We start from the raw sequence: 57,671 nt of genomic DNA on the forward strand, positions 1-57,671 counted from the left end.
TCGCCTGCGGGCCGATCTCGAAGGCGACGCCGTAGTTGGCCAGGGTGAAGCCGTGGGTCAGGTCGTCGACGTCGTCGATGTTGGTGATGACGATCGTGACCTCGTCGCCCTGCTTGACCGTGAACTTCTCCAGGCTAAAGTTCGGCGCGACGGAGTGCATGTAGACCCGGACCTTGTCCTCCGCCTTGCGCACCACGTCAGCGGCGTCCTCCAGCTCGATGCCGTCCTCCTGGGCCCAGTTGCGCGCCTCCTCCCACATCGGGTCGTTGCGCTCCCAGACCGGCAGGGGATTGACGACATCGGCACGCACGATAATGCAGTCGTGCGGCTCGGCGAAGGTCGGCCCGTCGTGGACCACCTTCATCTCGTCGCCCGAGATGTCGATCAGCTGCTCGTTCTCGGGCTTCAACGGACCGACGTTGAGGAAGCGGTCCTTGGAGAACTTGTTCAGCGACACCAGCCACTTGCCGTCGGACTCCTTGGTCTCGCCCATGGAGCTGTGGTTGTGGCCGGGCTGGTACTGGACGTCGACCTTCTGGAGGATCGGGTCGACCGATTCGCCGTTGAAGGCCTGAATCGCCTTCTCCATGCTCCACTTGGCCACCTGGCTGTCCAGAAACAGGGTGGTGTAGCAGTTGCCCTTGTCGTCGAAGGCGGTGTGCAGCGGGCCGAGGCCTAGTTCCGGCTCGGCGACGATGCAGCCGCGCGGCTCGATCTTGTCGTCGAAGACATCGGGCAGCTTGGTCACGTCGATGACCGAGACCGTCGGCGAGAGCTTGCCGTTGATCACGACGTGCCGGCCGTCCGGGGCGGTGTTGCAGCCGTGCGGGCTGTTGGAGATCGGGATGTAGCGGGTGAAGGCCGAGCCCTTGCGGCCGTCGAGGACCGGCACGCCACTGATCTCCTCGGCCTCGCCATTGGCGACCGCGGCCTCGATGCGCTTGATGTCGAAGACCACCGCCCAGTCCTGCTCGTTGGCGGTCATCTCGGCCAGGGTGACGCCTTCCTCGCTGTTGTAGCAGGTCGAGAAGGCATAGAGGCCCTGGTAGTCGGCGTCGCAGTTGTCGAGGTTGCCGTCGACGATGACCTGCCAGGCGACCTCCATGCTGTCGCCGTCGAGCGCGGTGAAGACCGAGGCGTACTTCTCCGGGTCGTCGAGGATCTGCCCGTCGTTGGGAATCGGGATCCGATGCTCGCCGTTCGCGAAGATGTAGCCCGTGCGCGGGAACTTCTGCGGCCGCATGCCGTGGATGTCGGCGGCGTTGGGGATCTCGACGATCTTGTCGCACTTCATCACGTCGCAACGGATCCGGGCGACCCGGGTGTTGGCCTTGTCGTTGATGAAGAGATAGCGCCCGTCGTAGGTCCCGTCGGTGAAGGACATGTGCGGATGGTGGGCGTCGCCGTTGTGCCAGACCCCGCCGTGCGCGGCCAGGTATTCCCTGGTCTCGGGCAGCAGACCCTCGGTCAGGACCTTCAGGCTCTCGTTGGTCTGGCCCCAGCCTGTTGCCGAGCAGCGGTTGAAGACCGGGATCCGCATCAGCTCGCGCATCGAGGGGATCCCCAGGATGCGCACCTCGCCGGTCTGGCCGCTGCTCCAGAAGCCGTAGTACTCGTCCAGGTCGCCGGGTCCGACATGGGCCTCGGCCGCCTTCGCGGCTTTGGGCGCAAAGGCGCCGCCGCCCACGAGACCGCCGACACCGGCCGCCGCCGCCGCACCGCCCAGGCCGGCGAGGGTGGCGGCCTTCGCGGTTCCGCCGAGCAGGCCCCGTCGTGAGACCCCTTGCGCTTCCTTTTTCTGCTCCGTCATCTCTCTGCTCCTCTTCTTCGGCTTCCGCCGCTCAGATGGTTTCGGTCGTTCAACCCGGCATGAAGTCCGCCAGGGTCTTCGACGCTTCGGCCGCCACGGGCTTTGGCGTCGACAGGCTCTTCGAGGCCAAGGCCTCGCGGCGCTCGCGCTTGAGCCGCCGCTGGATCATCACCGGACAACGCTGGTCGTCCTGGTAGAGGGTCTGGCAGTGCAGGCAGTAGAGGCATTCGTTGGGATTGATCTGTCCCTCCGGGTGGATCGCCTGCACCATGCAGTCGTTGGCGCAACGCTGGCAGGGCGCGCCGCACTCGCGGTAGCGCTTCAGCCACTCGAACATCCGGATCCGGCCCGGGATGGCGAGGGCCGCGCCCAGCGGGCAAAGGTAGCGGCAGTAGAAACGCTCGATGAAAAGGCCGACGACCAGCAGGGCGACGGCGAAAAGGACGTAGGGCCAGCCGCGCTGGAACTTGAGCACGATCGCGGTCTTGAAGGGCTCGACCTCGGCCAGTTGCTCGGCCCAGGCCAGGGAGTGGAAGGAGACCCCGAAGAGCGCCAGGAAGATCATGTACTTGAGCGGCCAGAGGCGCTCGTGCAGCCACCACGGCACGCTGACCTGCGGAATCCGGACCAGCTTGGCGGCACGGTTCAGCAGTTCCTGCAAGGCGCCGAAAGGGCAGAACCAGCCGCAGAAGGGACCGCGCCCCCAGAACAGCAGCCCCATCGCAACCGCGCACCAGAGGATGAAGATCAGGGGCTCCATCAGGAAATAGTCCCAGCTGAAGTCCGTAATCAGCGCGTTGGAGAAGGTCATGACGTTGACGACGGAAAGCTGGGCGTTGGCGTAGAAGCCGAGACCGAAGAGCGTGAACACCAGGGTTCCGATCCGCAGGCCTTCGGTGAGCCGCGGCCGTCTCGCCACCCAGTTCTGCCAGAAGAACAGGACGGTCACGGCCGTCAACGCGACCGTCAGCACGACGATCTCGACGATCTTCTGGCGCCAGAGCCGCTGCCAGAGGGGACCCCCGGCCAGCCCCGGCGTCGCGGCTTCAGGCCCCTCTTCCGAAGTCTCCGCCGCGCCGGCGGGCTCCGCCTTGAAATACTTGTCGGGCGGGGTGTAGCTGAGGTCGAAGGTCAGGAAGGCCTTCTTCGTCGGTCCCGTGGCGCGCTGCACCAGAAGCTCGAGCCGCCAGGGCGCGGCCGGGTCGAAATTCATGTCCGCCGGAATCCGGAAGAGGTCGACCTCCTTGAGCTTCGGCGCGCCGGCCGCGGCGACTCTGCGCAGCCGCTTGTGCGTGCGGTCGCGGAAGCGGATCGAGCGGTCGCCCTGAATCACCTGGAAGCGGTCGAAGATCCCGCCGCGCACGTAGCCGGAGCCCTTGAAGGAATAGAGCCCCTGGGCGGCCAGCAGAATCGCCTGCTCGCCCGGCTTCAGGCGTTTCTGAAGGTTGGCGTACTCGGCCGCGCCGAGCAGGCTGCGGCCGATGCTCGGGATCGAGACCAGGGCGGCGAAGAGCTCGATGTAGGTCGCCTCGGGCCGGCCGTCTTCCGGGCGCTGCGCGGCCGCCAGGTCGCCCGACTGCTCGAAGGCCTGGTTGACGTCGCCGACCGTGAGCAGCAGGCGCCGCACGGAACCGTCGCCGGTCAGGCCGGTCCAGTCCTCGGCCCCGGTCACGCTCTCGTCGATGACCCGGCGCGGTCCCTCTGCGGTTTCGGCCAGCGGCTTCAAGCCACCCAAGCCATGGCGGCGCGACACCTTGATCGCGGCACGCAGGATGCTGTCGTCGATCACCATCACGGTGACGGTGGCGCCGCTCACGATATCGACCCGGTGATCGGAGGCCCCACGGACGAATGCGCCGACATCGAGGCCGACATAGCCCTCGATCACCGCCGTGATCTTCCGCTCCGGAATGCCGATCAGGACGATCGGCTCGCTGTGCTCGACCAGCCGCGCCGCGCGGATCACGCCTTTTTGGTCGAGTGCCACCGCGACGTGGATCGGCTTGCCGGAGTAGCCGACCGCACCCACGAAATCCGAATTGAGAAACACATAGCCGAGGAGTTCGTCGCCCTTGTAGGCACGCAGGACCGGCGGAGTCTCTTCAGAGGGCTCGAAGCGATCCGCCGTGGGCAGGAGCGCCTTCAGGTCGGGTTGCTTGACCAGACGGCCGAGGTTTTCGGCCGCGAGCGCGCCAGGCGACAGGCAGAGCTGGACGACGAGCAACAGAACCAGCAGGCCCCAAAGGCAGGCAAACTGCGCCGGCGCTCTCCGGCTCTCGCGGTCCAGGTCTCCAGATTGCCGCTCGTCGCGCACCACCGTGCCCGTTCACTTGCTTGCCACATGAGGTCATCATCGGTGGCGTAAGGTCGCTCACGCGGCACCTGCCTGCCTTGACCAAGATCAATTTTGGCGGTCCCGGCGACGTGGTACGAAGACTGCCACTCTGGAAGAGGGGCGATCCTCCGTGCGCGGTCGTGGCGAAAGGTTTCTGGCCGAGCTGCCCGAGCCCCGCACGGCCGGGGAGGTGGCTGCGCTCGCCCGCGCCCTGGAGCGCGAGGCCGCACGGCGCTACCTGGCCTTCGCCGAAGACGCCCGCGGAATCGCCTCGCCCGAAGTCCCTTCCCTGCTCGGCCGGATTGCCGAGGACCATGCCGAAAGGGCCGGCCGGCTCAGCGGCGAGGAAACCGCTGCCGTGCGGTTACCCGAGGATTCCTGGCCGCAGCTCTTTGCAGAGGAGGAAACGGCCGTTTGCAATCGAGCGGGCCTGACACCTTACAAGGTGCTCGCCTTTGCCGTGGCCCTCGCCCAACGCTGCTTCGCGCTCTACAGCTACCTGGCGGCGGCGGCGCAAGATCCGGCCGCGCGCGCCGCTGCCGAGAGGCGTGCGGAGGAGGAGCTCCTGCGGGCCGCCGGTCTGCGCAGGGAACGCCGGCGTGCCTACCGGGTCGAGCGCCGAAGCCCGGCGGCCGAGCCCTATCCTCCGCCGGCTCTGGTCGAAACCCTGGCCGACCTGATCGCGGCGGCGCTGGTCGTCGAGGAAGCGCTCGCCCGTCACCTGGCCGAAGCGATGAAGGCGGACCCCCTCTTGTCTGCCAGTCTCGAGGCGACGCGACGGCAGGTCGAAACGCTGCAACGCGCGCGCGGCGGGGCCGGCGAGCCCGGCGGGGCACTGGCCGAGGCGCTGGCACGCCTCGCACAAGCCGGTCAGAAAGGCGACACCCCGGCCAAGGACAGAGCCGGCCTGCGACGCCACTTGCTCGCGGCGTGCGAAAGCGCCTTCACATTCTACGACGCCGTGGCCAGCGCCGCCGCCTCCGAGGCGGTTCTGCTGAAAGCCCAAGAGCTCTCGCAGGCCGCGCTCGAGCGCGTGAAGCGGCTGGCTACGGCCTAGAGCGAATTTTGTTGCCGGGGTCAGGCCGCGCCGGGGATCGGGAGGTAGCAGTTGCGGGCCAGGGTGCGAAGCAGGACGCCGTAGCCGAGGCCAACCAGCGCCATGACGCCCAGGGCCGGCAGGAAGCCGACCGAGGCCGAGGTCAGGCCGACCAGGCCGCCGGCGATCAGGGAGATCACAAGGGAGACCGGCAGGAAGACGTAGGTGCCGGGCAGGGCCTCGCCCTCGAAGGGCAGGGCACGCATGGAGTCGTCGACCGCCTGGTCGAAGTCCTTGCCGGAGAAGGCCTGGAACATGGCCTCGGCGAGGCCGTTCCAGACGTGGGTCGAGGCCGCGGCGTACCAGCTCGACATCCCGACGGCGAGGCAGAGCGGCAGCATCACCAGGCCGACGAGCTGCGCGAAGGCCGAGCCGGGAGCCAGGATCTTGGCCAGGACCACGCCCACGCCCATGCCGCCGAGCAGCAGGATTCCCAGAAGCAGCCAGAGCCCGACCGGCCCCAGTCTGCTGCCCTTGTTGTGCGGCATGAGTGCGCTCCCCCGCGTCCCTCGAAAACCAGGGGAGGATTAGGGCACCGAATCTGCAAATATATCGCTAATGGCCCAAGGCGGCGGCCCGGCTCGATCGCCGGGGCCCGAGCGCAGGGCAAGCTGAGCGCACGTCCCGACCGGATGCCTTTGCGTCTGGCTAGCGCACTTCCCGATCAGACGCGTTCGCGTCTGGCCGGGAGTAGTGCGCCAATACCTTGAAGTTCGGGCATTACATCCGACCAGATGGATCGCAGAGCGATTCCATCTGATCGGATAATGCCCTAGGTGTAGTGCGCTAACACTTTGAGATCAGGGCGTTGCACCAAGGAGCCTTGATACTGACCCATTTAATGGCGCGCGAAGCAATTCCGTCTGATCGGATACAACGCCCTAGAAGTAGGCCTGGCCGTCCTCGCGCGAGAAGGTGTGCCAGCGGCGGGTATCGAAGGTCAGGAAGCAGCGCTCGCCGATGGCCCCCTGGAAGTCCGGGGTGGTCTTGACCTGGACCCGGGTGTCGCCGAGCTCGACCTCGACCAGCATGTCGCTGCCCAGGAGCTCGGTCACGAAGATGCTGGCCTCGACGGCGCCCTCGGCCGCCGGGTTCATGGAGATTCCGACATCGTCCGGGCGGATTCCCATCCGCAGACCGGCGGAGTCCGCTGCGCCGCCCAGAAGGCGCCCCTGCTCGGCGGTGAGCGGCAGCGCGAAGCCGTTGTGGCGCAGCGCCAAGCGGTCGGCGGAACGCTCCAGCACGCAGTCCAGGAAGTTCATCGGCGGCTCGCCGACGAAGCTGGCGACCCATTCGTTGATCGGATGGTTGTAGATCTCCGAAGGCGTGCCGAGCTGCTGCAAGACGCCTTCGTGCATGACCGCGATGCGGTCGCCCATTGAGAGGGCTTCCAGCTGGTCGTGGGTGACGTAGATCGTCGTGGTGCCCAGGCTGCGCTGCATGTGCTTCAGCTCGCCGCGCATGTGGGCGCGCAGCTTGGCATCCAGATGGGCGATGGGCTCGTCGAAGAGGAAGAGCGCCGGCTCGCGGACGATGGCCCGGCCGATCGCGACCCGCTGCTTCTGCCCGCCGCTGAGCTGGGCCGGCTTGCGGTCCAGCAGGTGGTCGATCTCCAGCATGGCGGCGGCGCGGGTCACCTTGTCCTTGGTGGTTGTCGCGTCGACCCGGCGCAGGCGCAGCGGGTTGGCGATGTTGTCGAAGACGGTCTTGTGGGGGTAGAGCGCGTAGTTCTCGAAGACCATCGCGATGTCGCGGTCCTTGGGCGCCAGCTCGTTGACCCGCTGTTCGCCGAAGCGGATCTCGCCCGCGGTGATGTGCTCCAGGCCCGCCAGCATGCGCAGGGTAGAGGACTTGCCGCAGCCCGAGGGGCCGAGGACGCAAAGAAACTCGTTGTCCGGGCACTCCAGGCTCAGGTCGCGCACGGCGACGGTCCTGCCGTAGTACTTCCAGACGTTGCTGATGCTTACCGATGCCAAGGTTTCTCGTCCTCCCTCTTGCCGCCGGCTACTCCCGGACCGCGCCCATGGTCAGACCGGTCACCAGGTAGCGGCGGATCAGCAGGCCCAGGAACATCATCGGCAGGGTGGTCACCACCCCGGCCGCCATGATGCTGCCCCACTGGATGTTCTGCGGCTGCACCAGCTCGCGGGTCGCCACCGGCAGGGTCTTGGCGCCGCCGCTGCCGATGATCGAGGCGAAGAGGAAGTCGTTCCAGGCGAAGAGCACGCAGAGCACGACGAAAGCCCCGATGCCGGGCGCGACCAGCGGCAGGATCTCGCGAAAGGCCTGCAAACGGTTGCAGCCGTCGCAGAGCGCCGCCTCCTCGATGGCGTAGGGCACGTTGTCGAAGAAGCCCTTCAGAATCCAGATTGCGAAGGGCAGGTTGAAGGTCGTATAGGCCAGGATCAGGCCGGGCAGGGTGCCGACCAGGTCGACCGTCCGGAAGATCGCGTAGAGCGGCACCATCACGGCCACCACCGGCGCCATGCGGGTCGAGATGATCCAGAAGAAGAAGTCCTTCTTCCCCTTGAACTCGATCCTGGAAAGGCTGTAGGCGCACATCGAGCCGAAGACCACCGAGACCACGGCGGACCCCAGCGAGGCCACTAGGCTGTGTACCAGGTAGGTGCCGAAGTTCAGCTGCACGAAGAGGTTCAGGTAGTGCTTGAGGGTCGGCTCGAAGTCGAAGAACAGGGCGAGGCCCGACCAGTCCCCCGGCGGTGGAACCTGGAAGGCGGCCAGCAGGTCCTTGAAGGAGGACACGAACATCACGATCAGCGGCAGCACGGTCCAGACCAGGTAGGCCACGAGAAAGGCCACCGAGAGCAAGTGCAGCAGGCGCTTGGCCGGCGTGTGGTACTGGACGACGTCGCGTGAAGCCATGGCCCGCCCCTCAGCCTCCTTCACTCTTCCTGTCGGCCAGCTTCTGCGAAGGGTCCTGGAAGACCTTCACCAGGATTAGGCCGAGGAGGATGGTGACGACCAGCAGGGTGAAGGCGATGGCGGCGCCGCGGCCCAGCTTGAAGAACTGGAAGGAGACGTCGAAGAGGTAGGTCGGCAGGATCTTGGTCGCATTGGCTGGCCCGCCGCCGGTCAAGACGAGGACAGCATCGATGAAGCGGAAGTTGTCCATGAAGCGCAGCAGGATCGCGATCAGCAGGAAGGGATAGAGGTTGGGCAGCGTGATCGAGATGAAGTTGCGCAGCGCCCCGGCGCCGTCGACCATGTTGGCCTCCAGCTGGTCCTGGGGCACGCGTTTCAAGCCGGCCAGGGTGATCAGGGTGATCAGCGGCGTCCACTGCCAGACGTCGACCACCACGATGCCGATCATCGCGGTGTCCGGACTACCCAGGATCGAAGTCTCGCCCAGCAGGCCGACCGATTGGAAGAGCCAGTGGTACCAGCCGAAGGTGCCGTTGTAGAGGTAGTACCAGACCAGCCCGGCGATCACCGGCGCCATCATCATCGGCATCAGGAAGATCGTGACCAGGACCTTCTCGTAGCGCGCGTTGTTGAGGAGCACCGCCAACAGGACCCCGAGGCCGACCTCGAGCGCCAGGCACATGAAGCTGTACTTGGCCAGCAGGACCCAGCCCATCAGGTACTTCGAATCCCGGGTCAGGCGGATGTAGTTCTTGAAGTCGTTCCAGCGGTCGGCCTCGGCCCCCAGGCCGACCTTGTGCAGGCTCATGTAGATCAGCCAAAGAAAGGGATAGATCGTGATGCAGGCGAGGATCACGACCGCCGGGGCCATGAGATAGAAGTAGTAGCGCCGCGAGGGCGGCGGGTTGAGGGCCGGCGGATCGTAGTCGACCCGCCGCACCTGGAAGCTTTCCCCCTGGATGACCGCCGTCCCCGTGGCGGCCGCTGTATCCGGCCCTGGCATCGCCCTCCCCCAAGCTCGCAGCTCCTGCGCGCGGCTCCGGCCGCAACGCGACGGCCCGGGACCGAGGCCCCGGGCCCTTCTCCTCAGATGTCGTGAAGGTCGTCGAGCTGCTGCTTGATGGCCTCGCAGGCCTCCTTCGCGCCGGTTTGGCCGGAAACGCAGCGCTGGGTCTCGGTCGCGATGATGTTGTGGTACTCGTTGGCCTCCGGGATCTTGGGACCCAGCACGAAGTGCGGATCCTTGATCCCGTAATCGTAGACCGCATCGAAGGTCAGCGCGTTGGGCATGGCCGTCGGCCGCTGGCGGGCCTTCGCCACCTCGGGGATCTCCATCACCGACTTGCGGGTCGGCGTCCCGCCGACGCCCTTCAAGACCTCGAACTGGGTGTTCTTCGAGGTCGCCCAGATCGCGAAGATGTAGGCGGCCCGCTGCAAATCCTCGGAAGCGTTGCCATTGATGCCGATGCCGCCGATGCCGCAGTTGCAGCCGTTGACCGCTTGGCCGTCGCCGGCGATCCACTCCGGCTCGCCGGCCGGGCAGGGTCCATAGGCCGTCTTGCCGCCCGCCGCGACCGACGTCGAATCGTCCTCGACCGAGGCCGCGAACTCGTGGTACTGCACCTGCATCGCGATCTGCCCGGCCTGGTAGACGGTGTTCAGTTCCAGGGTGCCGTTGGCGAGGTTGTCCGGATGGCAGACCTCGGCCTGCTCGCGGAACTTCTCCATGACCAGGATCGATTGCTGGTCGCCCCAATTGGCCGGTCCCGGCTCCTTGCTGCCCAGCTTGTCGTCGACCTCGAAGTCGATCCAGCGGCCGTGCGAGAACAGCATGCGCTGAATGTCGAGTTGGGTCGTCCAGGCGAAGGAGCCGTGGTGCTGGGCATAGCCGTAGGGGACGTCCGCCCCGCCGTCGCGCAGCTTCTTGAAGAACTCCGCGAAGTCGCGGACGTTCTTCCAGGTGGTGCCGCTGGTGAACTCCAGCCGGTAGCCGTAGTCCGCCTCAAAGTCCTTGCTGTGCTTCTCGTAGAGGTCCTGCCGGTAGAAGGTGCAGGCCACCGCGCAGTCATAGGGAAAGGCGACCAGGCGGTCGCGCGTGTAGTAGACGCCGCAGGCGTCGCGGTAGTTCTCGAACCAGACGTCCTCGCCGTAGCCCTCCGGATCCTGCGGCAGGGTCTCGTCGCCCAGCATCGGGGTCAGGTCGGCGTAGAAGTCGGCAAAGGGCGAGCCGATCGGCTTGTCCTGCACGTAGTTCAGGTGGAAATCGGCCTGGCCGCCGCGCAGGTCGATGCCGACTTTCTGCTGCACCACCGGCAGGTCGTCGGTCAGGATCTCGACCTCGATCCCGGTCAGGTTGACGAACTCCTCTAGATTGTCGCGGATGGCGAAGGAGGGCGGCGTGTTCTCGGACATGAAGACCAGCTTGGAGCCCGCGTACTGCTTCCACTTGGCGTCGTCGGAGGACGCCGCGTAGACCGGCGTCCGCGAGATCACCGAGTTGAGGCCGACGGCGATGGAGCCGGCGCCGAGCGCCGTCGCCACCCCCCCACCGAGCTCGAGAAACTTCCGCCGGCTGACTCGCTTGTAGATCGCGTTCCTGGGCACAAAAAACATGGACGAATTCCTCCCCGTTTGTGGTCCTCCGGAGGGCTGAGATCCGTCCGGTAGGACGCAAGCTTCCGACGCCGCCGTTTTCGGCGGTCGTTTTGTCCGTTGTTTGCTCTTGTTCCCCTAAGCCGACAGAAACTCCCCGATCAGGCGGTTGACCTCGCCGGCCGCCTCCATCTGGGGCATGTGGCCGACCCCCTCGAGCAGGTGCACCCGGACCTTGTCCGGCAGGTCGGCGGCGTGGGAGGCCGGGACGATCCGGTCCTCGGCCCCCCAAATCACCTGCAGAGGCACCGCGAGCTCGGCCAGCCGCGGGCTGAGCACGCCGGCCTGACGGCCCTCCGGAAAGACCGCATCGGCGATCGCCCGCAGGGCCGTGGTGACGCCGTCCAGGCGCTTGTACTTCAAGAGGTCGTTGACCATGTCGCGGCTGACCAGCTCCGGATCGGCGAAGAGCATCCCCAGCAGGCTCTTCATCTCCTTGCGCCGCTCGGCCGCGATGAAGCCCTCGACGTAGTCGGCGTTGACTTCCGGGCCGAAGCCGGCCGGCGCGATCAGGGTCAGGCTGGCGACCAGGGCCGGACGGGCCAGCGCGAGCTGCAGGGCGATGGCCCCGCCCAGGGAATGGCCGACCAGGTGGGCGTCCTCGATCCCGGCGGCGGCCATGAAGCCGGCCAGCGTCTCGGCTAGAGCCTCCAGGCTGGCCTTGTCGGCATCCTTGCCCGACTTGCCGTGGCCGGGCAGGTCGAGGGCGTAGACGCCGTGGCTCTCGGCCAGGCTCGGCATGTTGAAGAGCCAGTTGTTGATGTCGCCGCCGAAGCCGTGGACCAGGACCAGGGGTGTGCCCTCGGCCTCGCCCAGCCGCAGGTAGGCCAGCGGTTGGCCGGCGACCTCGATCACCTGGGTCTCCGGCGCCGCCGCCGCGGCCTCCTTGGCCTGGACCTCGAAGCTCTCCTCGAAGCGGGCGACGAAGGCGTCGATCGCGCCGTCCTCGACCGCGGAATCGGCGACCACGCCCAGGAGGGCGCCGACCGGCACGGTCTCGCCCGCGGCGACGATCTGCCGCCGCAGGAGCCCGCCCACCGGCGCCTCGAAGACGTTGGTGATCTTGGTCGTCTCGATGTCGAGCAGGTCGTCGCCCGCGGCGACCTCGCTGCCCGGCTCGACATGCCAGGCGACCACCATGCCCTCCTCCATCGCGAGGCCCCACTTGGGCATGGTGATGGCCTGGATGTCCCCGCTCATGCCTGATGGCCCGCGACGTCGCGCACCGCCGCTTCGATCTTTTCCGGCGTCGGGATGTAGAGGTCCTCGAGCTCAGGCGCGAAGGGCACCGGGGTGTGCGGCGGCGTGACCTTGCGGATCGGCGCCTTGAGGGCGTCGAAGACGTTCTCCGCCGCGAGCGCGGCGATGTCGGTCGCCAGGTTGCAGCGCGGGTTGGACTCGTCGACCACCACCAGGCGGCCGGTCTCCTCGACGCTCTCGAGGATCGAGTCCTCGTCCAGCGGCGAGGTGGTCCGCGGATCGATCACCGTGCAGCCGATGCCCTCGCCCTCGAGCTTGTCGGCGACACCATTGGCGAAGCCGACCATGCGGCCAATCGCCACGATGGTGACGTCGTCGCCCTCGCGGGTGATGTTGGCCTCGCCGAAGGGGATGGTGTAGGGCTCGTCCGGCACCTCCTCCTCGTCGTCGTACATGACCTTGTGCTCGAAGAAGACCACCGGGTCGTCGTCGCGGATCGACTGGATCATCAGGCCCTTGGCCTCGTAGGGCGACGACGGGATCACCACCTTGAGGCCCGGTGTGTGGGTGAAGATCGGATAGAGGCACTGGCTGTGCTGGCTGGCCGCGCGGAAGCCGGCGCCGAACATGGTGCGCACCACCATCGGGGTCACCGCCTTGCCGCCGAACATGTAGCGGAACTTGCCGGCCTGGTTGAAGATCTGGTCGAAGCAGACCCCCATGAAGTCCACGAACATCAGCTCCGCGACCGGCCGCAGGCCGGTGGCCGCCGCGCCGGCGGCGGCGCCGATGAAGGCGCTCTCGCTGATCGGCGTGTCGAGCACGCGCTCGCGCCCGAACTCGGGCATCAGGCCCTTGGTCACGCCGAGCACGCCGCCCCAGGCGTCGTCCTCGCCCGGCGCGCCCATGCCGCCGGCGTTGTCCTCGCCCATCACCACCACGGTGGGATCGCGGCGCATCTCCTGTGCCAGGGCCTCGTTGATCGCCTGACGGAATGATTTCTTGGCCATCTCGTTTCCCTCCCGCGCTCAGTATTTCACGTAGACGTCGGTCAGCAGGTCGGCTTCGGTCGGTGCCGGGGCCGCCACGGAGTCCGCGACCGCCTTGTCGATCAGCGCCTTGGCCTCGGCCTCGATCTCGTCGAGCTGGGCCGGCTCCAGGAGGCCGGTCTCGGTCACCCGCTGCCGGAAGGCCTTGAGGCAGTCGATGCTGTCGCGCAGCTTCTCGACCTCGCCCTCGCCGCGGTAGGTCTGGGCGTCGCCTTCGAAGTGGCCGTAGTAGCGGTTCAGCTCCACGTGGATCAGGCTCGGCCCGCCGCCGTCGCGCGCCCGCGAGATCGCCTCGCCCGCCGCCTCGTAGACCGCGAAAAAGTCGTGGCCGTCGACCTGGACCCCCGGCATGCCGAAGGCCTCGGCGCGCTGCACCTGGCTGCCGCCGACCGACCAGACCGCGGCGGTGGATTCGGCATAGCCGTTGTCCTCGACCACGAAGACCGCCGGCAGGTTCCAGACCTTCGCCAGGTTGTAGGACTCCAGGGTGGTGCCCTGGTTGGAGCCGCCGTCGCCGACGAAGCAGACCGCGACGCCGCCGGTCTTGAGCGTCTTGGCGGTCAGCGCAGCGCCGCAGATCAGGGGCGGGCCGCCGCCGACGATGCCGTTGGCGCCCATCATGCCCTTGGAGAGGTCGGCGATGTGCATGGAGCCGCCCTTGCCGCCGCAGAGGCCGTCCTTGCGCCCGTAGATCTCCTTCATCATCGCGATGGGGTCGCAGCCCTTGGCGATGCAGTGGCCGTGGCCGCGGTGGGTGGATCCGATGCAGTCCTTGTCGTCCAGGTGCATGCAGACCCCGACGCCGGAGGCCTCTTCCCCGGCATAGAGGTGAACGAACCCGGGAATGCCGCCGCCGGCAAACTCGGTGTGCACGCGTTCCTCGAACTCCCGGATCGTGCACATCTGGGTATAGGCTTTGACGAGGTCGTCCCTGCTTATCTGCAGCATGGTGTGATTGCCTCCCTTCGGCTCTGTATCGGCCCTGCCTGGGCACCCCTAGTCTCGCCGGCAGCCGCGCCTGCGCAGAGGCTGCCGCACTTCGCCGCCGCCGCGAGATGCGGCCAGCGGCGAGATCCGCACCTTCGAAACGGGCGCGGTGTCGACTTTTCCCGAGCCTTCGGGCCGATCCGGCCGGCACCAGCCGGTCCGTCGTCACCCTGTTAGGAGGCGATCATTCTGCGACTCGTCGCTGCAAACCGCAAGGGAACCGAGGTGAGTATTCCGTGACCCCGCAGCGGCCGGCCGCGCCGGCCCTGCGCCCCGGCAGCCGCGCCATCCCTGCGGGGCCGGCAAGGGGCTTTTCAACGGCGCGGAGGTTGCTTATATAGCCCCGCGCAGCGGCTTCCCCGCGAAGCCGGGAGCTCGAATCCTCGCAACCAGGCAACGCCGTCACGATCGTTTTTCAGAGAACGCTTGAGACAGCGACGCGATGAACAAAGACCAGCTGCTCGAACTCCGGAACCTGACCAAGCGCTTCGGCCGCCTGACCGCGGTCGACGACATGACCTTTGCCGTCACGCGCGGCGAGGTGCTCGGCTTCCTCGGGCCGAACGGCTCCGGCAAGACCACGACCATGCGGATGGTCACCGGCTTCCTGCCGCCGACCTCGGGCAGCGCCGTGGTCTGCGGTCACGAGGTGACCCGCGAAGCGATCGAGGTGAAGCGCCGGGTCGGCTACCTGCCCGAGGGCGCGCCGCTCTACGGCGACATGACCCCGATGGAACTGCTCGACTTCGTGGCCCGGATCCGCGGCTTCGCCGGTCCGGAGAAGGCCCGACGGATCGACAAGGCGGTCGCCAGCCTGATGCTGGAAGAGGTCGCGCACCGGCCGATCGACACCCTGTCCAAGGGCTTCAAGCGTCGGGTCGGCATCGCCCAGGCGATCCTCCACGACCCGGAGGTCCTGATCCTCGACGAGCCGACCGACGGCCTGGACCCGAACCAGAAGCACGAGGTGCGCAGCCTGCTGAATGAGCTGGCCGGCGACAAGGCGATCGTGATCTCGACCCACATCCTGGAGGAGATCGAGGCGCTCTGCACACGGGCCATCGTCATCGCCCGGGGCCGCCTGGTCGCCGACGAGACGCCGGAGGCCCTGCTCGCCCGCTCGGCCTACAACGGCGCGGTGCGGGTCCGGATCGGCGCCGAGCAGATGGCCGACACCGTCTCGGTGCTGAGCAGCGCAAAGCTGCGCTTCATCGACAGGAGCGCGCTCAACGGCCGGGCCAACCTGGTGGTTCAGTTCGAGGACGTCGACGCGCGCGACCTGGAGGCGGTGGTGACCAACGCCCTGGCCGACGGCAACATCGGCGCCGCCGAGATCCAGCGCGAGCGCGGCCGGCTCGACGACGTCTTCCGCAGCCTGACCGCGGAGCGCTGAGCCATGGCCGGCACACTGGCGATCCTGAGGCGCGAGCTGGCCGGCTACTTCACCAGCCCGCTGGCCTATGTCTTCATCACCATCTTCCTGATGCTGTCCGGCGCGCTGACCTTCTACCTCGGCGGCTTCTTTCAGCGCGGCCAGGCCGACCTCCAGGCCTTCTTCCTGTTCCACCCCTGGCTTTACCTCTTCCTGATCCCGGCGGTGGCGATGCGGCTCTGGGCCGAGGAGCGCAAGACCGGGACCATCGAGTTCCTGATGACCCTGCCGGTCTCCACCGCCCAGGCCGTGGCCGGCAAGTTCCTCGCCGCCTGGGCCTTCGCCGGCATCGCCCTCTCGCTGACCTTCCCGATCTGGATCACGGTCAACGTCCTGGGCAGCCCGGACAACGGGGTGATCCTGGCGACCTACCTGGGCAGCTGGCTGATGGCCGGGTCTTACCTGGCGATCGGCGCCTGCCTCTCGGCGGTGACCCGCAACCAGGTCATCGCCTTCGTGCTCGCCGCCGCGGTCTGCTTCGTCTTCAACCTGGCCGGGATCGAGCTGGTGCAGAACTTCCTGCGCGCCTGGACCCCCGGCTTCTTCGCCGACGCCGTCGGGTCCTTCTCCTTCCTGTCGAACTACCAGGCGATCTCACAGGGCGTGATCGACCTGCGCCACCTGCTGTTCTTCGGCTCGCTGATCGGCATCGCGCTGCTGATCAACGCCCTGGTGGTCGACCTGCGCAAGGGGGTCTGAGGCGACCATGAGCAAAGGCCTGACCTCGGCGACCCGTAACCGCCTGGCCCTCGCCGCCATCCTGCTGGCGATGGTGCTCTTCGTCGCCTTCAACATCCTGACCAAGACGACCCTGACCCAGACCCGGCTCGACCTGACCGAGCAGCGCCTCTTCACCCTGTCGGAGGGCACCCGCAAGGTCCTGGCCGAGATCGACGAGCCCCTGACCCTGCGCTTCTACCTCTCCAAGGCGCTGGTCGAGACCAACCCCTACTACGGCAACCACGCCCGTCGGGTCGAGGAGCTGCTGCGCGAGTACGAGCGCCTGGCCGGCGGCGGCATCCGCCTGCAGGTCTTCGACCCGGAGCCCTTTTCGCCCGAGGAGGACCAGGCGGTCGCCGAGGGCCTGCAGGGCGCCGCCCTGGCCGCAGGGGGCAGCGTCGTCTACTTCGGCCTGACCGGCTTCAACGCGACCGACGACAGCGACGCGATCCCCTTCTTCCAGCCGGAGCGCGCCGCCTTTCTGGAGTACGACCTGACCCGCCTGGTCCACAACCTGGCCAATCCGGACAAGCCCAGGGTCGCCGTGCTCGGCGCCCTGCCGCTGCGCGGCAACCCCCTGACCGGCTTCCGGCCCTGGCTGGCGACCTCCTCCCTGGAGCAGTTCTTCGAGCTCTCCTTCCTCGAGGCGTCGGGCGAGGCCCTGGAGATCGACGACGAGGTCGAGGTCCTGCTCCTCGCCCAGCCCGAGGGGCTGCCGCAGGGCGCGCTCTACGCCATCGACCAGTTCGTCCTCAGGGGCGGCCGGGTCCTGGCGCTGATCGACCCCTGGTCCGAGGCCCTGGCGGAGATCAACCAGCGCAGCGGCGGCTACGTCAGCACCGGCGCGGCCGAGATGGCGCCCCTGCTGGCCGCCTGGGGCCTGGAGATCGATCCCGAGACCATCGTCGGCGACCGGCTCTCGGCCCGTAAGGTGGCGGCGCGGGTGCGCGGCCGCCAGGTGGTGACCGAGTACGTGCCTTGGCTGTCGCTCGGCGCCGAGCGCCTGGCGGGCGCGGACACGGTCACCGCCGAGCTCCAGGTGGTCAACCTCAACGCCGCCGGCGCGATCGCCGCCCGCGAGGGCGCCACCACGACCCTGGAGCCGCTGATCACCTCGAGCGAGCAGAGCCTGCCGATCGAGGTCTCCGAGATTCAGGTCGCCCCCGATCCGGTCGCCCTGCTGGCCAAGTTCCTGGGCCCGGGCGAGCCCAAGGTGCTGGCGGCCCGGGTCACCGGCGCGGTCGAGACCGCCTTCCCCGACGGCCCGCCCGAGGCCCTGCTGGAGACGGCCGAGGACGCCGAGGCGCTCAAGCAGGCGCACCTTTCCGAGTCCGAGGGCGCGGCGAACCTCATCGTGATCGCCGATTCCGACCTGCTGGTCGACAGCGTCTGGTCGCGGGCCGACAACCTCTTCGGCCAGCAGCTGGCCCTGCCGATCGCCAACAACGTCGACCTGGTGGTCAACGCGCTCGACAACCTCAGCGGCAGCGAAGGGCTGATCAGCCTGCGCGGCCGGGCCCTGGTCGACCGGCCGCTGACCCTGATCCAGGACATCCAGCGCGACGCCGAGCTGGAGTACCGCCAGCAGGAGCAGGCCATCGTCGAACGCATCGAGAAGGCCGAGGAGGAGATCGCCCGCCTGCAGCAGGAAGAGCAGGCGACCGGGATCCTGCAGAGCGCCGAGGCCGACCAGGCCCTGGCCAAGCTGCGCAGCGACCTGATCCAGGCCCGGCGCGAGCTGCGCGACGTCCAGCGCGCCCTGCGCCGGGACATCGGCGAGGTCGAGGCCTGGGTCAAGGGCGTCAACATCTGGGGCATGCCGCTGGTGACCGTGGTCATCGCCGCCGGCGTGCTCTGGCTGCGCCGCCGCCGGGCGGCGCGCTCGGCCCGGAGCGGCGCAGCACGAGCGGAGGCGACCGCATGAGCCCGCGGAACTTCGTCATCCTGGCGGTCGTCACCCTGGCCACCGTGGCTGGCGCGGTCTACGCCCTGCGTGAGCAGCCGGTCACGCGCCAGGCCCTGCAGCCGGAGGAGCCGGTTTTCCCGCTGCTGCAGGAGCGGCTCAACGACGCCGCCAAGCTTGAGGTGATCACGGCCGAGGGCCCGGTGGTCCTGGCCCGCGAGGGCGAGGGACCCTGGACCCTGCCGAGCAAGCAGGGCTATCCGGCGCGCGAGGAGGGCGTGCGCGAGGTCATCCTGGCCCTGCGGGCGCTGAAGGTCGCCGAGCCCAAGACCCGCAAGCCCGAGGGTTTCGTTCGGCTCCAGGTCGAGGACGTCGAGGGCGAGGGCGCCAAGTCGCGCCTAGTCCGGGTCAGCGCCGCCGACGGCGCGGTCCTGGCCGAGGCCCTGCTCGGCAAGCAGCGCCCGGGCGCCCTGGGCGACGCCAGCGGCGGCATCTACTACCGCACGCCCGGTGGCGCGCAGGCCTGGCTGGCCGCCGGGACGATCGAGCTGCCCGAGGGCGAGCGCGCCTGGCTGCAGACCGACGTGGTCCACATCGCCGCCAACACGGTCGCCGGCATCGAGGTGGCGCACGCCGACGGTAGCGTCTTCACCGCGACCCGTGCCGCCGAGGACAAGGACTTCGAGCTCGCCGACCTGCCGGAAGGCCGCAAATCGGCGGCCAGCAAGACCGCGCAGCTCGGTGCCGCCCTGGCCTTCGTCAGCTTCGACGAGGTCGCGCCGGCCGCGGAGATCGACTTCGTCGCCGCGCCCAACCGCAGCACGGTGACCACCTTCGACGGCGTGACGGTCACGGTCGAGCTGGGCGAGGCCGAGGGCGAGCTCTGGGCCAAGCTCACCGCCGCCCTGGCCGAGGACGCTCCGGCGGAGGAGGAGGCCCGCGCCGCCGCCGAGGAACGGGTGTCCGAGATCACCGCCCGGACCGAGGGCTGGGCCTACCGCCTGGCCGACCGCGTCGTGAAACGCCTCCTACCCAAGGTCGAGGAGTACCTCGAGGCCGAGCCCGAGCCCGCGTCCTAAGGGAAGACCCCTCACCCTCCCAGCGCTTTGCGCCGGGCCTCTCCCTCTCCCCCGGGGAGAGGGTTGTGGAGGCTTGGCGAAGCCGCAAGCCGAGCCTTAGCCGGAGCTGGGTGAGGGGAAACGGACCCTCAAACGATCTCCGCCGCCGTCACCGTGACCACGCCCGCCTCAGCCATCTTGGCGCGGGCGGCCGCCAGCGAGCCTTCCAAGTCGATGGCCCGGCAGGCGTCCTCGATCAGCACTGTCTCGAAGCCGAGGCGCCGGGCGTCCAGGGCCGAGAACTGGACGCAGAAGTCGGTCGCCAGGCCGCAGAGGAAGACCCGGCCCAGCCCGCGCTCCCGCAGGTAGCCGCCCAGCCCGGTCGGCGTGGTCTGGTCGTTCTCGAAGAAGGCGGAGTAGGAATCGATGGCGGGCCGGAAGCCCTTGCGCAGGACCAGTTCCGCCTGGGGCAGGGCCAGTTCGGCGTGGAAGGCAGCGCCCGGCGTGCCCTGGACGCAGTGGTCGGGCCAGAGCACCTGGGAGCCGTAATCCAGCTCCGTCGTCTCGAAGGGCTGGCGGCCGGGGTGGCTGGAGGCAAAGGAGCGGTGCCCGGCCGGGTGCCAGTCCTGGGTCAGGACCACGTGGCCGAAGCGCCCGGCCAGGCCGTTGATCACCGGCACCACGGCCTCGCCCTCCGGCACCGCCAGGGCGCCGCCGCTACAGAAGTCGTTCTGCACGTCGATCACCAGCAGCAGGTCGTCGTTCTCGGGGCTGATGCGCTCGGTCATTGTCGGGGTCCTTCTCCCTGCTGCCTCGACCGGGGCCACGAGAGCCGTCCGGCCCCGACAGGCTGCCACAGCCGGCCGCGCGATGCAGCCCTCGCGCTTCGGATCCCCGAGAAGCGGTTCCTCGCCGGCCTCGGTACGGACGGCCCTCTGAATCTGTTGCATAAATGCCACCCGCCTCGACCTCGGAGGGGGCGATGGGATGGAACTCCATCCATCCGGTGTTCGTCGGTCAAGGGTGGTCGAACTCGGGCTGAAGCAAGCCGACCGGACGCACAGATTTAACATTTGTGATCCTTTTGGCATCCGGGCAGGCTTGGGGAATGGACGATTTGGCAACGATGATCGCAGCCGAGATCCCGGCCCTCCGGCGTTACGCACGCGCCCTGCTGCGCGATGCCGAACGGGCCGACGATCTGGTTCAGGACTGCCTGCTGCGCGCCTGGTCGCGGCGCCACCTCTGGCGCCAGCCGGGCAACCTCAGGGCCTGGCTCTTCACCATCCTGCACAACCTCTACGCCAACCAGATGCGCAGCCTGTCGCGCCAGCCGCGCTTCGCGCCCTCGGAGGCGGCCGAGCACCTCGGACAGAACGCCCGCCAGGGCGACCAGCTGGAGACCTCCGAGGTCCTGGACGCGATGGACAACCTCAACGACGACCAGCGCGAGGCGATCCTGCTGGTCGGGGTCGAGGGCCTGCGCTACGAGGAGGCCGCCGCCGTCCTGGGCGTGCCGGTCGGGACCGTGATGTCGCGCCTGTCCCGCGGGAGGGAACGCCTGCGCGAGCTGACCGACCGGGGCAACGTGCCGCCGATCCGGAGGGTCAAATGAGCACCGACCCGAAGCTGGTGACCCTGGACGACCTGCAGGCCTACGTCGACGAGGAGCTGACGCCGGAGCGCCGGGCCGAGGTCGAGACCCATCTGGCCCAGAGCCCCGACGACGCCGAGCGGGTCAGCGCCTATCGCCGGCAGAACCGGGCCCTGCGCGCGGCCCTGGCCGGGATCGGCAACGAGGCGGTGCCGGCCGCCATGCTCGCGGTCCTGCAGGATCGCCCACCGGCGCGCGAGATCACCTGGCTGCCGCGGGTCGCTGCGGCCGTCCTCTTCCTGGCGATCGGCGGCGCGATCGGCGGTGCCCTGGGCTGGGGCTACGACAAGCTGCCCTTCCTCGCCGTCGAGGAGAAGCGCTTCCTGCGCGAGGCCGTGGCCGCGCACCGGGTCTACGCGGTCGACCGGCGCCACGCCGTCGAGGTCGCGGCGATCGAGCGGGACTACCTTCAGAAATGGCTGACCCAGCGCCTGGGCGTGCCGATCATGGCCCCGGACCTCAGCGATGCCGGGCTGAACCTGCTGGGCGGACGCCTGATCTCGACCGTCAACGGCCCGGCGGCCCTGCTGGTCTACGAGACCGCCGAGGGCGAGCGGGTGACCTGCTACATCACCGCCGAGGCCAAGCGCCTGGCGCCCGGCAAGGTCTTCCTGGAGGACGAGGCCACGGTCTCCCTGGCCTGGCCGACCCGCAGCCTGGCCTACGCGGTCAGCGGCGCCGCCAGCCGCGAGCGCCTGGCCGAGATCGCCGGTGTCGTCAATCGCGAGCTCAAGCAGCTGGAAGACAGCTGACCCCTCACCCGCTCGCTACGCTCGCCGCCCTCTCCCAGCGGGAGAGGGCTGTGGAGGCTTGGTGAGGCTTCCAGCCGAGCCTTAGCCGGAGCTGGGTGAGGGGCTGACCCGGCCGCCCGCCGCTCAATCCTGCGCCAGCAGCTGGATCAGGCTGGAGGTGTCCCAGCGCCGGCCGCCGCGGGCCTGGACCTGGGCGTAGAACTGGTCGACCAGGGCGGTGACCGGCAGGCGGGCGCCGTTGCCCTTGGCCTCGGCCAGGGCGATGCCGAGGTCCTTGCGCATCCAGTCGACCGCGAAGCCGAAGTCGAACTTGCCGGCGCACATGGTCGCGGCGCGGTTGTCCATCTGCCAGGACTGGGCCGCGCCTTGGGAGATCACCTCGATGACCTTGTCCATGTCGAGCCCGGCCTTCCGGCCGAAGTTCATGCCCTCCGACAGGCCCTGCAGCAGGCCGGCGATGCAGACCTGGTTGACCATTTTGGTCAGCTGGCCGGCGCCGGCCGGGCCCATCAGGATGCAGGCCCGGGCAAAGCACTCGATCACCGGCGCGGCCTTGTCGAAGACCGCGGCCTCGCCGCCGCACATCACGGTCAGCGCGCCGTTCTCGGCCCCGGCCTGGCCGCCGGAGACCGGCGCGTCGATCACCCCGATCCCGCGCTCGGCGCCGAGCGCGCCCAGCTCCCGCGCGACCTCGGCCGAGGCCGTCGTGTGGTCGACGAAGACCGCGCCCCTCTCCATGCCGGCGAAGGCGCCGTCCTCGCCCAGGACCACGGCCCGCAGGTCGTCGTCGTTGCCGACGCAGGTGAAGACGACCTCGGCGCCCTCGGCGGCCTCGCGCGGCGTCGGTGCGAAGCTGCCGCCGTGGTCGACCGCCCAACGCTCGGCCTTGGCGGCGGTCCGGTTGTAGACCGTGACCTCGTGCCCGCCCGCCTTCAGGTGCCCGGCCATGGGATAGCCCATGACCCCAAGGCCGATAAACGCCGTCTTCGCCATGCCGTCTCTCCCGCGCTGCCCTAAGATGGTCCCGTTTCGGAGCGGCGCGATCCTAGCCGAGCACCCCCAGGGTCTCAACGGTGGCACCTCCCGATGCATCTCGACCGCTGCCGCATTCCGGTTCAAACTACTCGCAGACGAGCCCAGAGGGCCCAGAAATGGAGCGTCGTCTCGCCGCTATTCTCGCCGCCGACATCGCCAGCTACAGCCTGCTGGTCGGTCGAGACGAGGAGGGCACGTTCCGCGCCTACAAGGGTCACCTCAGCGCCCTGGAGCCGATCATCGGCTTCAACAGTGGGCGCCTCGTCAAGTCGACAGGCGATGGCTTCCTCGTGGAGTTCGCATCGGTCGTCGACGCAGTGGCCTGCGCCGCAGCCATGCAGCGCTGCATGGCAGAGCGTAACCAAGAACAGCCGAACGACCGACAACTGCAGTTTCGGATTGGCGTGCACACTGGTGACGTCATCGTCGACGGCGACGATATTCACGGCGACGATGTGAACATTGCCGTCCGGCTGGAGAGTATCGCGGAGCCCGGCGGCGTCGCTGTGTCAGAGCGAGTTTACGATGACGTCTTCAACAAGCTCGACCTCGAGTTCGAGAGCCTCGGTCCGCGTGAGCTGAAGAACATCGCCTGGCCGGTGCGAGTTTACGCCCTCGCCATCGAAACACCGAGGGACACGCGCCCCGCCCTCGCCCTCCCGGACAAGCCGTCGGTTGCCGTACTGCCCTTCGAGAATTTTTCAAGCGATGCCGAGCAGGAGTACTTCGCCGACGGCATCACCGAAGACATCATCATGGCGCTCTCCCACATCCCGTGGATCTTCGTGATCGCCCGCAACTCTTCGTTCTCTTACAAGGGCCTCGCAGCGGATGTGCGCAAGATCGGGCGCGAACTCGGTGTGCGCTACGTACTTGAAGGCAGTGTCCGGCGGGCGGGCGACCGCTTGCGGGTGACGGGACAGCTCATCGATGCCGGGACCGGTGTGCATATCTGGGCAGAGCGCTACGAAGGCCGCTTCGCCGACGTCTTCGATCTGCAGGATCGGGTCACGGAAGCTGTGGTCGGTGCGATCGCGCCGGAGATCCGTGCGGCGGAGATTGCCAGGGTTGCACGCAAACCCACTCGAAGGCTCGATGCCTACGATCACTATCTGAGAGCGCTGTCGGCGCTCAACCGCTCGCAGGTCGAGGAGGCACGACGTAGCCTCGACGCCGCCCTGGAGCATCAGCGCGATTACGCGAAAGCCAAGGCCTTGAGCGCTTGGTGTCTGACCACTGCCCCGCACCGTTCTGCGGACTTCGATCCGAAGGAGATCGCAGCGGCATTGCGATTGGCTCGCGAGGCCATCGAAATGGCCGATGAGGAACCTGAGGCTTGTGCCTACGCGGGCTATACCTTGGCGTTCTTTCGCGCCGACGTATCCGGTGGGCTTGCCATGGTCGAGCGAGCCCTTGATCGCTGCCCCAGCTTTGCCTGGGCCTGGGTCGCGAGCGCCATTCTGCACCTCTGTCAAGGGCGCTTCGAGACGGCGATCGAGCGCTGCGAGCGCGCTCTGCGCTTGAGCCCGCGAGACCCCATGGCATTTCGAGCGCAAATCTCACGCGCGTTCGCCAACCTTGAGTTGGGAAACTTCGGAGCGGCGCTCGATGCGGCGCGCCGAGTCTACGACCTGAACCAGAAGGCAACTGCGTCCTTGCGGTATCAGGCGGCCTCGCTGGCACATCTGGGCCGCCAGGAAGACGCTGAGCGCGTTGCGCGCCGACTGCTTGAGCTTTCTCCGGATCTCAGGCTTTCAAAAGTCATTGCAATGTATCGAGTCTACATCGAAGACCCTGAGCAGACGATCAAGAACCAGATCGAGGGACTGAGGATGGCCGGTCTGCCGGATTGATCGGCAGCTCCTGAGCACTTGTAGGCCAACAGACCCAATCCAAGCCGATGAATGCCGTCTTCGCCATGCCGCCTTTTTCCCGCGCGTGCGCGGACTTCCCGGATTCGTCGTGGCGCGATCCTCGCCGAGCACCCGGTCGGGCTCGACCGCGTACGCCGGGTCTCAATGGGAAGCGCAGCGCTGCTTCCGTCATCGCGTTGCGTCACCGGCTGCAGGCTTCAAGCCGCCAGCGAAGACGCATAGGATTGTGGATTGAAAGCGACGTCATGGCAGCGACCGGGCAACGCGCCTACGTGACCGTGTTCGGCGGCTCGGGTTTCCTCGGGCGCGAGATCGTCGCGCGGCTCCAGGCCGAGGGGATCACGGTTCGCGTTGCGGTCCGGCGTCCCGACCGTGTCGTGGTCGACCGGCAGGGGGATCGCGGCGGCGGCCTGCGGCAGGTCTACGCCGACCTGCGCGACGAGACCTCCGTGGCCCAGGCCGTCGAGGGATCCCAGGCGGTCGTCAACGCCGTCGGCCTCTACGTCGAGAAGGGCGCCGAGACCTTCGAGGCGGTCCACGAGCGCGGCGCGCTCACCGTAGCGCATCAGGCCGCAAACCTGGGCATCGAGCGCTTGATCCACGTCTCCGGCATCGGCGCGGACCTGGAGTCCGAATCGCGCTACGTCCGGGCGCGGGCCAGAGGCGAGCTGCTGGTCACGGAGGCCTTCGCGCGTGCCACGATTCTGCGCCCCAGCGTCCTCTTCGGGCCGGAGGACGGCTTCGTGAACGCCCTGGCAGGAATCGCCGCCCGCGCGCCGGTCTTGCCGCTCTTCGGGCGCGGCGATACCCGGCTGCAGCCGGTCTACGTCGGCGACGTCGCCGAGGCCGCGCGCCGCGCCCTGACTCATCCCGAAGCGCTGGGAAAGACCTACGAGCTCGGCGGCCCCGAGGTCTACAGCTACCGCGCACTCATCGAGCTCGTCCTGCGGCACACGGGGCGGCGGCGGCTTCTGCTGCCCCTTCCATTTCCGCTCTGGCAGGCCCTGGCGGGCCTGGCATCGCTGCTCCCCGCCCCGCCACTGACGCGCGCGCAGGTCGTCCTGATGAAACACGACAACGTGGTGGCCAAGGACGCCCTGGCGCTCGGAGACCTCGACGTCGAGGCCACCGCCCTCGAAAACGTCCTGCCGGACTATGCGTTTTGAGACCGGCCCGAAGCCAGGAGGCCTAGCGGCCCGCCGCCCGAAGCGGCATGCAACCGAAGGTCTTCAATCCCACCATGCGTAGATGACCTGCATCCCCTTCGGCACCGGGACGCTCTCGGCCGGTCCGAAGGAGGCGCCGCTCTCGATCTCGTCGGGTGCGTACTCATCGCCAATCCAGGACAAGACCTCGGCTTCGCTGCAGGAGGTGATGAAGTAGACGGTGTCGGAGAAGGGCCAGTCTTCTTCTCCGCCGTCGAATTGCGTGACGAGGATGCGCACATCGGCGACATCTTGCCGATCTCTGATCCCTTTCAGAATGCCGTAGACCTTGTCGGGCGTCGGGCCGTTGAGGAAATTGCACCAAATCGATGCGCCGTCATCGTTGCCCACGAAGAACTCCTCCAAGGTCACCAGAGGCAGGTTCTCGGTCTTTTCGTTCACATCACCGATGCGCGCCAGCAGCGCGTCTCGCCGGACTAAATCCATAGGTTGGTCTCCTCAGGCTCGGCTCGGCGAGCGGGAGCTTTCCCGGGCGGCTGCCGAAGCTTCAGCTCTGCCACCTGACCTGGAACTCCAGCTCCTCGGCGCCGTCTTCGCGCTCGTGCTCGATGTTGAAGACGGCGCGGTCGGGGACGTAGATCCGCTCCCCGGCGACCTGGATCTCGAAGTTCTCCGCGGACTCCAGGCAGTCGGCAGGGCGGCGCAGCTTGGCGACGAAGTCGTCGGTCGGATAGCCCTTCTCGATGTCGCGGTCGGGCTTGGCGCTCATGGCAGAGTCTCCTCTTCCTGCATGGGGACCGACGGGCCGGCCCGGTCGCGCGGACGTTAGCCCGGGAACTTTATGAATTCGTGACCAGAGGGACCGCGCCGGGAAGCACCGTGTTTCGGCCGCGGAAACTCGCTAGGCTAGGCGTTCCTTGGCTCACACCGCCGGAACGGGGAGAGACGTCATGGCGGAACGTTACGACGCGATCATCGTCGGCACCGGCCAGGCCGGACCTTCGCTCGCCGCGCGCATGACCCGGGAGGGCATGAAAACGGCGATCATCGAGCGCAAGCTCTTCGGCGGTACCTGCGTCAACGTCGGCTGCATCCCGACCAAGACCCTGGTCGCGAGCGCCCGGGCCGCCCAGGTGGCGCGGCGCGGCGCCGACTACGGCGTCACCGTCGGGGGGCCGGTCGCCGTCGACATGAAGCGGGTCAAGGCGCGCAAGGACGCGGTCGTGCGGCAATCCAACGAGGGCGTGACCAAGTGGCTCAAGACCATGGAGAACCTGACCGTCTACGAGGGCCACGGCCGCCTGGAGAGTGCCACCTCGGTCCGGGTCAAGGGGGATCTGCTCGAGGCCGACAGGATCGTCCTCAACGTCGGCGGCCGCGCCCGCGTCCCGGACCTGCCGGGCCTGGACGAGATCGACTATCTGACCAATTCCTCCATGATGGAGGTGGACTTCCTGCCCGAGCACCTGATCGTCATCGGCGGCAGCTACATCGGCCTGGAGTTCGCCCAGATGTACCGGCGCTTCGGCAGCCGGGTCACGGTCGTGGAGATGGGCGAGCGGCTGATCGCCCGCGACGACGAGGACGTCTCCGCCGAGGTCAAGGCGATCCTGGAGGCCGAGGGTGTCGAGGTGCGCCTAAAGGCCGAGTGCGTGGGCTTCGCCCGGCGCGGCGACCGGGTCGCGGTCACCGCCAGCTGTGAGCCCGGACCCGAAGAGATCCTCGGCAGCCACGTGCTCCTGGCGGTGGGCCGCGTGCCCAACACGGACGACCTGGGCCTGGAGGCGGCCGGCGTCGAGACCGACCCGCGCGGCTTAATCGTCGTCGACGACGAGTTGCGGACCAACGTGCCGGGCATCTGGGCGATCGGCGACGTCAACGGCCGCGGCGCCTTCACCCACACATCCTACAACGATTACGAGATCCTCGCGGCCAACCTCTTCGACGACGACCCGCGCCGGGTCACCGACCGCATCCTGACCTACGGGCTCTTCATCGATCCGCCCCTGGGCCGGGTCGGCCTGACCGAGCGGGAGGTCCGGGACTCGGGCCGCAAGGCCCTGGTCGGCAAGATGGCAATGAGCCGCGTCGGCCGCGCGCGCGAGCGCGGCGAGACCCAGGGCTTCATGAAGGTCCTGGTCGACGCCGAGACCGAGCGGATCCTCGGCGCGGCCATCCTCGGGATCGGCGGCGACGAGGTGATCCACTCGCTGCTCGACGTGATGTACGCCGACGCGCCCTACAGCGTGATCCGCCGCGCCGTGCATATCCACCCGACCGTCACCGAGCTGATCCCGACCCTGCTGGGCGACCTGAAACCGCTGGACTAAAGGACGAGGATCGCTCCGGGTCCCTCGCCGGCAGTCAGACCTCGATAACGAGGTTGGACTTGGGCTTCGAACAGCAGATCAGGACGCTGCCGGGCGGCAGCTCGTCCAGGGGCTCTTCGAGGTACTCGACCTCGCCTTCGACCAGGGTGCAGATGCAGGTCTGGCAGATGCCCGAGCGGCAGCTGAAATCGGGGCTGAGGCCCTGCCGTTCGGCCAGGTCCAGGATGCTCTCGCAGGCCGAGTCCCAGTCGGCGGTCACGCCCGAGCGGGCGAAGGTCACCTGCAGGCCGCCGGCGAGCTCGGTCTCGGCGCTCGGTGCCTTGTCCGGGCCGAGCGGCCTGGCCTCTTCCTGCAGCGGCGAAGCCGGGCCGAAGAACTCGTAGTTTAGGCGGCTCTCCGAGACGTCGAGGGCCCGCAGGCCGCAGTAGAGCGAGCGCATGAAGGGCGTCGGCCCGCAGATGTAGAAGTCGTAGTCGCCGAAGGGCAGCAGCGTCTTCAGCAGGGCGACGTCGACCCGTCCCCGGCTGTCGTAGTCGCGGCCCTCGACATCCTGCTCCGTCGGCTGGCTGTAGCGGATGTGGGCCCGCACGTTGGCGTTCTCCGCGGCCAGCCGCCGGACCTGCGCGCCCATGGCATGCTCCCGGCCGTTGCGGGCGCCGTGGATGAACCAGACCGGGCGCGGGTTGCCGCTGTCGACGATGCTGTTCAGCATGCTCACCATCGGGGTCAGTCCGACCCCGCCGCTCAGCAGCACGACCGGCCGCGCGCCCTCCGGATCGAGGTGGAACTTGCCGCGCGGCGCGCCGATGCGAAGCTTGCTGCCGACCTCGACCCGGTCGTGAAAGAAATTGGACGACAGACCGGGCGGCGAATCGGGTCGACCCTCGGGGGCCGGCTCCCGCTTGATGCTGACGCGGTAGCGGTCCGGATTGGGACTGTCGGAGAGCGAATAGGTGCGAATCACCGGCTTGTCCTGCCCCGGGATCGTCAGCTCGAAGGTCAGGAACTGGCCCGGCAGGAAAGGCGGCAGGGGCGCCCCGTCTTCCGGCACGAGGTGGAAGGAGGTGATGGTCTCGCTCTCCTGGGCCTTGCGCTCGACCACGAAGCTCCGGTAGCCCTCGCGGGCCGCGGGGCAGTCCTCGGCCTTGGCCAGGCGCTCCTCGAAGGAACCCTTCCAGCCGTGCGACAGTGCCGGCATGGCCAAGGCCTTGCCGGTCGCCTCCAGGTTCTCCTTGTCGAAGTAGAGGAGCTCGTTGACCGCGCGCACGCTCAGGGATTCCGGGTCCCGCCGGACCAGAACCAGACGGTCGCCGGCGCCGACCTCGCCCTCCTCGAGGACGCGGAAATAGAACCCGATCCGGCCGCTCGCCAGGAACTGGTTCTGGAAGCCGTCGATGCCCATCTTGATGGCCAGCTTGTAGCAGGGCACGCGCGGCTGGCTGACCTCGACCAGGGCGCCGCCGACCCGGAAGACGTCGCCGACGTGGATGTCGTCTTCCAGCAGGCCTTCGACGGTGAAGTTCTCGCCGAACTGGCCGAGCTCGAGATCGTCCCGGCCCAGCTCCCGGGCCCAGTAGGCGTAGTTCTCGAAGGGATAGGCGTAGACCGCCCGAAAGGTCCCGCCGTGGCCCCAGAGATCCGCCTGTCCGTCGCCGTCCAGATTCAGGCGCCGCAGCATCACCCGCCCCTCGACCGGTTCCTTGAAGATCCCGGTCGTGATGGCCTTGCCGTCGTGCAGGATCTCCTTGGGCAGGGAGACGTTGACCGACTTCAAGGTCACGGTCGGTTGGTCCGCGACCACATCCTCTCCGCTGTCGGAGAACTCTGGCCCGTCCAAGACGGGGGAGTAGTCCTGGAACGTCCAGGTGAAGGGTACGGCCCCTTCGATCCGCAGCGATTCCCGGACGGTGAAGGCCAGCACCCGCTTGGCGCCCGGGAAGCGCCGGATGTGCGCCGGGTCCCAGAGGATCTCGGCCTCGCCGGTCAGCTGAAGCGTGTCGCCGCTCTCGAAGTCGATGAACAGCAGGCCGCACTTCGGATCGACCGCGATGTTGCCGAGGGTGTTGAACATGCAGTTGCCGGAATAGTCCGGCAGCAACAGCAGGGTCTCGTGGGCGACCAGCGCGAAGCCCGGCTTGCCGCCGCGGTGCGACACGTCGACGCCTTGGCGCCAATCCGCGGCGTCCTCCGAGAAATGGCTGGCGATGAACAGGGTGTCGGCGCGCGCGACGAGGGCGGCCTGGTCCTTGGTCAGGGCCTCTCCGCGCTGCACCGGCCGATTTTCGCCGATCCGCGAGATCTCACCGGCCAGAGCGGGCCGGCGGGCCTGGATGTACTTCGGGCAGTTGCCGAAGCTCTGCAGGACCTCGATCTCGAAGTCCTTCCGGCTTTTCCGGGCCACTCTGCCGTTGAGGCGATTGCGCCGGCGGGTCGGGAACTCGAGCCCCAAGGCGCCGATGTCCGCCCCCTCAACGAGCGCTTCGCCCAGAGGATCGCCATAGATCGGCCGCGCCGTCACCTGCAGCCTGTGCGCATCGATGGGTCGAAGAAAACCGGCCTCGCCCGCCAAGACCGAGGCCCAGGGCCGGCCGGCCACATCCCGCGTGCCGACGATCAGGAGGGACAGCTGGGCAAAGAACGCCTGATGCTCGGCCGGCATCTTACGGCGAATCATCCGCCGGCCGAGGTCCTCCATCTTGTCCGCCATGCCGATGCGAGCCTGGATTTCCTTCTCGCCCCGGTGAAAGGGTGACTGGTCTGCCGGCAAGTCCTACCTCCCCGCGCTTTGGCGTCCTTTATGCGCCCAAGGGTGGAAACCAGATCATACGCCACTCGACGGGAATCGGCTGACCCGAGATATATTAGACAATTGCAAATGGTTAGCGCATGCCGTCTGCGTTCACCGGCGCGGGCGAAGAACCTTGCAAGACCCCATGAGCTAGGGCGCGCTCTGTGGTCCTCCTTGACTTTCAAGCACGGCCGGCGCTACACAGTTGGCCCCCGGCGATAGGCGCCGGGGGCGAGCGGAAGCGCTGATATGACCTTAAGATCGTCATCTCATGCGAGGTATCGCAGCCGGGCCGACGCCGCGCCTTGGCTGCGGCCTTGCCGTGTCCTGCCGGAAGGGAGCTTTCCGCCGCGTCCGTGACGACCCGACATCGTTGGCGACGCCTTCGAAAACCCCTCCCGGGCCGCGGCCAAGGAGGGGTTAAGTTTTTCCGGCCTTAATTTTTTCGGGGCAAGGTCAGGCCCCGCCAAGCAGGAGCGAAGACCATGAGCGGCTTCGAGTTCATCGAGACCCGCGGCAAGCCGATCAAGGCCTGGATCAAGGGCGTCCCGGTCGAGGAGGCCGCGCGCAAGCAGTTAGAGAACATCGCCGCGCTGCCCTTCATCCACAAGCACGTGGCGGCCATGCCCGACGTGCACCTGGGCCGTGGCGCCACCGTCGGCTCGGTCATCGCGACCAAGGGCGCGATCATCCCGGCCGCGGTCGGGGTCGACATCGGCTGCGGCATGATGGCGGTGCAGACCGACCTGACCGCCGAGCGCCTGCCGGACTCGCTCGCCAAGCTCCGCGCCGAGATCGAGCGCGCGGTGCCGGTCGGCAACGGCAAGGGCGGCGACTGGAAGGACGGCCAAGTCCCGGCCCGAGCCGAGACCGCCTTCGGCCGCTCCGACCTGGCCGCGCGCCTGCAGGCCGTGGTCGCCAGGCACCCGAAGATCTTCACCCACAAGGCCCTGGCCCAGCTCGGCACCCTGGGCGGCGGCAACCACTTCGTCGAGGTCTGCCTGGACGAGGCGGGGCTGGTCTGGGTGATGCTGCACTCGGGCTCGCGCGGCACCGGCAACAAGGTCGGGACCTACTTTATCGAGCAGGCCCGCCGCGGCATCGAGAAGCGCTTCATCTCGGGCACCCTGCCGGACAAGGACCTGGCCTTCTTCATCGAAGGCGAGGACGCGCTCTTCGACGACTACACCGAGGCGGTCGGCTGGGCCCAGGACTACGCCCGCGCCAACCGCGAGGTGATGATGGCGCGCACCTTGGAGGCCCTGCGCAAGACCCTGCCGAAGCTCAAGACCGCCAAGGTCGCGGTCAACTGCCATCACAACTACGTGGAGCGGGAGAGCCACTTCGGCGCGGAGGTCTGGGTGACCCGCAAGGGCGCGGTGCGGGCCCGCGAAGGCGACCTGGGCATCATCCCGGGCTCGATGGGCGCGCGCTCCTTCATCGTGCGCGGCAAGGGCAACGCCGAGGCCTTCCACTCCTGCTCCCACGGGGCCGGCCGCGTCATGTCGCGCAGCGAGGCCAAGCGGCGCTTCACCCTGAAGGACCACCGCGCCGCGACCGAGGGCGTCGAGTGCCGCAAGGACGAGGGCGTGATCGACGAGACCCCGGCGGCCTACAAGGACATCGACGCGGTCATGGCCGCTCAGTCCGACCTGGTCGAGGTCCTCCACACCCTCAAGCAGGTCGTGTGCGTTAAGGGCTGAGCGTGGAGAAGAGTGCCGGTGGCACTCTTCTCCACGCTCAGGAGAAAAAGGCGGAACAGCGCCGGTGGCACTGTTCACGGGCTCAGAAATCGTGGGGGCACAGTGCCGGTGGCCCTCTCGCCCGCGCTCAGGGATGACGACATGAGTAAGCGCGACGCCGCGATCATCCTCGGTCTGTCCGTGGTCTCCTGGTTTTTCGTCTCCGGGTTCTTCGTGGCACTCGGCGCCCTGGCGACGCCGGGGACGGGCAGCCTGAGCGAAGGAACGGCGCGGTTCATGATGGTCTTCATGTCGCTGCCCCTGACGGCGGGCGCATCCGTTCTTGCCGGCTGGATCGCCTTCTTCCTCGGCAGGCACAGGCTGGCTGTCGGTCTCGTGTGTCTGCCTCTGCTGCACGTGGTCTTCATCATCGCCTTCGTCGTCGCGACCTTCACGATCTGCGACATGGAGTTCTGCCTGTAGCCGGTTCCGGCTGCAGGCTCCCCGATGGGGCGCCGGCTCGTCACCCATCGGTCCTTGGCGCGCGCAGGCCGCTGGCGGAGAACGAAGCGGACTTTACCCTTCTTCAAGAAGTCCCGGCGACCTTCGGGGCCAGCGACTTCCCCGGAGGCTCCATGCCCGCCCTGCCTGCGCGGCCAGACACCGCACCCCTGCCGCCCTGGCTCGGCCTCCTGCTCGCGCTGGCCAGTGCCTTGCTGCTGCGGGCCTCTCTCGGTTACCGGCCCTTTCCTTCGATCGACGACTACATCTATATCCCGCTCGCCTGGGCCAGCGCCGATCCCGGGCTCTATGGCAGCGATCTCTTGCTGCAGGGCCAGCGGCTACACTCGCCGGTCTGGCCCTTCCTGGTCTCCGGCCTGGAGGCGAGCCTGGGTCTGGCCACCGGGCTCTGGCTGCTGACTCTTCTGCTGTCGCTGGCCACCTTCGGCGCCCTCTGGCAGCTCTGCAGGCGCTTGGGGGGCAGCGGAGTCTTCCTTCCGCTGACCTGTGTGATCGCGCTGGGCGCCCAGGTGCAGGGCCTGGGCCGTGGCCAGTACGATGGCCTCTTCGGCAACGCCTTCCACATGCAGTGGCTGGCGCTGGTCCTGGTGCTCTGGGCCTATGAGGCCTGGCTGCGGCCCCGCAGCCTCTTGGCCGGCACGCTGCTCGGCCTCGCCTGCATCGCCCATCCGGTGGTCGCCCTGCACGGCGGGGCCGTGGTCGCCGCCTCCGCCCTGGCTCTGGGCCGTGCCGGCTTCCGGCCGTTGGCGCTCACCGGCCTTGCGACCGCCTTGGTCTCGGCGCCGGTGTCGCTGCCCTTGGCGTGGGACTTCCTGCTGTCACCGCGCGGAGACCTGCCGTCGGCCCTGCTCGTCGAGCAGGGTTACCTGTTCCGCACGCCGCAGGAATTCATCCTGATCGGCGGTGCCGTGGCCATCGTGGTCACGATCGCCGCCCTGGGCCTCGCAGCGACGGCGGCGTTGCTGGAGCGTCAACCGGGTCCGCAGCCCCGCGCCTTTCTCGGCCTGCTGCTGGGCCAGGCCGCGATCGCAGCGCTGGCCATTGCCTTCCACCTCGGGGAAGAGGGCCAGCCGCAGAAGCTCTGGCCCTATCTGCTGCATCTCACCCGCACCACCCCGTTGCTGCTCGGCCTCTCGGCCGTCGCCCTGGCAGCCGCGCTGGAGCAGGAGTTCCTGGGGACGCGGCAGGAACAGGAGCGCAGCCTGCGGCTCGGCTGGATCGTCTTTTGGGTGCTGCTGCTCTCCGGCTTCCTCACGCTGCTGCTGAGCCAGCCCGACGGGCGGCCGGGGCACTTCCTGCTGATGTTGCTCGGCCTCATCACCGTCCTCGCCGCACGCCGTCTCTGGCTGCGGCCCGTGCTGGCGGCACTTTGGGGCTTGGCCGGCCTGGGTGCCCTCGGCTTCTTTGTCTGGCAGAGCGAGCTGACGTCCAAGCCCGGCGCGGGCGAGGCCGCGCTCTTCGCCTGGGCGCAGGCGGAGACCGAGGCCGAGGCCCTTTTCATCCTTCCGCCCGGTTTCGAGAAGTTTCGCTTTCATGCCCGGCGCAGCGGGTTCGTCGATTTCAAAGGCTTTCCCGCCTCCGAGCCGGCGCTGATCCCAGAGTGGCGCCGGCGCCTGGAGCTGGTCGCCCGCCCCGACGGCCGCGCGCGCCAGGCCAAGGGCTGGAAAGGCATAGCAGAATGGGACCGCAGCTATGCCAACTTCAACACCCCGGCGCGGATTGCCGAGCTGCTGCAGGAGACCCGGGCCGACTACTTCGTCTGGGACGCCGAAGGGCTTCTGATCCCTCCCTTCCTGCCGCACACGGATTCGGGGGACCCGCGGCTTGAGACCGCCTTCCGGAACGGCCGATTCCTCGTCTACCGTCTCAAGGGGGCGCCCCTTGGCGGCTAAAGTCTCGCTCGGCATCGGCCCTTGGCAGCTCGGCGCCGGCCTGCTGCTCGCGCTCGCGCTGATCTGGCTCTGGTACAGCCTGTCGGTCGAGGCCCGACGGCCGGCCTCGACCGACATCGTCCTAGTCGAGGAAGCGGCCCCGCCCGCCGCCGGCCCGGCGGCCCTGCCCGCCGTCGACGACGCCGGCCCCCGGCTGCGCCTGGGCTTCGCCGGCGACATCATGCAACACCGGGCCCAGGCCGACGACGATTTCGCTGCCTCTTACGCCGGGATCGCGCCGATCCTCCGGGGCTTCGACCTCGCCTTGGGCAACCTCGAGTTTCCGGTCCACCCGGGGCGTCCCCTCGGGCCACCACCGAACTCCGTCCAGTTCAATGGGTCGCCGGCGCATCTCGACGCCCTGGCCGGCGCCGGCTTCGACCTGCTCAGCCAGGCCAACAACCATGTCTTCGACCAGGGCCTCGAAGGCGCCCTCCGGACGAGGGCCGAACTGGAAGCGCGCGGCTTGATCGGGCTCGGCGTCGGGGCCTCGCCAGCCGAGATCGGCCCTCGAGTCGTCGAGGTGAAGGGCGTCCGCCTGGCCTTTGTCGCCTATACCTTCCCGCCCAACTACTACGAGGACAAAACCGGGAAGCCGAGCTATTGGGCGCGGGACTGGCCGATCCATGCCCTCAACTTCGAGGACTGGACCGGTCCCTATCGGGCCCAGGGCCAAAGCCTCTTTGCGGAGCACGTCGCGGCGGCGCAGGCCCAGGGTGCCGAGATGCTGATCGCCCTGGTGCACTGGGGGCGGGAATGGCACTACCAGCCCAGCGCCGACCAGCGCCGCGCCGCGCATGACATGATCGAGGCCGGCATCGGCCTCGTCGTCGGCAGCCAATCCCACGTCCTCGGGCCACCGGAGGTCTACCGCGACGGCCTCATCGCCTACAGCCTTGGCAACCTCAACTCCGACTTCGTGCCGGCCGAGGTGCGCCTGGGCGCTCTGCTGGAAGTGACCCTCACCAGGCGGCGAGACCGCCTCGCGCTCACCGGCTTCCGCTACCTGCCCGTGGTCTCCGAACGCGAGGGCCACCGCGTGACGTTGCTGGAGGACGCGGCGGCGCCGGAAGCGGGCGAGCTGCGGCGCCTGGCCGCAAGGATCCTGGGGCCGGCGGCCGGGGTCGGCGGCGAGCAGACCGCCGCCGCGCCCGGAGCACGATGACATAAGGTCGAATCGGCCTCACGTCCGAATCGTGCTCCTAAATGTTGAAGTGGGGCGGGATCTTGAAAGAGTCCCGTGCCCTTGCCTTGAGGTCATCCTTCGACAGGGGGTGCTGCCCGGCGCTACGCGCCCCGTCGAAGGGCGAGGGTGGCCGTTCGCAGTTCTTCAACAACCTGCTAGAAGATTGACTGGCCGCCGTTGCCCTGTTGGTAGTCGACGTCGAGCAACGCCACCCGCCCTACCCCGACGGCCGGCACAGCGGGAAGACTGCCGGCCGTAAAGGACATCGAACGATCGCGTTTTAGCTCGAACCGGAGCCCCAGATGCCCACCCTCGACCACCTGATCCCCTTCCTCCTCGCCACCCTGGTCTTCGCGGTCATGCCGGGGCCCGCGGTCCTCTACACCGCAGCCCAGACCCTGGCGCGCGGGCGGCGGGGCGGCTTCCTGGCGGCGCTGGGCATCCACCTCGGCGGCTTCGCCCATGTGATCGCCGCCGCGGCCGGGCTCTCGGCGGTCTTCAAGCTGGTGCCGGAGGCCTATGCCGCGGTGAAGCTCGCCGGCGCGCTCTACCTGGTCTGGCTCGGCATCGGGATCATCCGGGGCGGGCGGGACCGGAGCGATCTGCCACAGGTCCGCGACAAGCGGGCGCGGCGGGCCTTCCTGGAGAGCGTCGTCGTGGAGGTCTTGAACCCCAAGGCCGCGATCTTCTACATCGCCTTCCTGCCGCAGTTCGTCGACCCGGCCGCGGCGGCGCCGGTCTGGCTGCAGTTCCTGGTCCTAGGCGTGATCGTCAACCTGGCCTTCAGTGCCATGGATGTGGTCACGGTCCTCTTGACCTCGACCATGCTGCGCCGCGTCCGCGACAGCGGCCTGGGCGAAAAGATCCTCCGCTGGCTCGGCGGCTCGATCCTGATCGGCCTCGGCGCAAGACTGGCGGTCTCGGAGCGGTGAGCGACCCAACCGACCCTCCCACATGTCATTGCCGGGGCGCGTACGCGCGGCGCTTCGCGCGACCCGGCAATCCATGGTGCCGCTGCTCGATGAATGCCCGGATCAAGTCCGGGCATGACAGCGAGAGAGTTACATCGGCAGCCGACCCTCTACGCTTCCTCGAAGCCCTGCAGCACGCCCACCGCGTTGAGGCCGATCTCCTCCACGGCGTAGCCGCCTTCCATGACGAAGAGGGTGGGCAGGCCGAGGGCGGCGACGCGGGCGCCGATCGCGGGGTAGTCGGAGCTCTCCAGCTTGAACCGGGAGATCGGGTCCTTCTCGAAGGTGTCGACGCCGAGGGAGACGACCAGGGCCTCGGCGCCGTAGGCGGCGATCTTCCGGCAGGCGTCCTCCAGGGCCTCGGACCAGAGGTCCATGCCGCTGCCCCAGGCCAGCGGGTAGTTGGCGGTGCAGCCCTCGCCGGCGCCTTCGCCGGTCTCGTCGGCGTAGCCGAGGAAGTAGGGGAACTCCTGGCGCGGGTCGCCGTGGATCGAGGCGAAGAAGACGTCGCCGCGGTCGTAGAAGATCGACTGCGTCCCGTTGCCGTGGTGGTAGTCGACGTCGAGCAGCGCGACCCGCTCCGCCCCGCCGTCGCGGAAGGCCTGGGCGGCGATGGCGGCGTTGTTGAGGAAGCAGTAGCCGCCGTAATAGTCCCGCGCGGCGTGGTGCCCCGGCGGCCGGCAGAGCGCGAAGGCCGCGCGCGCGCCGCCGGCGACCAGGGCCTGGCCGGTGAGCGCCACGTTGGCCGAAGCGGTGATCGCCCGCCAGGTGCCGGCGGTGATCGGCGTGCCGGCGTCGAAGGAGAAGTAGCTGAGCTTGCCGTCGATGGCCTCGGGCTCGCGGTCGCTGCGCAGGCCGCGGATCGGCCAGACCAGCGGCAGGGCGTCGTAGTCGCCGTGGACGGCGACCCAGGCCTCCCAGGCGGTCTCCAGGAAGGTCAGGAAGTTCTCGGCATGGATCCGCGCCAGGGCTTCGCGCCCGAAGTCGTCCGGCGGCCGGACCTCGCCCAGCCCGACCTCGCGGACCCGCGCAAGGACGATCTCGGCCCGCTCCGGCTTCTCGAAGGCCGGCAGCAGCTTGCCGTCGATCAGCTCGGCCTTGCCGTGGTGCAGGCGATGGTCTTGGCTGTAGACGGTCAGCATGCGGCCTTGTCTCCGCCCTTGGCCCTCGGTTCAGTGCTCATCCTTCGTCGGTGTCGCTTCAAGACGGCCCCACCCCCGCTTTCACCCTCGGGCTTGACCCGAGGGTCCATGGAAGCGGCGGTCCGGGTCCATCATGGATTGCCGGGTCAAGCCCGGCAATGACAGCGAGAGGCGGAGACGTCCGAGCGAATCCCCCACGACGTCCCGACTCGTGCTTGCAAGCGGGCCGTTGCTTTGATGACAGGGGCGGCCCGCCTGCCGCCCCCCGCGCCGTCACTGCTTCAGCTTGGTCCAGACCCGGTCCTGGAGCTGCAGGGCCTTCTTGGAGCAGGTCTGGCTGAACATGGCCTTGATGTCGGCCGGCGGGTTGACCTCGGGCGCGGCCTTGAGCTCCTCGGTCATATACTTGCTGCTGCCGGCGATGCCGTTGGAATAGCCGGCGAAGTTCGACTGGATGGCGGCGTTCTGCGGCTCCAGCATGAAGGCGACGAACTTCAGCGCGTTGTCCCGGTTCTTGGCGCCGACCGGCACCGCGACGCTGTCGAACCAGGTGACCACGCCCTCCTTGGGATAGGCGTAGCGCAGCGAGGCCTTCTCCTTGCGCGCCCGCTGGGAATAGCCGTTCCAGTTGGTGTGGATCGCCGTGTCGCCGGAGACCAGGCGCTCGAGGATGCCGTCGGAGTTGTAGACCTTGACGTGGGGCTTCTGCGCCTGCAGCAGGGCCAAGACCTTCTGCATGTCCTCGGCGCTCTCACTACAAAACGGGACTCCCAGATAGATCTGCGCCATGGGGAAGAGATCATCCGGGGCATTGAACATGCCGATCCTGCCCTGCAGCTCGGCCGGCGGCTCGAAGAGCACCTTGTAGCTGTCGACCTCGCCGGTGTAGGCGCTGGTGTCGACGGTAAAGGAGGTCGTGCCCCACTGCCAGGGGATGGTGTAGGCGCCCTCTGGGTCCCATTCCGGCTTCTGCCAGCGCGCCTCGATGTTGGCGTAGCCGGGCAGCGCCGCGGCGTCGATCTTCTCCAGCAGGCCTTCCGTGACGAGGATCTGCACGAAGTTGTGAGTCGGCACGACGATGTCGTAGCCGGTCGCGCCCGACTTCAGCTTGGCCAGCAGGGTCTCGTTGGAATCGTAGGTGTCGAGGGTGACCTTGACCCCGGTCTCCGTCTCGAACCTCTCGATCAGCTCCGGCGCGGTGTAGTCGGTCCAGTTGTAGATGAAGAGCTCGCCCTCGGCCTTGGCCGCCGGCGCGGCACCCAAAGCCGCCGCCAGGGTGAGGCCGGCGAGCAGCGCCAATGTCCTGTTCATGCCCGTATCCTCCCTGTTTTCTTGTCGTTGCTCAGCGCCGCCGCCCGACCAGGTAGGACAGCGAAACGAAAAGCACGGAGACCAGCAGCAGCACCGTCGAGACGGCGTTGACCTCCGGCGTGATCCCCATGCGCACCATACCGTAGATGTAGAGCGGCAGGGTCGTCGAGCCCGCCTCGGCGACCATCAGGGTGATGATGAAGTCGTCGATCGAGATGATGAAGGCCAGCATCGCCCCCGAGAGCACGCCGGGCATCAAGAGCGGCAGGGTGACGTGGCGGAAGGTCTGCCATTCGCTCGCGTAGAGGTCCTGGGCGGCCTGCTCCAGGGTCGTGTCCATGCCCTGCAGCCGGGCGCGGATCGGCAGGAAGGCGAAGGGGATGCAGAACACGCTGTGGGCGATGATGACGTTGCCCAGCCCCAGCGAAAGGCCGATGGCGGCGAAGAAGGACAGGGTCGCGACCGCGGTCACGATCTCCGGCACCACCAGCGGCAGGGTCAGCACGGCGTAGGCCGCCGTTCGGCCGCGGAAGCGCCCGCCGCGGGCCAAGGCCAGGGCGGCGCAGGTCGCCAGCACCGTCGCGATGGCGGTCGCCACGGTGGCGACGGTCAGGCTGTTGAGGGCGGCGCGCTGGATATCGTCGTTGGCGAAGGCGCGCAGGTACCACTCCAGGCTGAAGCCGGCCCAGATCGTCGCCGAACGCCCGGCGTTGAAGGAGAAGACCACCAGGATCGCGATCGGCGCGTAGAGGTAGAGGAAGAAGACCAGGGTCGTCGCGCCGAAGCCGGGAAAGCGCCCGACCGCGAAGCCGCGGCGGGAAGGCGTGACCGGCGCCGCGGCGGTCTCCCGCGCGCCTTCGGCCAGCGCCGTCACTGTCCCGGCTCCGTCGCCGCGCGCCGCGCCGGCCCCAGCGCGTAGTAGGTCATGGCGGCGAGCACGGCGGCCATGAGGAAGAGCGCCGCCGCCGATCCGAAGGGCCAGTTGCGCGAGGAGGAGAACTGCATCTGGATCAGGCTGCCGATCATCAGCTTCTTGCCGCCGCCCAGCAGGTCGGGGGCGATGAAGGCGCCGACGCTGGGGATGAAGACCAGGATCGATCCGGCGACGATTCCCGGCAGGGCCAGGGGCAGGATGACCCGGCGCAGGACCTGGCGGCGGTTGGCGTAGAGGTCGTGGGCCGCCTCGACCAGGCGCAGGTCCAGCTTCTCGATGCTGGCGTAGATCGGCAGGATCATGAAGGGGATGTAGGTGTAGACCAGCCCGAGCAGGATTGCCCCGTTCGTGTAGAGCAGGGTCATCGGCCGGTCGATGATCCCGGCCGCCAGCAGCAGGTTGTTGACCAAGCCGTGGTCGCGGAGGATCAGGATCCAGCAGAAGGTCCGGATCAGCAGATTGGTCCAGAAGGGAATCGTGACCAAGAAGACCAGCAGGTTGCGCCGGGCCTCGGGCTGGGTCGCCATGTAGTAGGCGACCGGGAAGCCGATCAGGAGGCTCAGCAGCATCGCCGCCGCCGCCAGCAGGATCGAGCGGCCGAAGATCACCAGGTAGGCGGGATTGAAGACCAGGCTGTCGTCGAGGTCGCGCTCGAAGAAGAACTGGACGTAGGCCTCGGCCGAGACGCGCGGCTCGACCCCGCCGTAGGGATCGGCCTCGAGGACGGAATAGACCGCGATGATGCCGATCGGCAGCAGCATGAAGACGCCGATCATGGCCAGCGCCGGCCCCAGGCCGAGCACCCGCCGCAGCCCTGATCGGGCCCGTGCCATCAGTCGCGCAGGATCCTGAGCGCGGCGACCGGCAGGGCGACCGCGACCATGTCGCCGCGGGCGAAGGCCGCCGTGCCGTTCTCGCGGTTGCCGCCGCGCGCGACCAGGCGGCCGCCGCCGGCCAGGGCGATGTGATAGGAGGTCGTGGTGCCCTGGTAGATCTGCTCGCTGATCGTGCCGACAAAGGCGCCGTTGTCGCGGCCGTCGCGCGCCGCCGGAGTCAGGCCGATCTTCTCCGGCCGCAGGGCCAGGGTCACCTTCTCGCCCCGGGCGCCTTCGCCCGGGACCCGGAGCTGCTGCCCGCCCTCCAGCGCGCAGAGCAGGCTGCCCGCAGCGGCCTCGACGACCCGTGCCTCGAGGAAGTTGGACTCGCCGATGAAGTCGGCGACGAAGCGGTTGACCGGCGCCTCGTAGATCTCGTGGGGCGCGCCGACCTGCTGGACCCGGCCCGCCGACATCACGGCCAGGCGGTCCGACATGGTGATCGCCTCCTCCTGGTCGTGGGTCACGAAGACGAAGGTGATGCCGGTCTCGCGCTGCAGGCGCTTCAGCTCCAGCTGCATCTCCTTGCGCAGCTTGAAGTCCAGGGCCGAGAGCGGCTCGTCCAGCAGCAGCACCTTGGGATGGTTGGCCAGGGCCCGGGCCAGGGCGACCCTCTGCTGCTGGCCGCCGGAGAGCTGCGCCGTGCGCCGCCCGGCCAGGCCCTCGAGCTTGACCAGGGCCAGCATCTCGGCCACCGCCGCCTCGATCTCCGCCTTGGGCCGCTTGCGCATCGCCAGGCCGAAGCCGATGTTCTCGGCGACGCTGAGGTGCGGGAAGAGGGCGTAGTTCTGGAACACCGTGTTGACCGGCCGCTTGAAGGGCGGCAGCCCGCCGATCGCCTGGCCCTCCAGCAGGATCTCGCCGCGGTCCGGCTGCTCGAAACCGGCGATCAGGCGCAGCAGGGTGGTCTTGCCGCAGCCCGACGGCCCCAGAAGGGTGAAAAACTCGTTCTGCCGAATTCCGGCCGAGACCTCTTCGAGCGCAACCACCCGCTCGCCGCCGCTTCCGAAGACCTTGGTCGCGGCCCGCACCTCTACGGCGATTCCCTGCGCCACGCCTGCGACCCTCCCGCTCGCCCGCCCTGGCGCCTTGCCGGGTCGGGGCGACCTCGCCCGCCGAAGGTTATAGTCTCTTTGCGTCTTGCTCCGCACCGGCGGAGATCGGCATAGTGCCCCGCCCCAAGGTGGGCTGCAAGGAATGGCGAGCGCCGGGACCAGGGAGAGGGATGACCGAGTTCAAGCTGCTGGATGACGACGAACCGCGACCGGTCACCGTCGAGCGGGAGGGCGGTGCCTCGCCCTTCGTGATCGCCGTCGACCACGCGAGCAACCGGATCCCGCGCCGCCTGGGAGACCTCGGGCTGTCGGAGGCCGAGCGCCGACGGCACATCGCCTGGGACATCGGTGCCGCCGAGGTCGCGCGCGGCCTCGCCGAGACGCTGGATGCGGCCTGCGTGCTGCAGAACTACTCGCGGCTGGTGGTCGACTGCAACCGCTCGCCCAACGTGACCGCCTCGGTGCCGGTGCTCAGCGAGGCGACGCCGATCCCCGGCAACCGGGACCTGACCTCGGCGGAGCTCCTCGCCCGGATCCGCGAGATCCTCGACCCCTACCAGGACCGCATCGCCGACCTGCTGGACGCTCGCGATCTCACCAAGCGGCCCAGCGTGCTGGTCGCCCTGCACAGCTTCACGCCCAGCTTTCTGGGCGAGCCCCGGCCCTGGCACATCGGCATCTTGTACAACCGCGACGCCCGCCTGGCCCACGGCCTGATGGCCCTCCTGGCCGAACAGGGCGACCTTGTGGTCGGCGACAACCAGCCCTACGCGGTCTCGGACGAGACCGACTACACCATCCCGGTGCATGGCGAGCAGCGCGGCCTGATCCACGTTGAGATCGAGATCCGCCAGGATCTGGTCGCGGACCCCGCGGGCCAGGCGGCCTGGGTCGAGCGCCTGGCCGACCTGCTGCCGCGGGCGCTGGACCGGGTGGTCGCGGACTACCGCAGCCCGGACAGAGCCTCGTGAGAGTCGGGATACGGCCGAAGCGCGGCCAGGGTCACACTTTGCTGGAGATCACCGAGCCAGCTCCAGATCGAGACGCATGCCCATCATGTCGAGCTCCAACTGGCCGATCAGCCAGGATTGCCGATAATCGCGATCGCGCATCTGATCGCTTTTCACCCGCTTCACCCGCTCTTCCGCAACCCTGATGTTCAATTCGTGCAGCGCCCGCATTTCCTTGTTCATTTCGAGATCGAGCTCCAGCCTTGCCACCTCCAGGCGTCCCTCGGCCTTCTCGACCAGCACGGCCTGAATATCCGGCTCTGCCTTGCTTTGCTCGGCCAAGAACGTACGCAACACGTTTCTCTTGTTCTCCAGCAGCTTGATCAGGATCGGCGAATAGACCCCGCCGCCGAAGGTCTTGTTGGCTTTATTGGCAAAGGCGAGCTGGGCCTCCAGCAGGTTCAGCTCGGCTTCCTCATAGCTCGTGTCTCGAAGCGTTTGCTCTTCCGGAGACTGATTTTGCGCCAAGGCCCCATGCTGGCTCCAAAGAAGAGCCGAGTTGCCGCAAATCAGCCCAAGGACGAAGACGAGGATATAGGCGACGTGTTTGGCTCTCATGGATCGACTCCCTTGCTCTGACGGGTCATGTTTTTGCGTTCCAAAAGGGGCTCTGCGCGGGCGGCGGCCGGCATCCACCGGTCCTGCAGGCTTCCGGTCGCGGGCGTGCTTCGCAGTCCGTCGCCCGATGCCCGGGCCGCGGCACCGGGCAGCCATCTATAAAAGAGCCTTGCGCAAGTGAGCCAGCACACCGCTTCCATCGCGGCGACAGGTTTTCGTGCGTGATCCATGCCGTGCACCCCCCGCCCTGTTTACGCCGATCCCACTCTAGCGCAGCCATGGCAGGGACGCTTCTAGGTTTGCGCGGAAACTCTCCGTCGTGCCGATCACCGGCTGTCAGCCGACCTGAAGGGCAGTCTGTCCACAACAACCGCGAGACCGAGCGGCCTAGAACCGGCCCCGACAGGGAGGGCGAAGGCCCGGCTTGGCCCATCCGCGGCGTTCAGAGCTACAGCGACCAGGCCCGCCGAGGCCTCGGATACCGACCGCGCAGGGCCCCGCTGGCGATCAAGCACGCCCGGCGAAAGAAGGGCACCTTCGAGGTCGCCCCAATGGTCGGTGGAGCCGGCCTGGGCTTTCCAATGCCGAGGGTTGCCGCGTGCGTGCCGAAGGGGCGGCCGGTGGAGCCACCTCCCTTGTTACTGCATGCACTTGCCGAACTGGGACTTCCTCTGCTGGCCGGCGTAGAAGTCGGAGACACCGTATTCGAAGACGTCCATGTCGTCCGTGTCGCTGCCGAAGCCGCCATCCCATATGCCGGCCCTGTAGGCGGACTCGGCGGCGAGATAGCAGGATTCGATACGGGCCTGACGCTCCACCGAAAAACCCTCCGCATCGGAATGCCAGGCATCGGTCTCCCGGCTGAGGAAGGAACTGTCCAGATTCAAGACCTGACCCGTCTCGACCGCCGGCTCGGTCTGCAGCGCCGCTTGCTGAGGCGACTGATCTTCGGCCCTGACCGGAGAGGTCGAGGCGATCGCCGCCACGCCCAGAAGTACCAGGGACAGCCTGGTGATCGCTTGCATCTTGCCGGAAAAATCGAATTGGCTCATCGCTGCCCCCCAGGTTCCGCGGCGCTCGTGATCTCTGGCTTTCCACGGGCCGCCCGCACTTTGCTTGCACGATATGAATGTGGCTGAAGGCAGGGGCGGCTTGTAGTTTCTAACCGTGAGAAACGTTGCTAATCTGCGTTAGGAACCGTGCCCGACAGGAAACACCACGACGACGCACAGGTGATCTGACCCAAGCCATGCGGTCGTAACGATTGCAGGCAGGGATTTGCAGGGCCGACAGCGCCCTGGCGAACGGGGCGACGATGATCGAAGAACCGGGGGGCATCGCCCAAACAGCGTCTGACGTGCGGCCGTCCACCGAGACTGTTGTCGCTGCGCTTCAACGAGTGCTCGCGAGCCCAGATTTCGCGCGATCGAAGCGAATGAGGCAACTCATTCGCTACCTTGTCGAGGCGTCGCTCAACGGCGAGGTCGAGCGGACCAAGGAATTCTCGATCGCGGTCGAGGTCTTCGGGCGGGACGAGAGCTTCGACCCCCAGACCAGCTCGCTCGTGCGTGTCGAGGCCGGGCGGCTGCGGCGCACACTGAAGCAGTACTACCTGACTCACGGAAAGAACGAGCCCCTTAGGATCGAAATCCCAAAGGGGAACTACGTGGCCGAGTTCCGTATGGCCGGCGACAGCGGTCGGGACCCGGGATTTCCCGTCGCCCGGCCCGCGTCGAGGGAAAAGACGCCACGGGCTCCTGTCGATCCCGGTGACGTCAGCCTGGCCGGGCGGCCGGCCGCCGCCGCGAGAGCCCGGGAGAGGACCGCGAACGGCACCAGGCCGCCGACCATCCTGGTGGTCGACGACGAGCCGCAGGTTGAGGCTCTGATCTCTCAGAAGTTCCGTCGGCGCGTTCGCGACGGCAGCATGTCGTTTCTCTTCGCGCACGACGGCGAGGAGGCCCTGGACACCCTCCTCAGGACCTCCGACATCGACATGATCCTGACCGACATCAACATGCCGCGCATGGACGGTCTGACCCTTCTGGATCATCTGCCCGAGATCAATCCGATCCTGATGGCGGTCGTGGTCACGGCCTATGGCGACATGCCGAACATCCGTACCGCGATGAACCGGGGCGCCTTCGATTTCATCACCAAGCCGATCGACTTCGACGACCTCACCGCGACCATGGAACGCGCGCTCGCACAGAGCGCCATCCTCCGCGAGGCGGCTGTCGAGCACGACCAGTTGCTCAGCCTGCGCAAGGAACTGACCATCGCCCGGGGCATCCAGAACTCCCTTCTGCCGGACCACCTTCCGCAGGAGCAGCGCTTCGCCGTGCATTGCCGGAGCAAGCCCGCCGCCGAGTTCGGCAGCGACTTCTATGACGTCTTCCCCATCGACGACGACCGCTGGGGAATCCTGATCGGCGAGGCCTCCGGCCGGGGCATCGGCGCCGCGCTCGGCATGGCGGTCTCGCGCACGGCGATCAGGACCGCGGCCCTGACCGGGCTCCCGGTGGATGGCAGCGTCACGCGCCTGAACGACCTTCTCTACGATCATTCCGGATCGGAAATCCTGGCGTCGCTCTTCTTCGGAACCTACGACGCGGCCACAGGGACGCTGGCCTATGTCAGCGCCGGCCATCAGCCATCCTACGCCCTGAGGACGGGGGGACAGCTCGAAATCCTGCCCTGTGATCCGGGCTCGGCCGCCGGCCTTCAGGCGGAGGCGTCCTACGCGGCGCAGCAGACGACACTGGCCCCGGGCGAGAGCCTGTTCCTCTACACCGACGGCGTGCCCAGGGCCTTCGACGGCATGCAGCGGCAGTTCTCCATCGGGCGCTTGGAGGAGGTCTTGAGCGTCGGCGCCGATCTCTCGTCGCGGGAACTGTCCGAGCGGGTGCTGGCGGCGGTCGACACCTTCGTCGGCGCGGCCGAGCAGACGGATGACATCACCTGCATGGCGTTCAAACGGCTCGCCTGAAGCGGGATGATCCGAAGCCGATCCGGCTTCCTGTCCGAATTTCGGTCACTTTCAGAAGTCTATCGCCTTGCACCTGAAGGCGGCGAAGCGTGAGGGTGTTGGCCACGTCCCGGCCGTCCGGGAGCGTCGCCACGGCCGGACAGCCCTGCTATTCGCTCGCCGATCAGGTCAGGGATTCGGAGTGCGGCGCGGGATGGCGGGGGAGAACCAGGACGAACTCCGTAAAGCGGTCTTCCTCGCTTTCGACCCCGAGACTGCCTCCGTGCTGATGCACGACCGTGTCATAGCTCAAGGACAAGCCGAGACCGGTTCCCTCGCCCGGGGGCTTGGTGGTGAAGAAGGGATCGAAGATGTTGTTGGCGACGTCCCCGGGAATTCCGGTGCCGTTGTCCCTCACGCGGATCTCAACCCTGTCACCGCAGTCCCGGGAGCTTACTCGGAGGACGGGCGCGTAGTCGCCCGAGGTCTCGAGGCGTTGTCGCTGGCGCATGGCGTAGATGCCGTTGCCGAAGAGGTTCAGCAGGACTCGGCTAATGTCCTGGACGGCTATGGTGATCGAGCCGGCCTTGGGGTCGAAATTGCGCTCCAAGGCGACGTTGCCTGATTGATCCTGAGCGCGCGCGCCGTGGTAGGCGAGTTTCAGGTTCTCTTCCAGGAAGGTGTTGACGTCGATGTCGCGCCGTTCGCTGCCTTCGTCGCGCGCGTGCTGCAGCATGTTTTTCACGATGCTGTCGGCCCGCCGGCCCTGTTCATCTATTGTAGCCATGTTCGCGGTCAGTGTGGAAACCAGATCGTCCAGATGGTTTCGCTGCTCTCCACTGAGCGCCTGGCGGGCCGGTTCGACGGCCTGCCTCAGCTCGTCGATCAGCTCGACGGAGACCTCCGCGAAGTTGTTGATGAAATTGAGCGGGTTCTTGATCTCGTGCGCGACACCGGCCGTCAACTGTCCGAGGGAGGCCATCTTCTCGGATACCACCAACTGCTGCTGGGTCCTGGTCAGTTTCGCCAGGGCTGTCTCGGCCTGCTCCTTGGCTTGCCGCAGCTCCGCCTCGGCCTGCTTGAGATGGGTGATGTCGTCACCCATCGGCACTATGAGAGTGACCTCGCCGTGCTCATCTCTGACAGGCGTCGCGCCAAAGTTGATGATGTGCGCGGTGCCGTCGGTCGCGTGGTGGGTCGCCAAGAATCGCACGCTCTCTCCATCGGCGGCTCGTTTCAGCGCCTGTTTGAGCTGAGCTTGGAGATCCGGATCATGCGTCCACCAGGGGCAGTCCCAGAAGGGGAGTCCCAACACGTCCTCTTCGCTGGCACCGATCATCGCTAGGGCGGCCGCGTTGATCTCGATGAGGGTTCCGTCCGGCTTTAGAAGCCCCTGAAGTTGGGAGCCGGTGTTCAACATAGCCTTCGCGCGCGCCTCGCTTTCGCGCAGCGCCTCTTCGGCCCGCCTGCGTTTGGCGACCTGCCGCCGCAAACGCCGGTTCCAGGCAAGGATGACCAGGATGACCACCGCAGCGGCGCCGATTCCTCCGGCCCAGCGCAACACCGAAGCGAGACCCTCGTCTTCTTGCGCGCTTAGGGAGACCGGGCGGACCAAGGTTCTCTTCTCTTCCTCCCGGGACACCGAGGCGAGGGCGCTATCCGGAATCCGCATCGGTTTCGGCATGCCCTGCGGCACGGAATGGGCCGGGTCGAACGCGCTTGGCAGCCGATCGGCTCGTCTCGAGGAGGTGGTGCCTTGCTCCGGGATGACGGGCCGATGGCCGACTCCTTCGGCTGCCATTCGATTGAAGCCGGCGGAAATCCCAAGCTGGGCGTCGTCGCGCGCGCGCGATTCAGACGGTGTCGGTCCGTCTTGGGCGAAGGCGGACCGAGAGGCCAATACCGCAGAGAGCATCGCGACCAGTCCGATGGCAGCGATCCAGCCCGCACAGAACAACTTCATGGAGTGTCCCTTCCGAGGTGTCCGTCGACATGGTCCATACACGGCTGGCTCTGCAGGCCCGAAAACAGTGTCCACCCTTTCCTGCCGGAACCGCAAAAAAACCAGGTTCGGCACATCTGCGAAGTTCTAGGCCACGACCGCAGCGTTCGGCGAGACCACGGAGACAAACATAGCATCGCCGCGCAGGGCAGCCAGGATTTGGGAGCCCGCGTCCTGGCCAGGTCGCGACGACGGTCACCGCGGGACAGGCGCCGGCAGCGTGAGGCCACAGTGCCGAGATCCCGGAACGCGGACTACAGAACCCTCGTCTTGGAGTCCGCCCTTCGCCGAACCCTTGACCGTCAACCTACATCCTTCGCCTAGGGCGCCGCTTGGTGCTAGCATCGTTCGCAACCGGAAAGGGCGAAGGGAACGCTCCCGGGCTTGGCGGCACGGAATGCCCACCCGGCGCTGAAGGTGATGACAGGGAGGTTGGCGGGCGATGCTCATCAGCAAGGAACAGCGCGAGCCCTATTTCTGGGAAGCGATCGTCTCGCTCGTCTCCCTGGTGATCGGCATCATGCTGTCGATCGTGGTCTACGGCACCGATCCGCACATCCCCATGCTGCTCGGCGTCCTGGTGGCGGGGCTGATCGGCACCCGGGCCGGCTACGCCTGGGAGGTCATCCAAGACGGCATGCTGAAAGGCATCGCCAACTCCCTCCAGGCGATCGTCATCCTGCTGATCATTGGCGTCCTGATCGGGGTCTGGATCGTCTCCGGCGTCGTGCCGTCCCTGCTGTACTACGGCCTGAAGACCCTCTCGCCGGAGATCTTTCTGCCGGCGGCCCTCATCATCTGCGCGGTCACCTCGCTAGCGACTGGGAGCTCCTGGGGCACGACGGGCACCATCGGCGTCGCCCTGATGGGCATCGGCGCCGGGCTCGGTTTTCCCCTGCCGCTGGTCGCCGGCGCCGTGCTCTCGGGCGCCTACTTCGGCGACAAGATGTCGCCGCTGTCCGACACGACCAACCTGGCGCCGGCCATGGCGGGGACCGACATCTACACCCACATCCGGCACATGACCTACACCTCGGGCACCGCCTTCGGCCTGACCCTGGTCATCGAGATCGTGCTCAGCTTCTTCTACGGCGGCGGCGAGGAGAACCTCGCTTCGGTCCAGGAGATCATCGCGACCCTGGAGCGCGACTTCACCGTCGGGCCCTGGCACATCATCCCGGCGCTCTTGGTGATCGTCTGCGCCTACCGCAAGTACCCGGCGATCCCCGGTCTGGTCGCCGGCGTGCTCTCGGCGGTCATCCTGGGATTCATCTTCGAAGGCGTCACCTATCCGCAGCTGCTGGAGGTGTCCTACGGCGGCTATGCCAGCAACACCGGCGTCGAGACCGTCGATTCCCTGCTCAGCAAGGGCGGCTTCACCTCGATGCTCTACGCAATCTCGATCGTGATCTGCGCGATGATGTTCGGCGGCATCATGGAGGAGACCCACCAGCTGAAAGTCATCGTCGACCGGATCCTGCGCCTGGCCACCTCCAGCTCCTCGCTGATCACATCGACCGTGCTGACCTGCCTGGGCGCCAACCTGGTGCTCTGCGACCAGTACATGGCGATCGTGATGGGCGGCCGGATGTACGCCCAGGCCTATCGCGACCGGGGCCTGCATGCCAAGAACCTGTCGCGGGCGGTGGAGGACAGCGCCACGGTGACCGCCAACCTGGTGCCCTGGAACTCCGGCGGCGCCTATCAGGCGGCGACCCTCGGCGTCGCTACCCTCGCCTACCTGCCCTTCAACTTCTTCTGCTGGCTATCGCCGGTCGTCACCCTGATCTTCGGCTGGATGGGCTGGACGATCGCGCCCGCGGAGGCGCCGAAGGCGCAGGAGGCGGCCACCAAGCCCGCACCCGCGGAGTAGGACGATGCCGAGACGCTTCACGATCGCGTTCGCGGTCCTGCTGCTGGGCCTCGCGCCGGCCCTATCGCCGCGCGCCCAGGACAAGGCGCTCGATCCCGACTCGACCCTGGCCGGCGTGCTGGACCGCGGGCGGCTCAGGGTCTGCTTCGAGGCCGGCTACCTGCCCTTCGAGATGATCGGCACCCGCTCGGGCCTGCGCGAGCGCAGCCTGCGCTCGGCCGACGAGCGCAAGGGCGGCCAGACGACCAGGTTCGGCGGCTTCGACATCGATCTGGCCCGGGAGATGGCGCGCGAGCTGGGCGTCGACTTCGTGCCGGTCAACACCCGCTGGACCAGCATCATCCCCTCGCTGACCCTGGGCCGCTGCGACATCATAATCAGCGGCATGTCGGTGACCGAGTGGCGCCGCCGCAAGGTCGACTTCTCCGAGCCCTACATGCAGGTCGGGCAGACGGTCCTCCTGAACGCCGAGCTGGCGGCACAGGTCACCGCCTACGTCGACCTGAACGATCCCCGCTACAAGGTCGCCTCGAAGCCCGGAACCACCGGCGAGGACGCGGTCCGGCGCCTGCTGCCCCAGGCCGACTACCGGCCCTTCGAGTCGGAGCTGGAAGCGGCGGAGGCCGTCGCCGAGGGCAAGGTCGACGCCCTGGTCTACGACCGGCCCTTCAACGCCACCTTCCTCGCGATGCGGGGCGGCGAGGGCCTGGTCTTTCTCGACGAGCCCTTTACCGAAGAAGCCATCGCCTTCGCGATCCGCAAGGAGGACCCGGACTTCCTGGCCTGGCTGAACGGCTTTCTGGAGAAGGTCCGGGCCGACGGCCGCTACGAGCGGCTGCGCCGCAAGTGGTTCGAATCGACCGAGTGGTTCGACCTCTACCGCTGACCCGCTGGAACCCTATTCCGCCGCCGCGACCAAGCCCGCCGCTTCGGCCCGGGGCAGCGCCGGCAGAGGCTCGTGCTCGAGGGTCACGACTTCCTCAGCCGCCGCGCGACGCCGCCTCCAGGCCCGCGCCATCAGGGCGAAGGCCGGAGGCACGAAGTAGAAGGACACCACCGAGGACAGCAGGACCCCGCCGGCGATCGCCATGGCGAAAGGCGGCCAGAAGCCGCCTCCGGCCAGGATCAGCGGCAGGAAGCCGCCGAAGGTGGTGATCGTGGTCGAGAAGATGTGCCGGCTCTGGGCCCCGACCGCCTCGGCAATCGCCGCCGTCTCGCCGGCCATGGCGGCCGGGTTCTTCTGCAGCGCGGTCAGAATGATGATCGCGGCGTTGATCGAGACGCCGATCGAGCCGATCACCCCGATCACCGCCATGATGCCGAAGGGGTACTGGAAGAGCGCCAGGGCCAGCAGGCTGAGCCCCATGGAGAGCACCGCGACCACGCCGACGATCGCCGAGAGCCCGAAGGAGTTGAAGGTGAGCACGATGGTCGCGACGGTCAGCGCGACGATGATGCCCGCCGCGGCCAGCATGTGGGTCAGGGTCTCGCTGCGGGCGTCGGCGTCGCCGCCGACCTCGAAGTGGTAGCCGTGCGGCAGGACGAGGCCGCTTTCGGCAATCTTTGCCCGCACCGTCTTCAGCGCCTCTTCCGGCAGGACCTGGCGGTGGGTGAAGCCCTGGATGGTGTTCACCCGCTCGCCGTTGCGCCGGAAGATCGGGCTCTCGGCCGGGACCAGGCGCAGCGAGCCCAGCGCGGCCAGCGGCACGCCGGGATAGGCGCCGGCCCGCGCCCGTTCCGCGGCGTCCGGGCCCAGGAGGTCGGTGCGGCGCAGCGCCTCGAAGGACTCGCGGCCAGCGGCGCCGACCCGCACCCGGACCGGCAGCTCCTCGCTGGCCTCCAGCAGCGAGCCGCCGAGGGCGCCCTCCAGGGTCGCCTCGAGCTGGCCCGCGATCGCTCCCATGTCGAGGCCCGAAAGCCGAGCCTTCTCCTCGTCGAGGTCGAGCGCCAGCTTCGGCGCGCCGCCGGTCAGCTGCGTCCGGGCCTGGAGGATTTCCGGCACCGAGACCATGACCGCGCGGACCTCCTCGCCGATCTCCCGCAGCACCTCGACGTCGGGGCCGAAGACCCGGATCTCGACCGGGGCGCTGACCGGCGGGCCCTGGACCAGGCCGCGCACGATGACCCGCGCCTGGGGGATCGCCCGGTCCAGGTCGCGCTGGAGCTCGGGCAGGATCCGCTCGGTCGCGGCCGGCGAGACGGTCGTGACCAGGGCCTCGGCGAAGCTCGATTCGGCGTCCTGGTCGGTGGTCATGTTGTAGTAGAAGGCCGGCGCGCTCTCGCCAATCACCCAGTGCAGCCGGCGGATCTCCGGGTAGCCGCGCAGGACCGCCTCGGCCCGGCGGGCGGCCCGCTCGGTCTCGGCGATCGCGGTCCCGTCCGGCAGCTTGACCTGGACATAGAACTGGTCGCGGTCGACCCCGGGGAAGAACTGCGCCTTCAGGGTCGGAAAGGCGCCGAAGCCGATGACCGGCAGGATCAGGGCGCCAAGCATGGCCAGCTTGGGGAAGCGCAGGGCGAGCGCCAGCGAGCGGCCGAAGGCGACACTGAGCCGGGGCAGCTGCAGCCCGCCGGCCAGGAGGCCGCCGCCCTCGCCGGAGGGCTTCAGGAACCAGCCCGAGAGCGCCGGGGTGATGGTCAGCGCCAGCGCCAGCGAGGCGAAGAGCATGATGATCACCGAGATCGCGATGGCGCCGACGAAGTCGCCCGGCGGCCCCGGCAGCAGCGCCATGGGCATGAAGGCCAGCGCCGTGGTCACGGTCGAGGCGAGCAGCGGCACCGCCAGGCGTCGCACCGCACCGCCGACTGCCTGCAGCCGCGCGGCGCCCCGGTCGAGCTTCTTGCGGATCTCGTCGGACATGACGATGCCGGCGTCGACCAGCAGGCCGAGGGCGACGATCAGGCCGGTCAGCGACATCTGGTGGACCGGGATTCCGATCGCCTGCAGCCCGGCGAGCGACATCAGGCTGGCGAGCGGCAGGATCGAGGCCACGATCAGCGCCGCGCGCCAGCCCAGGGTCACCAGCAGGACGGCCAGCACAAGGCCGGCGCCGATCAGGAGGTTGATGACGACGAAGGCCAGGCGGTCGGCGGTGTAGCCGCTCTGGTCGAAGAGCAGGCGATGCTCGAGGCCGGCCGGCAGCTCGGCCTCGAAGTCCTCCAGGATCGCGCGGACCCGGCCCATCCAGACGTCGACCTGGAGGTCGGCTTCCATCTTGGACGCGACGAGAATCGCCGGCACGCCGTCGGCGTAGGCCAGACTGGCCGCCGGCTCGCGGAAGGCCCTGGCCACGGTCGCGACGTCGGAGACCCGCAGGATCCGTCCGGCCGCGCCCTCGCGCAGCGGCACGTCGCGGATCCGCGCCAGCGAGGTGATCTCGCCGGTCACCTCGATCAGCAGGTCCTCCGCCGGACCGCGCAGCTGCCCGGCGCGCACCTTGCTGTCGGCCCGGGCGATGGCGGCCGACACCTCCGCCACGGTCAATCCGAGCGAGGCCAGCTTGCGCGGATCGATGGTGACCAGGATCTCCTCGTCCCGGGCGCCGTAGAGCTGAACCAGCTTGGTCCCCGAGAGCGTCCGCAGCCGGTCCTGGAGGATCTCGGCGTAGCGCCGGAGGATCGCCGGGTTGGCCGTCGTCCCGGGCCGGGCCGAGATCGCGCTGATCGCCGAGAAGGCGCCGGTGCGGTCGTCGTCGAAGCTCGGCTCGGGCACCCCGGCCGGGAAGTTGGCCGCGGCGTCGGCGATCGCGTCGCGCACCTCGGACCAGGTCTGCTCGATCTCGGCCTTCGAGAGGCTCCAGGCGAGCTCGACCCGGACGAAGGAGAGCCCGCTCCGCGAGGTCGACTCGATCTCCTTGATCTCGGGGATCTTCTTCAGCTCGTCCTCGACCTTCTCGGTGACCAGGGCCTCGACCCGCGCCGGGTCGGCGCCCGGGTAGGGCGTGACGACGGTCGCGAAGAGGTTGGAGATGGTCGGGTCCTCCTGGCGCCCGACCGTGAGCAGGGCCGAGGAGCCCGCGGCCAGGATCATCAGGACGGCCAGGGCGACGATCCGCCGGTTACGGAAGAACAGCGTCTCCACGGCGCCTACTCCCCGGCCGCCAGCGCGACCGCCTGGCCCGGGATGATCCGGTTGGTCCCGCCGAGCACGACCAGGGTGCCCGCGCCGATGGTCCCGCGCACGAAGGCGCGGCCGCCGTCCAGGTGCAGGATCTCCACCGCTTCCCGGGCGACCGTGGGCCTGCCGTCGCGCTCGACCACCGTCAGCACCGACCAGAGCCCCTTGCGGCCCTCGCTCAGCGCGGTCAGCGGCAGCCAGGCGCCGGCGCTCGGGACCCGGCGCGCGAGCAGCAGCTCGACGACCTCGCCGAAGGGCACCGCCTCGCCGCCGATCACCTCGAGCAGGACGGTGACCGTGCGGGTGCCGGTCTGGAGGTCGGGCCGCTTGGCGATCAGGCGGCCCTCCAGAGCGCGCCCGTCCGCATCCAGGGGGTAGAGCCGGCCGGTCTCAAGTCCCTTCGCCGCCTCGACCGAGACTCCGACCCGCAGCTGCCGGGCGCCGGCCTCCAGGAGCTCGACCACCGGCGTGCCGGCCGCGACCACCGCGCCCTCGTCGACCGAGCGGGCGGCGATGCGGCCGGCGTAGGGTGCCGTCAGGACCGACTTGCCGATGTCGACCTCGACCGAGGCGATGGCGGCGTCGATCCGCTCGATCGCCGCGGCGATCTCGGCCAGGCCGAAGCGGGCCTCGTCATGGCGCTGCTCGGTCTGCCAGCCCTTGGTGGCCAGGGCTTCCTGGCGCTCCAGGGTCGCCTCGGCCAGGGCTTCCTGGGCCTGCAGCTCGCGCCGCTGGGCGCGCAGCCGGTCCCGTTCGGCCTCGAGCTTGGCCGTGTCCAGGCGGGCGACGACCTCGCCCCGCGCCACCCGGTCGCCTTCCTCGAAGAGCACCGCCAGGACCAGGCCGGCGCGTTCGAAGGCGAGCCGGGTCTCCCGGGCCGGCTCCAGGCGGCCGGCGAAGCGCTCGGTGACCCGGTAGCCGTCGTCCAGGCGGATCGGCCGCGCCTCGACCCTGACCGGGGGGTTGGCCGCCACCGCCGGCTCGGCCGCCGCCCGCAGGTGCAGGGCGGCGATGCCCCCGCCCATGAGGCCGAGGAAGCCGAGGCCGGTCAGCCCCAGCAGGACCCCCCGCCTGAGCGCCCCTGCGCCTCGCTCCGGTCTTGCGGCGTTTCCCGGCCCGGTCATCTCGCGTATCCTCGTGAACGGTCTTGAATGATGTTACCTTCGCTAACATATGTTAGTCTCGTTAACTTGGCAAGGGCAAGTTAGCCAAGCTAACATTCTTTCTACCGGCGAAACGGGGATTTGGATGAGGGCATCCGGCCAAACCGGAGCGGCGGCGGCACGCCAGAAGGCCAGGTACCACCATGGCGACCTGCGCGAGGCCCTGATCGCCGCGGCCTACCAGCTGGTCAGCGAGGCCGGTGCGGACGGCTTCTCGCTGGCCGACGCCTGCCGCCGCGCCGGGGTCTCGACCGCGGCGCCCTACCGCCACTTCAAGGACCGGGAGGAGCTGCTGGCCGAGGTCACGGCGCGCGGCTTCGGCGCTCTGACCGTCGACACCAAGGCCGCCGTCGAGGCCGAGGACGAGGGCAGCCTGGCCTCCATCGTCGCCATGGGCCGGGCCTACGTCGCCTTCGCGGCGGCGCAGCCCGGCCTGTTCCGTCTGATGTTCGGCCAGCCGCACCTGATGGGCGAGTTCCCGAAGGTCTCCGAGACCGGCGGCGAATGCTTCGGCTACGTGATCGCGCAGGTCCGGAAATACTGCGTCGCCCACGGGGTCGAGCGGGACGCCAACGAGATCGCGATCAAGCTCTGGACCTTCGTGCACGGCGCGTCGTCGCTGCTGATCGACGGCAAGTACGAGAAGGTGACGCCCGGGCTCGACGTGACCGAGATGATCGTCGGCGCCACCCCTCTGCTGGTCGGCCACCGGGACTGAAGCCGGAAACAAGCCTCAGCGCGGCGCCGCGTCGCCCCAGGCGTCCCGGCAGGCCTGCTCGCCGTCGGCCGGGGCGTCCTTCGTGAAGACCCACTCGAAGGGCACGACCACCGGGCTGGTGATCATGCGGAAGACCGTGCCGGCGACGGCCCCGGTCGAGACCCCGAGCTCGAAGTCCTCGAGGCGGCCCCGGACCCGGATCGGCGTCTGGGCGCTGAACATCTCCGGCCGCTTGGACCGCGGTGCGGCGCGGAAGTCGATGCTGTTCTTCTTGAAGTCGATGGTCCCGTCGGCGGAGGCCTGGATGCGCGAGGTGTCGACCAGCAGGGCGGTCGGGCGCATGACCCCGTCCTCGAGCCGGAAGCGGCCGACCAGGCAGTTGACCTTCGAGACCTCGGAGTCCAGCGACGGCAGGACCGAGGTGAAGAGGTTGACCGCCCAGAGGTCGAAGAGCTCGGCGTTCAGGTCCTTCGGCCAGACCGCGAAGTCGATGTGTCCCTCGGCCCCGCCCATGACCTCGGCCAGCTCCGGCCCTCGGGTTCTGACGTCGACGTCGAGGTTGAGCAGGCCGCCGGTCGTCGAGTCCGGATCGATGCGACGGGCCAGGACGCCGTAGTCGAAGCCGTCGACCTTGGCCCGCGCCTCCAGGCTGATGTCGTTTTCGCTCGGCTCCAGGGCGAAGCCGACCTCGATCTTGCCGCCGGGCACCTCCACCGTGATCGGCTCGACGGTCAGCCGGCCGTCCTGCAGGCCGGCCTCAAGCCGTCCGCTGCCCAGACGGTCCTGGCCGGAGAGCACCTCCTGCACCTCGACCGCGAGCGCCGCGTCGAGGCTGCGCAGGACCTGCGGCGAGAGCAGCTCCGCGACCTCCGTGTCGGCGGCGGCCTCGGGCACCGCGCTTTCCCCCGGCTCGGCGCCGCCGTCGCCCG

At 68.3% G+C, this 57,671-nt stretch carries 46 protein-coding genes (1 of these 46 running past the window's edge); 20 read left to right on the forward strand and 26 right to left on the reverse strand.

Going from position 1 to position 57,671, the window contains the following annotated elements; translation table 11 throughout:
* Positions 1–1,810, reverse strand: a 1,810-nt coding sequence (nosZ, locus tag QNJ30_26375; protein ID MDJ0946992.1) for a TAT-dependent nitrous-oxide reductase, incomplete at its 3' end; no start/stop codon positions are given.
* 49 nt (positions 1,811–1,859) lie between these two features.
* Positions 1,860–4,127, reverse strand: a complete 2,268-nt coding sequence (locus tag QNJ30_26380) for a 4Fe-4S binding protein (protein MDJ0946993.1) — start codon at positions 4,125–4,127, stop codon at positions 1,860–1,862.
* Positions 4,128–4,275: 148 nt separating this feature from the next.
* On the opposite strand from QNJ30_26380, the gene QNJ30_26385 reads away from it, so the two are divergent.
* Positions 4,276–5,202: a hypothetical protein gene (locus tag QNJ30_26385; protein ID MDJ0946994.1), complete on the forward strand. Its 927-nt coding sequence runs from the start codon at positions 4,276–4,278 to the stop codon at positions 5,200–5,202.
* 20 nt (positions 5,203–5,222) lie between these two features.
* Here QNJ30_26385 and QNJ30_26390 read toward each other — a convergent pair whose 3' ends face one another.
* From QNJ30_26390 to QNJ30_26425, 8 genes are all read right to left on the reverse strand, one after another.
* Positions 5,223–5,729 carry a hypothetical protein gene (locus QNJ30_26390; protein MDJ0946995.1) on the reverse strand — a complete coding sequence of 169 codons (507 nt, stop codon included), beginning with the start codon at positions 5,727–5,729 and terminating at the stop codon, positions 5,223–5,225.
* Between the two features lie 393 nt (positions 5,730–6,122).
* On the reverse strand, positions 6,123–7,217 hold the full coding sequence (locus tag QNJ30_26395) for an ABC transporter ATP-binding protein (GenBank protein MDJ0946996.1): 1,095 nt from the start codon (positions 7,215–7,217) through the stop codon (positions 6,123–6,125).
* 28 nt (positions 7,218–7,245) lie between these two features.
* The gene (locus QNJ30_26400; GenBank protein MDJ0946997.1) at positions 7,246–8,124 is read right to left on the reverse strand and encodes a carbohydrate ABC transporter permease; all 879 of its coding nucleotides are present in this window, start codon (positions 8,122–8,124) and stop codon (positions 7,246–7,248) included.
* A gap of 10 nt (positions 8,125–8,134) precedes the next feature.
* A complete protein-coding gene (locus QNJ30_26405; protein MDJ0946998.1) occupies positions 8,135–9,127 on the reverse strand; it encodes a sugar ABC transporter permease in 993 nt (330 codons plus the stop codon).
* Positions 9,128–9,210: 83 nt separating this feature from the next.
* A complete protein-coding gene (locus QNJ30_26410; GenBank protein MDJ0946999.1) occupies positions 9,211–10,737 on the reverse strand; it encodes an extracellular solute-binding protein in 1,527 nt (508 codons plus the stop codon).
* Positions 10,738–10,854: 117 nt separating this feature from the next.
* The gene (locus QNJ30_26415; GenBank protein MDJ0947000.1) at positions 10,855–11,976 is read right to left on the reverse strand and encodes an acetoin dehydrogenase dihydrolipoyllysine-residue acetyltransferase subunit; all 1,122 of its coding nucleotides are present in this window, start codon (positions 11,974–11,976) and stop codon (positions 10,855–10,857) included.
* On the reverse strand, positions 11,973–12,986 hold the full coding sequence (locus QNJ30_26420; GenBank protein MDJ0947001.1) for an alpha-ketoacid dehydrogenase subunit beta: 1,014 nt from the start codon (positions 12,984–12,986) through the stop codon (positions 11,973–11,975). The genes QNJ30_26415 and QNJ30_26420 overlap by 4 nt, the downstream gene beginning before the upstream one ends.
* Positions 12,987–13,004: 18 nt before the next feature.
* Positions 13,005–13,973, reverse strand: coding sequence for a thiamine pyrophosphate-dependent dehydrogenase E1 component subunit alpha (locus QNJ30_26425; protein MDJ0947002.1), 969 nt, complete (start codon positions 13,971–13,973; stop codon positions 13,005–13,007).
* 481 nt (positions 13,974–14,454) lie between these two features.
* On the opposite strand from QNJ30_26425, the gene QNJ30_26430 reads away from it, so the two are divergent.
* The 4 genes from QNJ30_26430 to QNJ30_26445 are packed head-to-tail and all read left to right on the forward strand — an operon-like array spanning position 14,455 to position 19,146.
* Entirely contained in the window at positions 14,455–15,405 is a 951-nt protein-coding gene (locus tag QNJ30_26430) for an ABC transporter ATP-binding protein (GenBank protein ID MDJ0947003.1), read from the forward strand.
* A gap of 3 nt (positions 15,406–15,408) precedes the next feature.
* A complete protein-coding gene (locus tag QNJ30_26435) occupies positions 15,409–16,143 on the forward strand; it encodes an ABC transporter permease subunit (protein ID MDJ0947004.1) in 735 nt (244 codons plus the stop codon).
* 7 nt (positions 16,144–16,150) lie between these two features.
* Positions 16,151–18,088, forward strand: a complete 1,938-nt coding sequence (locus QNJ30_26440; protein ID MDJ0947005.1) for a Gldg family protein — start codon at positions 16,151–16,153, stop codon at positions 18,086–18,088.
* Positions 18,085–19,146, forward strand: a complete 1,062-nt coding sequence (locus tag QNJ30_26445; protein MDJ0947006.1) for a DUF4340 domain-containing protein — start codon at positions 18,085–18,087, stop codon at positions 19,144–19,146. The genes QNJ30_26440 and QNJ30_26445 overlap by 4 nt, the downstream gene beginning before the upstream one ends.
* Before the next feature lie 128 nt (positions 19,147–19,274).
* Here the strand turns inward: QNJ30_26445 and pncA are convergent, their stop codons facing one another.
* Positions 19,275–19,913: a bifunctional nicotinamidase/pyrazinamidase gene (gene pncA, locus QNJ30_26450; GenBank protein MDJ0947007.1), complete on the reverse strand. Its 639-nt coding sequence runs from the start codon at positions 19,911–19,913 to the stop codon at positions 19,275–19,277.
* 320 nt (positions 19,914–20,233) lie between these two features.
* Between pncA and QNJ30_26455 the strand changes: the two genes are divergently transcribed.
* Positions 20,234–20,740 carry a sigma-70 family RNA polymerase sigma factor gene (locus QNJ30_26455; protein MDJ0947008.1) on the forward strand — a complete coding sequence of 169 codons (507 nt, stop codon included), beginning with the start codon at positions 20,234–20,236 and terminating at the stop codon, positions 20,738–20,740.
* The gene (locus QNJ30_26460; protein MDJ0947009.1) at positions 20,737–21,531 is read left to right on the forward strand and encodes an anti-sigma factor; all 795 of its coding nucleotides are present in this window, start codon (positions 20,737–20,739) and stop codon (positions 21,529–21,531) included. The genes QNJ30_26455 and QNJ30_26460 overlap by 4 nt, the downstream gene beginning before the upstream one ends.
* Positions 21,532–21,654: 123 nt before the next feature.
* Here the strand turns inward: QNJ30_26460 and QNJ30_26465 are convergent, their stop codons facing one another.
* Positions 21,655–22,524, reverse strand: coding sequence for an NAD(P)-dependent oxidoreductase (locus tag QNJ30_26465; GenBank protein ID MDJ0947010.1), 870 nt, complete (start codon positions 22,522–22,524; stop codon positions 21,655–21,657).
* Between the two features lie 158 nt (positions 22,525–22,682).
* On the opposite strand from QNJ30_26465, the gene QNJ30_26470 reads away from it, so the two are divergent.
* Both QNJ30_26470 and QNJ30_26475 read left to right on the forward strand, forming a co-directional pair.
* Entirely contained in the window at positions 22,683–24,419 is a 1,737-nt protein-coding gene (locus tag QNJ30_26470) for an adenylate/guanylate cyclase domain-containing protein (protein MDJ0947011.1), read from the forward strand.
* 266 nt (positions 24,420–24,685) lie between these two features.
* Entirely contained in the window at positions 24,686–25,606 is a 921-nt protein-coding gene (locus tag QNJ30_26475) for a complex I NDUFA9 subunit family protein (protein ID MDJ0947012.1), read from the forward strand.
* A gap of 63 nt (positions 25,607–25,669) precedes the next feature.
* Here QNJ30_26475 and QNJ30_26480 read toward each other — a convergent pair whose 3' ends face one another.
* Together QNJ30_26480 and QNJ30_26485 are read right to left on the reverse strand one after the other, a co-directional pair.
* Positions 25,670–26,092, reverse strand: coding sequence for a hypothetical protein (locus QNJ30_26480; GenBank protein MDJ0947013.1), 423 nt, complete (start codon positions 26,090–26,092; stop codon positions 25,670–25,672).
* 61 nt (positions 26,093–26,153) lie between these two features.
* Positions 26,154–26,375, reverse strand: coding sequence for an amphi-Trp domain-containing protein (locus QNJ30_26485; protein MDJ0947014.1), 222 nt, complete (start codon positions 26,373–26,375; stop codon positions 26,154–26,156).
* A gap of 181 nt (positions 26,376–26,556) precedes the next feature.
* On the opposite strand from QNJ30_26485, the gene QNJ30_26490 reads away from it, so the two are divergent.
* On the forward strand, positions 26,557–27,936 hold the full coding sequence (locus QNJ30_26490; protein MDJ0947015.1) for an FAD-containing oxidoreductase: 1,380 nt from the start codon (positions 26,557–26,559) through the stop codon (positions 27,934–27,936).
* 34 nt (positions 27,937–27,970) lie between these two features.
* Here the strand turns inward: QNJ30_26490 and QNJ30_26495 are convergent, their stop codons facing one another.
* Positions 27,971–30,703: an MOSC domain-containing protein gene (locus QNJ30_26495; GenBank protein ID MDJ0947016.1), complete on the reverse strand. Its 2,733-nt coding sequence runs from the start codon at positions 30,701–30,703 to the stop codon at positions 27,971–27,973.
* A 506-nt stretch (positions 30,704–31,209) separates the two neighbouring features.
* Here QNJ30_26495 and QNJ30_26500 point away from each other — a divergent pair.
* The 5 genes from QNJ30_26500 to QNJ30_26520 all read left to right on the forward strand — a co-directional run bounded on the left by QNJ30_26500 (position 31,210) and on the right by QNJ30_26520 (position 36,977).
* Entirely contained in the window at positions 31,210–32,427 is a 1,218-nt protein-coding gene (locus QNJ30_26500; GenBank protein MDJ0947017.1) for an RtcB family protein, read from the forward strand.
* 141 nt (positions 32,428–32,568) lie between these two features.
* A complete protein-coding gene (locus QNJ30_26505; protein MDJ0947018.1) occupies positions 32,569–32,889 on the forward strand; it encodes a hypothetical protein in 321 nt (106 codons plus the stop codon).
* Between the two features lie 152 nt (positions 32,890–33,041).
* Positions 33,042–34,820, forward strand: a complete 1,779-nt coding sequence (locus tag QNJ30_26510) for a hypothetical protein (GenBank protein MDJ0947019.1) — start codon at positions 33,042–33,044, stop codon at positions 34,818–34,820.
* Entirely contained in the window at positions 34,810–36,024 is a 1,215-nt protein-coding gene (locus QNJ30_26515; GenBank protein MDJ0947020.1) for a CapA family protein, read from the forward strand. The genes QNJ30_26510 and QNJ30_26515 overlap by 11 nt, the downstream gene beginning before the upstream one ends.
* 323 nt (positions 36,025–36,347) lie before the next feature.
* Positions 36,348–36,977 (forward strand): LysE family translocator, encoded by a 630-nt coding sequence (locus QNJ30_26520; protein ID MDJ0947021.1) that lies wholly within the window; start codon positions 36,348–36,350, stop codon positions 36,975–36,977.
* Between the two features lie 149 nt (positions 36,978–37,126).
* Here QNJ30_26520 and QNJ30_26525 read toward each other — a convergent pair whose 3' ends face one another.
* From QNJ30_26525 to QNJ30_26545, 5 genes are all read right to left on the reverse strand, one after another.
* Entirely contained in the window at positions 37,127–38,158 is a 1,032-nt protein-coding gene (locus QNJ30_26525; GenBank protein ID MDJ0947022.1) for a histone deacetylase family protein, read from the reverse strand.
* A gap of 273 nt (positions 38,159–38,431) precedes the next feature.
* Positions 38,432–39,469, reverse strand: coding sequence for an extracellular solute-binding protein (locus QNJ30_26530; GenBank protein MDJ0947023.1), 1,038 nt, complete (start codon positions 39,467–39,469; stop codon positions 38,432–38,434).
* A 31-nt stretch (positions 39,470–39,500) separates the two neighbouring features.
* Positions 39,501–40,343, reverse strand: coding sequence for an ABC transporter permease (locus QNJ30_26535; protein ID MDJ0947024.1), 843 nt, complete (start codon positions 40,341–40,343; stop codon positions 39,501–39,503).
* Positions 40,340–41,236 carry an ABC transporter permease gene (locus QNJ30_26540; GenBank protein ID MDJ0947025.1) on the reverse strand — a complete coding sequence of 299 codons (897 nt, stop codon included), beginning with the start codon at positions 41,234–41,236 and terminating at the stop codon, positions 40,340–40,342. Before QNJ30_26540 ends, QNJ30_26535 begins: the two co-directional genes overlap by 4 nt.
* A complete protein-coding gene (locus QNJ30_26545) occupies positions 41,236–42,333 on the reverse strand; it encodes an ABC transporter ATP-binding protein (protein MDJ0947026.1) in 1,098 nt (365 codons plus the stop codon). Before QNJ30_26545 ends, QNJ30_26540 begins: the two co-directional genes overlap by 1 nt.
* A gap of 170 nt (positions 42,334–42,503) precedes the next feature.
* On the opposite strand from QNJ30_26545, the gene QNJ30_26550 reads away from it, so the two are divergent.
* On the forward strand, positions 42,504–43,304 hold the full coding sequence (locus QNJ30_26550) for an N-formylglutamate amidohydrolase (protein ID MDJ0947027.1): 801 nt from the start codon (positions 42,504–42,506) through the stop codon (positions 43,302–43,304).
* A gap of 48 nt (positions 43,305–43,352) precedes the next feature.
* Here the strand turns inward: QNJ30_26550 and QNJ30_26555 are convergent, their stop codons facing one another.
* Together QNJ30_26555 and QNJ30_26560 are read right to left on the reverse strand one after the other, a co-directional pair.
* Positions 43,353–43,901: a hypothetical protein gene (locus QNJ30_26555; protein ID MDJ0947028.1), complete on the reverse strand. Its 549-nt coding sequence runs from the start codon at positions 43,899–43,901 to the stop codon at positions 43,353–43,355.
* Between the two features lie 638 nt (positions 43,902–44,539).
* Positions 44,540–44,953, reverse strand: a complete 414-nt coding sequence (locus QNJ30_26560; protein ID MDJ0947029.1) for a hypothetical protein — start codon at positions 44,951–44,953, stop codon at positions 44,540–44,542.
* Positions 44,954–45,336: 383 nt separating this feature from the next.
* Here QNJ30_26560 and QNJ30_26565 point away from each other — a divergent pair, with 383 nt between their 5' ends.
* Complete coding sequence (locus tag QNJ30_26565; protein ID MDJ0947030.1) at positions 45,337–46,890, forward strand: SpoIIE family protein phosphatase; 1,554 nt, start codon at positions 45,337–45,339, stop codon at positions 46,888–46,890.
* Between the two features lie 163 nt (positions 46,891–47,053).
* Here QNJ30_26565 and QNJ30_26570 read toward each other — a convergent pair whose 3' ends face one another.
* Entirely contained in the window at positions 47,054–48,832 is a 1,779-nt protein-coding gene (locus QNJ30_26570; protein MDJ0947031.1) for an ATP-binding protein, read from the reverse strand.
* A gap of 481 nt (positions 48,833–49,313) precedes the next feature.
* Here QNJ30_26570 and nhaC point away from each other — a divergent pair, with 481 nt between their 5' ends.
* Both nhaC and QNJ30_26580 read left to right on the forward strand, forming a co-directional pair.
* On the forward strand, positions 49,314–50,744 hold the full coding sequence (gene nhaC, locus QNJ30_26575; protein MDJ0947032.1) for a Na+/H+ antiporter NhaC: 1,431 nt from the start codon (positions 49,314–49,316) through the stop codon (positions 50,742–50,744).
* 4 nt (positions 50,745–50,748) lie between these two features.
* Positions 50,749–51,630 carry a transporter substrate-binding domain-containing protein gene (locus QNJ30_26580; GenBank protein MDJ0947033.1) on the forward strand — a complete coding sequence of 294 codons (882 nt, stop codon included), beginning with the start codon at positions 50,749–50,751 and terminating at the stop codon, positions 51,628–51,630.
* 12 nt (positions 51,631–51,642) lie between these two features.
* On the opposite strand, the gene QNJ30_26585 is transcribed toward QNJ30_26580, so the two are convergent.
* On the reverse strand, positions 51,643–54,825 hold the full coding sequence (locus tag QNJ30_26585) for an efflux RND transporter permease subunit (GenBank protein ID MDJ0947034.1): 3,183 nt from the start codon (positions 54,823–54,825) through the stop codon (positions 51,643–51,645).
* Positions 54,826–54,830: 5 nt separating this feature from the next.
* A complete protein-coding gene (locus QNJ30_26590) occupies positions 54,831–55,985 on the reverse strand; it encodes an efflux RND transporter periplasmic adaptor subunit (protein ID MDJ0947035.1) in 1,155 nt (384 codons plus the stop codon).
* 124 nt (positions 55,986–56,109) lie between these two features.
* Here QNJ30_26590 and QNJ30_26595 point away from each other — a divergent pair, with 124 nt between their 5' ends.
* Positions 56,110–56,742: a TetR/AcrR family transcriptional regulator gene (locus QNJ30_26595; GenBank protein MDJ0947036.1), complete on the forward strand. Its 633-nt coding sequence runs from the start codon at positions 56,110–56,112 to the stop codon at positions 56,740–56,742.
* A 15-nt stretch (positions 56,743–56,757) separates the two neighbouring features.
* On the opposite strand, the gene QNJ30_26600 is transcribed toward QNJ30_26595, so the two are convergent.
* Positions 56,758–57,671, reverse strand: partial view of an AsmA family protein gene (locus tag QNJ30_26600; protein MDJ0947037.1) — the 3' portion only. 3,064 nt of this gene lie beyond the right edge of the window; only the last 914 of its 3,978 coding nucleotides appear in the window; the start codon falls outside the window, past its right edge; it ends in the stop codon at positions 56,758–56,760.

It is taken from the genome of Kiloniellales bacterium (genome assembly GCA_030066685.1).
In the GTDB taxonomy this organism is placed as follows: Bacteria; Pseudomonadota; Alphaproteobacteria; order Kiloniellales; family JAKSBE01; genus JAKSBE01.

Coding starts and splice junctions, on each gene's coding strand:
- QNJ30_26390 (MDJ0946995.1), bottom strand. CDS start 5,729: ATGCCGCACAACAAGGGCAGCAGACTGGGGCCGGTCGGGCTCTGGCTG.
- QNJ30_26400 (MDJ0946997.1), bottom strand. CDS start 8,124: ATGGCTTCACGCGACGTCGTCCAGTACCACACGCCGGCCAAGCGCCTG.
- QNJ30_26405 (MDJ0946998.1), bottom strand. CDS start 9,127: ATGCCAGGGCCGGATACAGCGGCCGCCACGGGGACGGCGGTCATCCAG.
- QNJ30_26410 (MDJ0946999.1), bottom strand. CDS start 10,737: ATGTTTTTTGTGCCCAGGAACGCGATCTACAAGCGAGTCAGCCGGCGG.
- QNJ30_26415 (MDJ0947000.1), bottom strand. CDS start 11,976: ATGAGCGGGGACATCCAGGCCATCACCATGCCCAAGTGGGGCCTCGCG.
- QNJ30_26420 (MDJ0947001.1), bottom strand. CDS start 12,986: ATGGCCAAGAAATCATTCCGTCAGGCGATCAACGAGGCCCTGGCACAG.
- QNJ30_26425 (MDJ0947002.1), bottom strand. CDS start 13,973: ATGCTGCAGATAAGCAGGGACGACCTCGTCAAAGCCTATACCCAGATG.
- QNJ30_26430 (MDJ0947003.1), top strand. CDS start 14,455: ATGAACAAAGACCAGCTGCTCGAACTCCGGAACCTGACCAAGCGCTTC.
- QNJ30_26435 (MDJ0947004.1), top strand. CDS start 15,409: ATGGCCGGCACACTGGCGATCCTGAGGCGCGAGCTGGCCGGCTACTTC.
- QNJ30_26440 (MDJ0947005.1), top strand. CDS start 16,151: ATGAGCAAAGGCCTGACCTCGGCGACCCGTAACCGCCTGGCCCTCGCC.
- QNJ30_26445 (MDJ0947006.1), top strand. CDS start 18,085: ATGAGCCCGCGGAACTTCGTCATCCTGGCGGTCGTCACCCTGGCCACC.
- pncA (MDJ0947007.1), bottom strand. CDS start 19,913: ATGACCGAGCGCATCAGCCCCGAGAACGACGACCTGCTGCTGGTGATC.
- QNJ30_26455 (MDJ0947008.1), top strand. CDS start 20,234: ATGGACGATTTGGCAACGATGATCGCAGCCGAGATCCCGGCCCTCCGG.
- QNJ30_26460 (MDJ0947009.1), top strand. CDS start 20,737: ATGAGCACCGACCCGAAGCTGGTGACCCTGGACGACCTGCAGGCCTAC.
- QNJ30_26465 (MDJ0947010.1), bottom strand. CDS start 22,524: ATGGCGAAGACGGCGTTTATCGGCCTTGGGGTCATGGGCTATCCCATG.
- QNJ30_26470 (MDJ0947011.1), top strand. CDS start 22,683: ATGGAGCGTCGTCTCGCCGCTATTCTCGCCGCCGACATCGCCAGCTAC.
- QNJ30_26475 (MDJ0947012.1), top strand. CDS start 24,686: ATGGCAGCGACCGGGCAACGCGCCTACGTGACCGTGTTCGGCGGCTCG.
- QNJ30_26480 (MDJ0947013.1), bottom strand. CDS start 26,092: ATGGATTTAGTCCGGCGAGACGCGCTGCTGGCGCGCATCGGTGATGTG.
- QNJ30_26485 (MDJ0947014.1), bottom strand. CDS start 26,375: ATGAGCGCCAAGCCCGACCGCGACATCGAGAAGGGCTATCCGACCGAC.
- QNJ30_26490 (MDJ0947015.1), top strand. CDS start 26,557: ATGGCGGAACGTTACGACGCGATCATCGTCGGCACCGGCCAGGCCGGA.
- QNJ30_26500 (MDJ0947017.1), top strand. CDS start 31,210: ATGAGCGGCTTCGAGTTCATCGAGACCCGCGGCAAGCCGATCAAGGCC.
- QNJ30_26505 (MDJ0947018.1), top strand. CDS start 32,569: ATGAGTAAGCGCGACGCCGCGATCATCCTCGGTCTGTCCGTGGTCTCC.
- QNJ30_26510 (MDJ0947019.1), top strand. CDS start 33,042: ATGCCCGCCCTGCCTGCGCGGCCAGACACCGCACCCCTGCCGCCCTGG.
- QNJ30_26520 (MDJ0947021.1), top strand. CDS start 36,348: ATGCCCACCCTCGACCACCTGATCCCCTTCCTCCTCGCCACCCTGGTC.
- QNJ30_26525 (MDJ0947022.1), bottom strand. CDS start 38,158: ATGCTGACCGTCTACAGCCAAGACCATCGCCTGCACCACGGCAAGGCC.
- QNJ30_26530 (MDJ0947023.1), bottom strand. CDS start 39,469: ATGAACAGGACATTGGCGCTGCTCGCCGGCCTCACCCTGGCGGCGGCT.
- QNJ30_26540 (MDJ0947025.1), bottom strand. CDS start 41,236: ATGGCACGGGCCCGATCAGGGCTGCGGCGGGTGCTCGGCCTGGGGCCG.
- QNJ30_26550 (MDJ0947027.1), top strand. CDS start 42,504: ATGACCGAGTTCAAGCTGCTGGATGACGACGAACCGCGACCGGTCACC.
- QNJ30_26555 (MDJ0947028.1), bottom strand. CDS start 43,901: ATGAGAGCCAAACACGTCGCCTATATCCTCGTCTTCGTCCTTGGGCTG.
- QNJ30_26560 (MDJ0947029.1), bottom strand. CDS start 44,953: ATGAGCCAATTCGATTTTTCCGGCAAGATGCAAGCGATCACCAGGCTG.
- QNJ30_26565 (MDJ0947030.1), top strand. CDS start 45,337: ATGAGGCAACTCATTCGCTACCTTGTCGAGGCGTCGCTCAACGGCGAG.
- QNJ30_26570 (MDJ0947031.1), bottom strand. CDS start 48,832: ATGAAGTTGTTCTGTGCGGGCTGGATCGCTGCCATCGGACTGGTCGCG.
- nhaC (MDJ0947032.1), top strand. CDS start 49,314: ATGCTCATCAGCAAGGAACAGCGCGAGCCCTATTTCTGGGAAGCGATC.
- QNJ30_26580 (MDJ0947033.1), top strand. CDS start 50,749: ATGCCGAGACGCTTCACGATCGCGTTCGCGGTCCTGCTGCTGGGCCTC.
- QNJ30_26590 (MDJ0947035.1), bottom strand. CDS start 55,985: ATGACCGGGCCGGGAAACGCCGCAAGACCGGAGCGAGGCGCAGGGGCG.
- QNJ30_26595 (MDJ0947036.1), top strand. CDS start 56,110: ATGAGGGCATCCGGCCAAACCGGAGCGGCGGCGGCACGCCAGAAGGCC.